This window comes from Streptomyces flaveus (genome assembly GCF_014647675.1).
Taxonomy (GTDB): Bacteria; Actinomycetota; Actinomycetes; order Streptomycetales; family Streptomycetaceae; genus Streptomyces; species Streptomyces flaveus.
In genome coordinates this window covers 176,334-234,004 of sequence record NZ_BMPQ01000001.1, presented here as the reverse complement: position 1 = coordinate 234,004, position 57,671 = coordinate 176,334, and the positions used below count along the sequence as shown (strand labels likewise).

45 protein-coding genes and 2 tRNA genes (2 of these 47 cut by a window edge) are annotated in these 57,671 nt (G+C 69.8%); 42 read left to right on the top strand and 5 right to left on the bottom strand.

All coding sequences use genetic code 11. From position 1 onward, the window contains the following. From tig to clpX, 4 genes are all read left to right on the top strand, one after another. On the top strand, positions 1-762 hold the 3' portion of the coding sequence (tig, locus tag IEZ21_RS01055) for a trigger factor (RefSeq protein ID WP_189319997.1). It extends 660 nt beyond the left edge of the window; the window shows 762 of its 1,422 coding nt (coding positions 661-1,422); its start codon lies beyond the left edge, outside the window; its stop codon occupies positions 760-762. A 290-nt stretch (positions 763-1,052) separates the two neighbouring features. Continuing rightward, the gene (locus IEZ21_RS01050) at positions 1,053-1,661 is read left to right on the top strand and encodes an ATP-dependent Clp protease proteolytic subunit (RefSeq protein ID WP_033328036.1); all 609 of its coding nucleotides are present in this window, start codon (positions 1,053-1,055) and stop codon (positions 1,659-1,661) included. 109 nt (positions 1,662-1,770) lie between these two features. After that, positions 1,771-2,451 (top strand): ATP-dependent Clp protease proteolytic subunit, encoded by a 681-nt coding sequence (locus tag IEZ21_RS01045; RefSeq protein ID WP_033328039.1) that lies wholly within the window; start codon positions 1,771-1,773, stop codon positions 2,449-2,451. A gap of 171 nt (positions 2,452-2,622) precedes the next feature. Beyond that, positions 2,623-3,909, top strand: a complete 1,287-nt coding sequence (gene clpX / locus IEZ21_RS01040; protein WP_033328041.1) for an ATP-dependent Clp protease ATP-binding subunit ClpX — start codon at positions 2,623-2,625, stop codon at positions 3,907-3,909. A gap of 91 nt (positions 3,910-4,000) precedes the next feature. Here the strand turns inward: clpX and IEZ21_RS01035 are convergent, their stop codons facing one another. Continuing rightward, entirely contained in the window at positions 4,001-4,993 is a 993-nt protein-coding gene (locus IEZ21_RS01035; RefSeq protein WP_189319996.1) for a hypothetical protein, read from the bottom strand. A 134-nt stretch (positions 4,994-5,127) separates the two neighbouring features. On the opposite strand from IEZ21_RS01035, the gene IEZ21_RS01030 reads away from it, so the two are divergent. The 18 genes from IEZ21_RS01030 (at position 5,128) to obgE (ending at position 30,852) form a co-directional block, all read left to right on the top strand. Further along, positions 5,128-7,779 (top strand): valine--tRNA ligase, encoded by a 2,652-nt coding sequence (locus IEZ21_RS01030; RefSeq protein WP_189319995.1) that lies wholly within the window; start codon positions 5,128-5,130, stop codon positions 7,777-7,779. Between the two features lie 222 nt (positions 7,780-8,001). After that, positions 8,002-9,510, top strand: a complete 1,509-nt coding sequence (gene folC / locus IEZ21_RS01025; RefSeq protein WP_189319994.1) for a bifunctional tetrahydrofolate synthase/dihydrofolate synthase — start codon at positions 8,002-8,004, stop codon at positions 9,508-9,510. Positions 9,511-9,513: 3 nt separating this feature from the next. Then, the gene (locus IEZ21_RS01020; protein ID WP_189319993.1) at positions 9,514-9,867 is read left to right on the top strand and encodes a DUF4233 domain-containing protein; all 354 of its coding nucleotides are present in this window, start codon (positions 9,514-9,516) and stop codon (positions 9,865-9,867) included. 308 nt (positions 9,868-10,175) lie between these two features. Then, a complete protein-coding gene (ndk, locus tag IEZ21_RS01015; protein ID WP_033328051.1) occupies positions 10,176-10,589 on the top strand; it encodes a nucleoside-diphosphate kinase in 414 nt (137 codons plus the stop codon). A 368-nt stretch (positions 10,590-10,957) separates the two neighbouring features. Further along, positions 10,958-11,977, top strand: a complete 1,020-nt coding sequence (locus IEZ21_RS01010; protein ID WP_033328053.1) for a rod shape-determining protein — start codon at positions 10,958-10,960, stop codon at positions 11,975-11,977. Between the two features lie 139 nt (positions 11,978-12,116). Further along, complete coding sequence (gene mreC / locus IEZ21_RS01005) at positions 12,117-13,070, top strand: rod shape-determining protein MreC (RefSeq protein ID WP_189319992.1); 954 nt, start codon at positions 12,117-12,119, stop codon at positions 13,068-13,070. Between the two features lie 13 nt (positions 13,071-13,083). Next, positions 13,084-13,779, top strand: a complete 696-nt coding sequence (mreD, locus tag IEZ21_RS01000; RefSeq protein WP_033328057.1) for a rod shape-determining protein MreD — start codon at positions 13,084-13,086, stop codon at positions 13,777-13,779. An 83-nt stretch (positions 13,780-13,862) separates the two neighbouring features. Then, positions 13,863-16,118 carry a penicillin-binding protein 2 gene (mrdA, locus tag IEZ21_RS00995; protein ID WP_189319991.1) on the top strand — a complete coding sequence of 752 codons (2,256 nt, stop codon included), beginning with the start codon at positions 13,863-13,865 and terminating at the stop codon, positions 16,116-16,118. Next, entirely contained in the window at positions 16,115-17,314 is a 1,200-nt protein-coding gene (gene rodA / locus IEZ21_RS00990; RefSeq protein WP_189319990.1) for a rod shape-determining protein RodA, read from the top strand. Before mrdA ends, rodA begins: the two co-directional genes overlap by 4 nt. A gap of 231 nt (positions 17,315-17,545) precedes the next feature. After that, positions 17,546-19,123 (top strand): CYTH and CHAD domain-containing protein, encoded by a 1,578-nt coding sequence (locus tag IEZ21_RS00985; RefSeq protein ID WP_189319989.1) that lies wholly within the window; start codon positions 17,546-17,548, stop codon positions 19,121-19,123. A 43-nt stretch (positions 19,124-19,166) separates the two neighbouring features. Beyond that, positions 19,167-21,092, top strand: coding sequence for a TIGR03960 family B12-binding radical SAM protein (locus tag IEZ21_RS00980; RefSeq protein WP_189319988.1), 1,926 nt, complete (start codon positions 19,167-19,169; stop codon positions 21,090-21,092). Positions 21,093-21,174: 82 nt separating this feature from the next. Continuing rightward, complete coding sequence (locus tag IEZ21_RS00975) at positions 21,175-21,708, top strand: GNAT family N-acetyltransferase (RefSeq protein ID WP_189319987.1); 534 nt, start codon at positions 21,175-21,177, stop codon at positions 21,706-21,708. A gap of 15 nt (positions 21,709-21,723) precedes the next feature. Further along, the gene (locus IEZ21_RS00970; protein ID WP_189319986.1) at positions 21,724-23,142 is read left to right on the top strand and encodes a hypothetical protein; all 1,419 of its coding nucleotides are present in this window, start codon (positions 21,724-21,726) and stop codon (positions 23,140-23,142) included. A gap of 167 nt (positions 23,143-23,309) precedes the next feature. After that, positions 23,310-24,098 (top strand): TIGR03936 family radical SAM-associated protein, encoded by a 789-nt coding sequence (locus tag IEZ21_RS00965; RefSeq protein WP_189319985.1) that lies wholly within the window; start codon positions 23,310-23,312, stop codon positions 24,096-24,098. Between the two features lie 260 nt (positions 24,099-24,358). Next, complete coding sequence (locus tag IEZ21_RS00960; RefSeq protein WP_189319984.1) at positions 24,359-28,420, top strand: Rne/Rng family ribonuclease; 4,062 nt, start codon at positions 24,359-24,361, stop codon at positions 28,418-28,420. A gap of 299 nt (positions 28,421-28,719) precedes the next feature. Then, the gene (gene rplU, locus IEZ21_RS00955; RefSeq protein WP_189319983.1) at positions 28,720-29,040 is read left to right on the top strand and encodes a 50S ribosomal protein L21; all 321 of its coding nucleotides are present in this window, start codon (positions 28,720-28,722) and stop codon (positions 29,038-29,040) included. 14 nt (positions 29,041-29,054) lie between these two features. Beyond that, positions 29,055-29,309, top strand: a complete 255-nt coding sequence (rpmA, locus tag IEZ21_RS00950; protein ID WP_033328070.1) for a 50S ribosomal protein L27 — start codon at positions 29,055-29,057, stop codon at positions 29,307-29,309. A 106-nt stretch (positions 29,310-29,415) separates the two neighbouring features. Then, the gene (gene obgE / locus IEZ21_RS00945) at positions 29,416-30,852 is read left to right on the top strand and encodes a GTPase ObgE (protein ID WP_189319982.1); all 1,437 of its coding nucleotides are present in this window, start codon (positions 29,416-29,418) and stop codon (positions 30,850-30,852) included. Positions 30,853-31,331: 479 nt separating this feature from the next. On the opposite strand, the gene IEZ21_RS00940 is transcribed toward obgE, so the two are convergent. Beyond that, positions 31,332-33,407 (bottom strand): CDP-glycerol glycerophosphotransferase family protein, encoded by a 2,076-nt coding sequence (locus IEZ21_RS00940; RefSeq protein WP_189319981.1) that lies wholly within the window; start codon positions 33,405-33,407, stop codon positions 31,332-31,334. A 357-nt stretch (positions 33,408-33,764) separates the two neighbouring features. On the opposite strand from IEZ21_RS00940, the gene proB reads away from it, so the two are divergent. From proB to IEZ21_RS00915, 5 genes are all read left to right on the top strand, one after another. Then, positions 33,765-34,871, top strand: a complete 1,107-nt coding sequence (gene proB / locus IEZ21_RS00935; protein ID WP_189319980.1) for a glutamate 5-kinase — start codon at positions 33,765-33,767, stop codon at positions 34,869-34,871. A gap of 147 nt (positions 34,872-35,018) precedes the next feature. Beyond that, positions 35,019-35,483 (top strand): DUF8830 family protein, encoded by a 465-nt coding sequence (locus IEZ21_RS00930; protein WP_033320803.1) that lies wholly within the window; start codon positions 35,019-35,021, stop codon positions 35,481-35,483. A 61-nt stretch (positions 35,484-35,544) separates the two neighbouring features. Next, positions 35,545-36,831: a glutamate-5-semialdehyde dehydrogenase gene (locus tag IEZ21_RS00925; RefSeq protein WP_189319979.1), complete on the top strand. Its 1,287-nt coding sequence runs from the start codon at positions 35,545-35,547 to the stop codon at positions 36,829-36,831. A 98-nt stretch (positions 36,832-36,929) separates the two neighbouring features. Beyond that, positions 36,930-37,520, top strand: coding sequence for an SCO2584 family spore wall biosynthesis protein (locus IEZ21_RS00920; protein WP_189319978.1), 591 nt, complete (start codon positions 36,930-36,932; stop codon positions 37,518-37,520). Between the two features lie 54 nt (positions 37,521-37,574). Further along, positions 37,575-38,642, top strand: a complete 1,068-nt coding sequence (locus IEZ21_RS00915; RefSeq protein ID WP_189319977.1) for an SCO2583 family membrane protein — start codon at positions 37,575-37,577, stop codon at positions 38,640-38,642. On the opposite strand, the gene IEZ21_RS00910 is transcribed toward IEZ21_RS00915, so the two are convergent. Next, entirely contained in the window at positions 38,643-39,752 is a 1,110-nt protein-coding gene (locus tag IEZ21_RS00910) for a M48 family metallopeptidase (protein WP_373302143.1), read from the bottom strand. A 100-nt stretch (positions 39,753-39,852) separates the two neighbouring features. On the opposite strand from IEZ21_RS00910, the gene IEZ21_RS00905 reads away from it, so the two are divergent. The 10 genes from IEZ21_RS00905 to IEZ21_RS00860 all read left to right on the top strand — a co-directional run bounded on the left by IEZ21_RS00905 (position 39,853) and on the right by IEZ21_RS00860 (position 45,196). Continuing rightward, positions 39,853-40,008 (top strand): hypothetical protein, encoded by a 156-nt coding sequence (locus IEZ21_RS00905; protein ID WP_033320808.1) that lies wholly within the window; start codon positions 39,853-39,855, stop codon positions 40,006-40,008. 173 nt (positions 40,009-40,181) lie between these two features. Beyond that, positions 40,182-40,346: a hypothetical protein gene (locus IEZ21_RS00900; RefSeq protein ID WP_033320809.1), complete on the top strand. Its 165-nt coding sequence runs from the start codon at positions 40,182-40,184 to the stop codon at positions 40,344-40,346. Positions 40,347-40,393: 47 nt separating this feature from the next. After that, a complete protein-coding gene (gene nadD, locus IEZ21_RS00895) occupies positions 40,394-41,056 on the top strand; it encodes a nicotinate-nucleotide adenylyltransferase (RefSeq protein ID WP_033320810.1) in 663 nt (220 codons plus the stop codon). Positions 41,057-41,081: 25 nt separating this feature from the next. Beyond that, on the top strand, positions 41,082-42,836 hold the full coding sequence (locus tag IEZ21_RS00890; RefSeq protein ID WP_189319976.1) for an LCP family protein: 1,755 nt from the start codon (positions 41,082-41,084) through the stop codon (positions 42,834-42,836). Positions 42,837-42,941: 105 nt separating this feature from the next. Continuing rightward, positions 42,942-43,385, top strand: a complete 444-nt coding sequence (rsfS, locus tag IEZ21_RS00885) for a ribosome silencing factor (protein ID WP_189319975.1) — start codon at positions 42,942-42,944, stop codon at positions 43,383-43,385. Next, complete coding sequence (locus tag IEZ21_RS00880; RefSeq protein WP_373302142.1) at positions 43,382-44,080, top strand: histidine phosphatase family protein; 699 nt, start codon at positions 43,382-43,384, stop codon at positions 44,078-44,080. The genes rsfS and IEZ21_RS00880 overlap by 4 nt, the downstream gene beginning before the upstream one ends. A gap of 160 nt (positions 44,081-44,240) precedes the next feature. Further along, positions 44,241-44,313, top strand: a tRNA-Ala gene (locus tag IEZ21_RS00875). 274 nt (positions 44,314-44,587) lie between these two features. Beyond that, a complete protein-coding gene (locus tag IEZ21_RS00870; RefSeq protein WP_189319974.1) occupies positions 44,588-44,761 on the top strand; it encodes a hypothetical protein in 174 nt (57 codons plus the stop codon). A 2-nt stretch (positions 44,762-44,763) separates the two neighbouring features. After that, entirely contained in the window at positions 44,764-44,997 is a 234-nt protein-coding gene (locus IEZ21_RS00865; protein ID WP_010986886.1) for a hypothetical protein, read from the top strand. A 126-nt stretch (positions 44,998-45,123) separates the two neighbouring features. Continuing rightward, positions 45,124-45,196: transfer RNA gene (locus IEZ21_RS00860), tRNA-Ala, on the top strand. A 92-nt stretch (positions 45,197-45,288) separates the two neighbouring features. Here the strand turns inward: IEZ21_RS00860 and IEZ21_RS00855 are convergent. Both IEZ21_RS00855 and IEZ21_RS00850 read right to left on the bottom strand, forming a co-directional pair. Continuing rightward, positions 45,289-46,914, bottom strand: coding sequence for an NADH-quinone oxidoreductase subunit NuoF family protein (locus IEZ21_RS00855; protein WP_189319973.1), 1,626 nt, complete (start codon positions 46,912-46,914; stop codon positions 45,289-45,291). Beyond that, positions 46,914-48,233, bottom strand: coding sequence for a ferric reductase-like transmembrane domain-containing protein (locus IEZ21_RS00850; protein WP_189319972.1), 1,320 nt, complete (start codon positions 48,231-48,233; stop codon positions 46,914-46,916). The genes IEZ21_RS00855 and IEZ21_RS00850 overlap by 1 nt, the downstream gene beginning before the upstream one ends. Positions 48,234-48,768: 535 nt before the next feature. Between IEZ21_RS00850 and leuS the strand changes: the two genes are divergently transcribed. The 5 genes from leuS to IEZ21_RS00825 all read left to right on the top strand — a co-directional run. Next, positions 48,769-51,645 carry a leucine--tRNA ligase gene (gene leuS, locus IEZ21_RS00845; RefSeq protein WP_189319971.1) on the top strand — a complete coding sequence of 959 codons (2,877 nt, stop codon included), beginning with the start codon at positions 48,769-48,771 and terminating at the stop codon, positions 51,643-51,645. Positions 51,646-51,803: 158 nt separating this feature from the next. Beyond that, the gene (locus IEZ21_RS00840) at positions 51,804-52,592 is read left to right on the top strand and encodes a hypothetical protein (protein ID WP_189319970.1); all 789 of its coding nucleotides are present in this window, start codon (positions 51,804-51,806) and stop codon (positions 52,590-52,592) included. Positions 52,593-52,914: 322 nt separating this feature from the next. After that, entirely contained in the window at positions 52,915-53,760 is an 846-nt protein-coding gene (locus IEZ21_RS00835; protein WP_189319969.1) for a DegV family protein, read from the top strand. Positions 53,761-53,983: 223 nt separating this feature from the next. After that, a complete protein-coding gene (locus IEZ21_RS00830; protein ID WP_189319968.1) occupies positions 53,984-55,069 on the top strand; it encodes a ComEA family DNA-binding protein in 1,086 nt (361 codons plus the stop codon). Continuing rightward, positions 55,066-57,671: the 5' portion of a ComEC/Rec2 family competence protein gene (locus IEZ21_RS00825; RefSeq protein ID WP_189319967.1), read on the top strand. It continues 40 nt past the right edge of the window; the window shows 2,606 of its 2,646 coding nt (coding positions 1-2,606); it begins with the start codon at positions 55,066-55,068; its stop codon lies beyond the right edge, outside the window. The genes IEZ21_RS00830 and IEZ21_RS00825 overlap by 4 nt, the downstream gene beginning before the upstream one ends.

The window sequence follows — 57,671 nt, the reverse complement described above, 5'->3', positions numbered from 1 at the left end:
GGCTCGGCGGCCGGCAAGGAGGCCGAGGTCTCCGTCAAGGTCACCCAGGTCGCCGCGCGTGAGCTTCCCGAGCTGGACGACGACTTCGCGCAGCTCGCCTCCGAGTTCGACACCCTGGAGGAGCTGCGGGCGGACAGCCGTAAGCGCCTCGAGAACATGAAGCAGTACGACCAGGCCACGCAGGCCCAGGAGCGCGTCCTGGAGAAGCTGCTGGAGCTGGTCGAGGTGCCCGTCCCCGAGAAGCTCCTCGAGGACGAGATCAACACCCGTAAGCACAACCTCGAGCACCACCAGCTCGGTCAGATGGGCCTGGACCTGCCGCAGTACCTGGAGATCCAGGGCAAGACGGCCGAGGAGTTCGACACCGAGACGCGCGAGGCCGCGGTCAAGGGCATCAAGACCCAGTTCGTCCTCGACGAGCTGGTCAACAAGGAGAAGCTGAACGTCAACCAGGAGGAGCTCACCGAGCACCTCATGCGTCGCGCGGCTTCCTCCGGCATGTCCCCCGACCAGTTCGCCCAGGCGGTCGTCGAGGGCGGCCAGGTCCCGATGCTGGTCGGCGAGGTCGCCCGCGGCAAGGCCCTCGCGGTCGTCGTCGAGGCGGCCACGGTCAAGGACACGAACGGCGAGATCGTGGACCTGGACGACGAGGAGGACGAGGCCGAGGCCACCGAGGCCTCCTCCGAGGAGACCCCGGCGGAGGGCTCCGCGGAAGCGGCCGAGGAGGCCTCCGAGGCCCCCGAGGAGAAGCCTGAGGCCTGATTCGCCTCGCTGTACCTCCAGCAGGCCCCGGACCGCACGAGCGGTCCGGGGCCTGCTGCGCTACGCCCAGGGAAGCGCCCCAAAACCCCTGCGCAACCAGCGGAGCGCATGCGCTCACAGCGAACAGTTCCCTCCTCGGGATTCCCCGAAGGGACCCGCGCGTTAGGGTCCATGAGTACGAGGGCAGGGGAGTCCCGATAAACCGCCGGACGGCCCCCCGCCCCGGCAGAACACGTGAGACGGCCCCGGCGCCGTCGACAAGACGAGCAGGTGGATACGTGACGAATCTGATGCCTACAGCCGCCGGCGAGCCCTCCATCGGTGGTGGCCTCGGCGACCAGGTCTACAACCGGCTGCTCGGTGAGCGGATCATCTTCCTCGGCCAGCCGGTCGACGACGACATTGCGAACAAGATCACCGCACAGTTGCTGCTCCTTGCCGCCGACCCGGACAAGGACATCTTCCTGTACATCAACAGCCCCGGCGGATCGATCACGGCCGGCATGGCGATCTACGACACCATGCAGTACATCCAGAACGACGTGGTGACCATCGCCATGGGCATGGCGGCCTCCATGGGCCAGTTCCTGCTGAGCGCGGGTACCCCGGGCAAGCGCTTCGCCCTGCCGAATGCCGAGATCCTGATCCACCAGCCCTCGGCCGGCCTCGCCGGTTCCGCGTCGGACATCAAGATCCACGCCGAGCGGCTGCTGCACACCAAGAAGCGGATGGCGGAGCTGACCGCCTTCCACACCGGCCAGACCGTGGACCAGGTCACCCGCGACTCGGACCGGGACCGCTGGTTCGACCCGATCGAGGCCAAGGAGTACGGCCTGATCGACGACATCATGCCCACCGCTGCCGGTATGCCGGGCGGCGGAGGCACCGGAGCGGCCTAAGCGGCATACGCGCACGGGCAGCCCAGCCGCGGCCCCGAGCGCAGCCGACGTAAGCCTTCCGAGCCCCCAGCCGACCGCCTCAGCTCTTTTCAGGCTCCCAGGAGACACAGTGAACGACTTCCCCGGCAGCGGCCTCTACGCCCGCACGGAGGCCGAGTACACCGGCCCCCGCGCGGAGTCCCGCTACGTCATCCCGCGCTTCGTCGAGCGCACCTCGCAGGGCGTGCGCGAGTACGACCCGTACGCGAAGCTCTTCGAGGAGCGCGTGATCTTCCTCGGCGTGCAGATCGACGACGCCTCCGCCAACGACGTCATGGCGCAGCTGCTGTGCCTGGAGTCGATGGACCCCGACCGTGACATCTCGGTCTACATCAACAGCCCCGGCGGCTCCTTCACGGCGCTCACGGCCATCTACGACACGATGCAGTTCGTGAAGCCGGACGTACAGACGGTCTGCATGGGTCAGGCGGCCTCCGCCGCCGCGATCCTGCTCGCCGCCGGTACGCCGGGCAAGCGCATGGCGCTGCCCAACGCCCGCGTGCTGATCCACCAGCCCTACAGCGAGACGGGCCGTGGCCAGGTCTCCGACCTGGAGATCGCGGCGAACGAGATCCTCAGGATGCGTGCCCAGCTGGAGGAACTGCTGGCCAAGCACTCCACGACGCCGATCGAGAAGATCCGCGAGGACATCGAGCGCGACAAGATCCTCACCGCTGAGGACGCGCTCTCGTACGGCCTGATCGACCAGATCATCTCGACCCGGAAGATGAACAACGCCGCGGTCGCGTGACGCGGCACTGTATCGTCAGCCGCCCCCTTGGCACGGTTTGGCGCCGTACGCGTCAAAGTGAACCGCGCCAAGGGGGGCCCGAACGGGGGGCTCGGCAAGGTACCGTCGGACATAAGGCAGCACCAGGAGCCGCTGGACCTAGGCGTCTCCCAGGCGAAGGGGAAGCACACCGTGGCACGCATCGGTGACGGCGGCGATCTGCTCAAGTGCTCGTTCTGTGGCAAGAGCCAGAAGCAGGTCAAGAAGCTCATCGCAGGCCCCGGTGTGTACATCTGCGACGAGTGCATCGATCTCTGCAACGAGATCATCGAGGAAGAACTGGCGGAAACGAGCGAGGTCCGCTGGGAGGAACTCCCCAAGCCCCGGGAGATCTACGAGTTCCTCGAGGGATACGTCGTCGGCCAGGAGTCGGCGAAGAAGGCACTCTCCGTCGCGGTGTACAACCACTACAAGCGGGTTCAGGCCGGTGAGAACAGCACGGGGCAGAACCGCGACGACGCCATCGAGTTGGCTAAGTCGAACATCCTGCTCCTCGGCCCCACGGGCTCCGGCAAGACCCTGCTCGCCCAGACCCTGGCGCGCATGCTGAACGTCCCCTTCGCCATCGCCGACGCGACGGCGCTGACGGAGGCGGGGTATGTCGGCGAGGACGTCGAGAACATCCTGCTGAAGCTGATCCAGGCGGCGGACTACGACGTCAAGAAGGCCGAGACCGGGATCATCTACATCGACGAGATCGACAAGGTGGCCCGCAAGAGCGAGAACCCGTCGATCACGCGGGACGTGAGCGGCGAGGGCGTCCAGCAGGCGCTGCTGAAGATCCTCGAAGGCACGACGGCCTCGGTCCCGCCCCAGGGTGGACGCAAGCACCCCCACCAGGAGTTCATCCAGATCGACACGACGAACGTCCTGTTCATCGTGGGCGGCGCCTTCGCCGGCCTGGAGAAGCTCATCGAGTCCCGCGCGGGCGCGAAGGGCATCGGCTTCGGCGCGACGATCCGCTCGAAGCGCGAGCTGGAGGAGAAGGACCAGTTCGAGGACGTCATGCCCGAGGACCTGGTCAAGTTCGGCATGATCCCCGAGTTCATCGGCCGCCTCCCGGTCATCACGAGCGTGCACAACCTCGACCGCGAGGCCCTGCTCCAGATCCTCGTCGAGCCGCGCAACGCGCTCGTGAAGCAGTACCAGCGCCTCTTCGAACTCGACGGCGTGGAGCTGGACTTCGAGCGCGAGGCCCTCGAAGCCATCGCCGACCAGGCCATCTTGAGGCAGACCGGCGCGCGGGGTCTGCGCGCCATCATGGAAGAAGTCCTGCAGTCAGTGATGTACGAGGTCCCGTCCCGCAAGGACGTAGGCCGCGTCGTCATCACGGCGGACGTCGTCCTGTCGAACGTGAACCCGACGCTCATTCCGCGGGACGCCCGCGGGCGGGGCCCGGGGGAGCAGAAGACGGCGTAGCCGCTCGTACGCGCAGAGAAGGGGCCCCGGTCAACTGACCGGGGCCCCTTCCTCGTTGATGCGGCGTTGCTGCTCGGCGTTGCTGCGGGCGTCAGATCTTGACGCGGATTTCCTTGCGGAACTTGGCCGTGAGGTCGGCGGTGGCCTCGAGGTCGGCGCTCTTGCCGGTCACGGCGTCGACCTGGTCGAGGAGGATGACGACGCCGAGGGTGCTGTGGTCGCCCCAGATGCACACCGGCAGGCTCACCTCCGGGGGCCCGGAGGACGGGTCGGTCGAGGCCTCGGCGTTCTTGATCTTGGACTCCTGGCACTTCAGGATCGCGCCGTCCAGACCGCTGGGCTCGTAGCTCTTCGGGCTGCCGACGAACTCGCCGCTGCTGGGGTCCTCGGCGGCGGTCTTCTTGAGTTCCACGAACATGGCGTCGACGACCGCCTCCGGGTCCTCCACCTCCCCGTAGACGCCCATGAAGCTGAGTATCTTCGAGGTGGGCGGAGTGGACTGCTGGTCCCCGGCCTGGTACCCGGCGTTGACGGACTTGGCGTTCTTGACGCCGCTCTTCTCCGCGTCCTTGAGGTCGTCCTCGCTGAAGCCGCCGAAGTCGGCCTCCTCGCTCTTCTTGTACTCGCTGAGCACCGTCGCCGGCGTGGTCAGCTTGTGCGGGCCGTCGTCCGCCACGTCCCCGCCGCCACCCCCGCCGATCACGAAGTACGCCCCCACCGCGATCGCGGCCACGACCGCCACCGCGCCGATGACGATCCCGGTCTTCTTGCCGCCGCCGGAAGCGGGCGGCTGCGGCATGCCGTAGGGCGGGGGCTGCTGGCCGTACGGGGGCTGCTGGCCGTAGCCGGGCTGCTGGGGCGGGGCCCCGGGAGGGGTCTGCTGGGGGTACCCGTAGCCGGGCTGCTGCGGAGGCGCCTGCTGCGGGTAGCCATAGCCGGGCTGAGGGGGCTGCGGCGGCTGACCGTAGCCGGGCTGCGGGGCCTGCGGCGGCTGGCCGTACGGGCCTGACTGACCGCCTGGCTGACCGTACGGTCCCGGCTGCTGGGGCTGCCCGCCGTACGGGCCCGGCTGGTTGTAGCTCATTCTGGGTTCCCCTCCAGATACTTATGCGTTCCGAACATCCTGGCGTAAGGAGCGTCCGCGCGGAGCGCCGGGATCTCACCGTTACCGAACAAACGAGTTTCAGGACGGGCCCGTGACACCTCTAAACTGACCCCGTGACCGAGAATGCTCAGCAGCAGCCGCCAGCCAACACCCCCGAACTGCCGACCCAGTACGCGCCGGCCGAGGTAGAGGGGAAGCTGTACGAGCGCTGGGTAGAGCGGGGTTACTTCGGCGCCGACGCGAAGAGCGACAAGCCGCCGTACACCATCGTCATCCCGCCGCCGAACGTCACCGGCTCACTCCACCTGGGCCACGCCTTCCAGCACACCCTCATGGACGCCCTCACGCGCCGTAAGCGCATGCAGGGATACGAGGCGCTGTGGCTGCCGGGCATGGACCACGCCGGTATCGCCACGCAGAACAAGGTCGAGCAGCAGCTCGCGGACGAAGGCAAGTCCCGCCATGACCTCGGGCGCGAGGAGTTCGTCTCGCGCGTCTGGCAGTGGAAGGAAGAGTACGGCGGCCGGATCCTCGGCCAGATGCGGCGGCTGGGCGACGGCGTCGACTGGTCCCGCGAGCGGTTCACCATGGACGAGGGGCTGTCCCACGCCGTCCAGACCATCTTCAAGAAGCTGTACGACGACGAGTTGATCTACCGCGCCGAGCGCATCATCAACTGGTGTCCCCGCTGCCTCACCGCCATCTCGGACATCGAGGTCGAGTACCAGGACGACGACGGCGAGCTCGTCTCCATCAAGTACGGGGAGGGCGAGGAGACTCTGGTCGTCGCCACCACCCGGGCCGAGACGATGCTCGGTGACACCGCCGTGGCCGTTCATCCCGAGGACGAGCGCTACCAGCATCTGATCGGGAAGCGGATCAAGCTGCCGCTCACCGACCGCACCATCCCCGTCGTCGCGGACACGCACGTCGACCCCGAGTTCGGCACCGGTGCCGTCAAGGTGACGCCCGCGCACGATCCGAACGACTTCGAGATCGGCCAGCGGCACGGCCTGGAGTCGCTGACGGTCATGGACGAGCGCGGCGTCATCACCGTCCACGGCCCGTTCCAGGGACTGGACCGGTTCGAGGCCCGCTCCACGATCGTTGCCGCGCTGCGCGAGCAGGGCCGGATCGTCGCCGAGAAGCGTCCGTACGTCCACTCCGTCGGCCACTGCTCGCGCTGCAAGACCACCATCGAGCCGCGGCTGTCCCTCCAGTGGTGGGTCAAGGTCGGCCCGCTCGCACAGGCCGCCGGTGACGCCGTCCGCGACGGACGGGTGGAGATCCACCCGAAGGAGATGTCGAAGCGCTACTTCGACTGGGTCGACAACATGCACGACTGGTGCATCTCGCGCCAGTTGTGGTGGGGCCACCGCATCCCGGTCTGGTACGGGCCGAACGGCGAGGTCGTCTGCGTCGGCCCCGACGAGCAGCCTCCGAGCGGTGACAGCTGGACGCAGGACACCGACGTCCTCGACACCTGGCTCTCCTCCGGCCTGTGGCCGTTCTCCACGCTCGGCTGGCCGGAGCGGACGCCGGACCTCGAGAAGTTCTATCCGACGGACGTTCTGCTCACCGGGCACGACATCATCTTCTTCTGGGTCGCCCGGATGATGATGTTCGGTCTGTACGCGATGGATGGCGAGGCTCCGTTCAAGACCATCGCGCTGACCGGTCTCGTCCGTGATGAGCACGGCAAGAAGATGTCCAAGTCGAACCCCAACTCGGTCGACCCGCTGGACTGGATGGACGCGTACGGCTCCGACGCCGTCCGCTTCACGCTCGCCCGCGGCGCCAACCCGGGTGCGGACGTGCCGATCGGCGAGGACTGGGTCCAGGCGTCCCGGAACTTTGCCAACAAGATCTGGAACGCGACCCGCTTCGCGCTGATGAACGGCGCGACGGTCGAGGGCCCGCTCCCGGACCCGTCCGCGATGTCGGCGACGGACCGGTGGATCCTGTCCCGCCTCAACGAGACCGTCGCCGAAGTCGACGCGTTCTACGACGACTTCCAGTTCGCCAAGCTCTCCGACTCCCTCTACCACTTCGCGTGGGACGAGGTCTTCGACTGGTACGTCGAGCTGTCCAAGACGACGTTCAACGCGGGCGGTGCGGCGGCCGACGCCAGCAAGCGGGTCCTGGGCGAGGTCCTGGACGTCACGCTGCGGCTGCTGCACCCGATTGTTCCGTTCGTCACGGAGACGCTGTGGACCACGCTCACGGGGGGCGAGTCCGTGGTGATCGCGGACTGGCCGGGCGCTGTGCTTGTTCCTGGGGCTGACGCCCCGGGCGGGTTCCGTGACACGGCGGCCGAGCGGGAGATCGAGACGCTTCAGCAGGTCATCACGGAGGTCCGCCGGTTCCGTGCCGACCAGGGGCTCCAGCCCGGCCAGCGCGTCCCGGCCCGGCTCACCCTCGACGGGACCGCCCTGGCCCCGCACGAGGCGGCCATCCGCCAGCTGCTGCGCCTCCAGCCGGAGGGCGAGGGCTTCGCGGCCACGGCGACGCTGCCGGTCGCGGGCGCGCAGGTCGCGCTGGATCTCTCCGGCACGATCGACGTGGCCGCGGAGCGGAAGCGGCTCGCGAAGGATCTGGCCGCCGCCCAGAAGGAGCGTCAGCAGGCCGAGGCGAAGCTGGGCAACGAGGCGTTCCTCGCGAAGGCTCCGGAGCAGGTGGTGGACAAGATCCGTACGCGGCTTGCCAAGGCGGGCGAGGACATCGCGCGGATTCAGGAGCAGTTGGAGCGGTTGCCGCAGGGTTAGCAGGCGGTGTTACGTGGCTGAAGGCGCCTGGGGCTGGAAAGCTCCGGGCGCCTTTTGCCTGACTCGGCAGCTGCGCCAGTGGGTGGTTGCCGGCCCTGGGGCTCCGTCCCAGACCCCGTATCGGCCTGGCGGCCTCGTCCTCAATCGCCGGACGGGCTGATTCATGCCGGCCCGGCGACGGGCGCTCACGTTGTTGTCAGTCCGCCTCCGTAGACTGGCCCCGTGAGCGAGTTTCCCCCGGACGACAGCAGCGAGCCCGACCCCTTCGACGAGATCGTCGGTGCGGAGACCGAGCGTGATCCCGATCTCGCGGTGATCGAGGCCGGCAGCCGTACCCTGCGCGCGCAGGGCGGGCCGCCGGAGGCCGACATCCCCGCGCGGCCGGCCGATCCCGAGGTCGACAAGGCGTTGCGCGAGGTCGAGGCCGAGTTGGCCACGCGGTGGGGTGAGACGAAGCTGGAGCCGTCGGTCACGCGGATCGCCGCGCTGATGGACGTACTGGGGGAGCCGCAGCGCTCGTACCCCTCGATCCACATCACGGGGACGAACGGCAAGACGTCCACGGCCCGCATGATCGAGGCGCTGCTCGGCGCCTTCGAACTGCGCACCGGTCGGTACACCTCGCCGCACGTCCAGTCGATCACCGAGCGGATCAGCCTGGACGGCGCGCCGATGGACGCCGAGCGGTTCGTGGAGACGTACCGGGACATTCAGCCGTACGTCGAGATGGTGGACGGGCAGCAGGAGTTCCGGCTGTCCTTCTTCGAGGTGCTGACGGGGATGGCGTACGCGGCGTTCGCGGACGCGCCGGTCGATGTGGCCGTCGTCGAGGTGGGCATGGGCGGCAGCTGGGACGCCACGAACGTGATCGACGGTGATGTCGCCGTGGTGACCCCCATCGATCTGGACCACACGGACCGGCTGGGTAGCACGCCCGGCGAGATCGCCGTGGAGAAGGCGGGCATCGTCAAGCAGGGTGCGACCGTGATTCTGGCGCAGCAGCCGGTCGACGCGGCGCAGGTGATGTTGAAGAAGGCCGTCGAGGTCGATGCGACCGTTGCCCGCGAGGGGCTGGAGTTCGGGGTCGTATCGCGTCAACTGGCTGTCGGCGGGCAGATGTTGACGTTGCGTGGGCTCGGCGGGGAGTACGAAGAGGTGTTCCTGCCGGTGCATGGCGCGTACCAGGCGCACAACGCGGCCGTCGCGCTCGCCGCGGTGGAGGCGTTCTTCGGTGTGGGTGCGGCGCGGGCCGAGCGGCTCGACATCGACACGGTCCGCAAGGCGTTCGCGGCGGTTGCCGCGCCGGGGCGGATGGAGGTCGTGCGGCGGTCGCCGACCGTTGTTCTGGATGCCGCGCACAATCCGGCGGGTGCCCGTGCGACCGCCGAGGGCGTCAGCGAGGTGTTCGACTTCAGCCGGCTGATCGGGGTGGTCGGCATGAGCGGCGACAAGAACGTACGAGGCTTGCTGGAGGCCTTCGAGCCGATCTTCGCCGAGGTGGTGATCACGCAGAACTCCAGTCATCGGGCGATGGACGCGGATGCGCTGGCCGCTCTGGCCGTCGAGGTGTTCGGTGAGGAGCGGGTTCAGGTGGAGCCGCGGCTCGACGACGCCCTGGAAGCCGCGATCACGCTGGCCGAGGAGGAGGGCGAGTTCGCGGGCGGGGGCGTTCTCGTCACCGGTTCCGTCATCACCGTGGGCGAGGCCCGACTGCTTCTGGGGAGGGGCTGAGCTGTGCGTACGCTCTGTGCTTCGACGCTGATCGGTGAGGTCTTCGTCATCGGCTTCGCCGGTCTTGTCGCCATGAAGGATCCCGATCTGTCCATGGCCACGGTCTGGACGGTGAGTGGCGTCGCGATGCTGCTGTGCGTGCTGCTGTGCGGGGTGGTGACGCGGCCGGGGGGTGTGCAGCTGGGCTGGGCCCTGCAGATCGCGCTGATCGCGTCCGGGTTCGTCGTGCCGACGATGTTCCTCTTGGGGGCGATCTTTGCGGCGCTGTGGTGGGCCTCGGTTCATTACGGGCGGAAGGTTGACGAGGCGAAGGCGCGGTTTGCTGCGCAGGCTGAGCAGGAACACAAGCCGGCGTAGTCGCCTGCGGCGGGCCTTTCCCCAGTCCCGCCCCTTCCCGGCTGCGTCAATTTGCGGCTCCGCCGCGTGGGGGGCTGCGCCCCAGACCCCCGCCAGGGGGTGGGGTGACAGGTCGTGTCGCGGCTGCCGGTGCGTCGTGGCTGGTCGCTCCCCCACTCTCGGCTGCGCTCGAGCGGGGGGACCCCCATCGCGGCGGAGCCGCAAATCGATACAGCCCCGCGCCCCTGAAAAGCCTGCGGCTGCCCGCGCCCCCAGATACGCCCTGTAATCTCTGTGATCCGCACACATGTTGCCGAAGGAGTCCCCACGTGAGCCAGCGCACCCTCGTCCTTCTCAAGCCCGATGCGGTTCGTCGTGGTCTGACCGGCGAGATCATCAGCCGTATCGAGCGCAAGGCCGGCTGGCAGATCACCGCGCTGGAGTTGCGGAACCTGGATCAGGAGACCTTGGAGCTCCACTACGGCGAGCACAAGGGCAAGCCCTTCTACGAGCCGCTGGTCGCCTTTATGGCCTCCGGTCCCGTGGTCGCTCTCGTCGTCGAGGGGGAGCGGGTCATCGAGGGGGTACGCGCGCTCGCGGGACCGACGGATCCCATCGCGGCGGCGCCCGGTTCCATCCGCGGTGACTTCGGCGTGATCGTCCGCGAGAACCTGATCCACGCCTCGGACTCCGAGGAGTCCGCCGAACGTGAACTGAAGATCTTCTTCCCCGGCCTGACCTGACCTGCTCAGCCGGACCTGATCACCGCCCCACCGCGTTCCCCCGCGACACGGCGGCCACCCACCCGGCGTACGTGAAGATTTTCTGACGCTGCGTCAATCCAGAGCCGTATCTGACCAGGCCCTGCCGCAAAAAAGCGGCCAGGGCCTGGCATATGCGTGCCGATCGGGGGAACGCATGCCTCCATTGGCTCGTCTCCACAAGCGAGGCGGCACATCATCTGCTGACAATGGCGAAGACCCTCGCGCGGTGTTCGGTGCAGGCGAGACTACGATGGAAGCCTTCACGTCACAGCGCTCACCCTCGCCGACCTAACAAGCCATCAAAAGCTCCACTTGGGAAGGCCAGACGAATCCTGATGGGGAACTCAATGTCGTTCATCGGCCGTGACATGGCTGTCGACCTCGGGACCGCCAACACGCTGGTGTACGTCAGGGGTCGAGGGATCGTACTCAACGAGCCGTCCGTCGTCGCGATCAACACCAACACCGGTGGCATCCTCGCGGTCGGTTCCGAAGCGAAGAAGATGATCGGCCGGACTCCCGGCAACATCGTCGCCGTGCGTCCGCTGAAGGACGGTGTCATCGCCGACTTCGAGATCACCGAGCGGATGCTCCGCTACTTCATTCTGAAGATCCACAAGCGGCGGTATCTCGCCCGTCCTCGTGTCGTCGTCTGTGTCCCCTCCGGAATCACGGGCGTCGAGCGGCGCGCCGTCATCGAGGCTTCCTCGCAGGCCGGTGCGCGCCAGGTGCACATCATCGAGGAGCCGATGGCCGCGGCCATCGGCTCCGGACTGCCGGTCCACGAGGCCACGGGCAACATGGTGGTGGACATCGGCGGCGGCACCACCGAGGTCGCGGTCATCTCGCTCGGCGGAATCGTCACGGCGCAGTCCATCCGCGTCGCGGGCGACGAGTTGGACAACGCGATCATCCAGCACATCAAGAAGGAGTACAGCCTCCTCCTCGGTGAGCGAACGGCCGAGCAGATCAAGATCACGATTGGCTCGGCCTACGACCTCGACGATGACCAGCACACCGAAATCCGCGGCCGGGACCTTGTCTCCGGCCTGCCGAAGACCGTCGTCATCTCCGCCGCCGAAGTGCGGAAGGCCATCGAGGAGCCGGTCAACGCGATCGTCGACGCGGTCAAGACGACCCTCGACAAGTGTCCTCCGGAGCTCTCCGGCGATGTCATGGACCGCGGGATCGTCCTTACGGGTGGCGGTGCGTTGCTGCGCGGGCTCGACGAGCGGCTGCGGCGCGAGACCGGTATGCCGATCCATATCGCCGAGGATCCGCTGGACAGCGTGGCGCTCGGTTCCGGCAAATGCGTAGAGGAGTTCGAGGCGCTCCAGCAGGTGCTGGACGCCCAGCCCCGCAGATGACGTAACTCTTCGATTCCGCCGTACGAGACGATCTCTTCTCGTGCGGCGGAGCGTTGATATAGAGACATGAGCTCCCCCATAGCGCCCCGGCCGAGGGGAGCCCCACACGAATCCGACGAGGAAGGCACGGCCGCCGCACGTGAGGGACACACGAGAGAGCCGGCTGCTCCTGGTGCTGCTGATCGCCATCGCGTTCGCTTTGATCACGGTGGACATCCGCGGCGGCGAGGACTCACCCGTCGACGGGGCCCGCTCGGCCGCCGCCACGGTCTTCGGCCCGATCGAGAACGGGGTGTCCTCCGCGGTCGACCCCGTCGGCAACGCGATCGCAGCGGTCCGCGACTCCGGCGACCGGCACGACCGTATCGCCCAACTGGAGCGGGACAACGCCGCGTTGAAGGCGAAGCTGGGCAGCGACGACCGTAACCGCAGCCGGCTCAAGCAGCTCGACAAGATCCTGAAGACGGCGGGTGCCGGACAGTACGGCATCAAGGGCGCCGAAGTCATCGCGATAGGAGCGGCCCAGGGCTTCTCCTGGACCGTCACCATCGACGTCGGCGCGAACGACGGCATCCAGCGCGACATGACCGTCCTGAACGGGGACGGTCTCGTCGGGCGGGTGACGACTGTCGGGCCCAACACCGCCACCGTGCTCCTCGCCAGCGACCCGGACTTCACGGTCGGTACGCGCATGGAGTCCACCGACGAACTCGGCTTCGCCTCCGGCCAGGGCGACCGGCCGCTGCGCGTGGAGATGCTCAACGGCAAGGCCAAGATCAAGAAGGGGGATCGTCTGGTCACCTTCGGTTCCCAGGCCGACAAGCCGTTCGTGCCCGGTGTCCCCGTCGGCGTCGTCTCTCGCGTCGACCCCTCCGGCGGCGATCTGACCCGCACCATCTACGTCGAGCCGTACGTCGGCTTCAGCAAGCTCGACGTCGTCGGCGTCGTCACCAAGGCCCCGCCCAGGGACCCGCGCGACCAGGTGCTGCCGCCCAAACCCAAGCCGACCCCCAGGCCGACGGTGACCGTGACGGTCACCCCCTCGGCCGGAGCGCCCGCCGACGGCCTGCCCCAGCAGCAGCAAGAGCAGTAGGAGCTGAACCCGCATGCGCTTCAACCGAATGCTGCTCTCCGCCACCCTGGTGATCGTCGCCCTGGTGATCCAGGTGACCATCCTCGCCCGCCTCCAACTACCGGGCGCCGTACCGGACTTGCTGCTGCTCACCGTGCTCGGCCTCGCCCTGGTGTACGGCCACGTCGGCGGCGCCCTCGTCGGCTTCGGCGCCGGACTGCTCGCCGACCTCGCGCCACCCGCCGACCATGCCGCCGGGCGCTACGCGCTCGTGCTGTGCCTCATCGGCTACCTCGCGGGGCTCGCCAAGCCCGACAAGGGCCAGGTCAGATCCGCGACCGGTCCGATGGTCGTGGTCGTCGCCTCGGCGATCGGGTCCACGCTCCTGTACGCGGGAGTCGGGGCCCTCGTCGGTGACACCGCCGCGCGTCATGTGGGCCTGGGCAGCCTGCTGTTCACGTCCGCCCTGTACGACCTGCTGCTCGCGCCCTTCGTGGTCCCCGGGATCATGGCGCTGGCCCGGCGCGCCGACAACGATCCGATCGCCGAGGCCACCGCCTCCACCAAGACCGACGTCTCCACGGGCTGGCTGTCCTCCGGCACGGGCGGGGGCCTCGGCGGTCAGCGCGGCGGCCTGCGCCTGGGCGGTCAGCGCACCGGCCTGCGCATGAAGTCCACGAAGTCGCGCATCGCCCGCGCGGGACGCATCAAGGGGGTCAAGCGGCTGTGAGCGCATGGAAGTTGGCGGGCCGCGGGTCTCACAGGTGCGTCGGACATGACACATACACACACTGAGAGGGGGAGGCAGCAGCTGTGACCAACATCCCCGAGACCGGCCGGACCCCACGGGTCCAGATCCGGCTCATCATCATCCAGGTCCTCGTCTTCTCCCTCCTCGCCACCCTCGGCGGACGCCTCTGGTACCTCCAGATCCGCGAAGGCGACGCCTACGCCAAGGAGGCGTCCGGCAACCACGTCCAACAGGTCGTCAGCCCCGCCGTGCGCGGCTCGATCCTCGACGCGCGCGGTGTGCCGATCGCCGACAACGAGACACGGCTCGTGGTCTCCGCCTCGCGTACCGATCTGCTGAAGATGAAGGACGACGGCGAGGCGGTGCTCACCAAACTCGCCGACGTGCTGGGCCTGAAGCCCAAGGACGTCATGGACAAGGTGCGGCTGTGCGACTCCGAGACGCCGCAGCCGTGCTGGAACGGCTCGCCCTACCAGCCGATCCCCATCACCGACGAGGCCACGCCCAAGCAGGCCCTCCAGATCCGCGAACGCTCCGAGGACTTCCCCGGCATCACCGCCGAACCCCAGGCCGTACGCCGCTACGCGAGCCCCGGCGACGCTAACACCGCGCAGGTCCTCGGCTATCTCTCGCCCGTCACGGACGAGGAGATCACCAAGGCCGAGCACACCAACTCCCCGTACCTGCGCTCCGACATGGTCGGCCGCTCAGGCCTTGAGCGCCAGTACGACCAGCAGCTGCGCGGCAAGGCCGGCGTCACCCGCTACGAGGTCGACAACCTCGGTCGCGTCATGGGCGAGGCCAAGAGTGACCCGGCCGAGCCCGGCGCGAACCTCGTCACCAGCATCGACGCCCGGGTCCAGCGCGTCGCCGAGTACGAGCTGCAGAAGGCGATGAAGGAAGCCCGCAAGGAGTTCGACGACAACACCGGCGAGAACTACAAGGCGGACTCCGGCGCCGTCGTGGTGATGGAGTCCAAGACGGGCCGCATCGTCTCCATGGCGTCCAACCCGTCGTACGACCCGAACGCCTGGGTCGGTGGCATCTCCGGCAAGGACTACGCGAGGCTCACCGGCAAGAAGTCCAACTACCCGCTGCTGAACCGGGCGATCCAGGGCCAGTCCGCCCCCGGCTCCGTCTTCAAGGTCATCCCGACGGCCGCCGCGGTCAACGCCGGCTACTCCTTCGACGGCCCGTACCAGTGCTCCAGCTCGTACAACATCGGCAGCCAGGTCTTCAAGAACTTCGAGTCCAAGGGATACGGCCCGATCTCGCTGGGCCGCGCGCTCGAGGTGTCCTGCGACACCGTCTTCTACCGGCTCTCCCACGAGGAGTGGAAGCGGGACGGCGGCAACAAGCCGAAGAAGAACGCCAGCGACTGGTTCTACAAGACGGCCCACCAGTTCGGCCTCGCCAAGGAGACCGGCATCGACCTGCCGAACGAGGTCACCGGGCGTATCCCCGACCGCCAGTGGAAGCAGGACTACTGGAAGGCCAACAAGGACTCCTGGTGCAGGACCGGCAAGAAGAACGGCGACTACGCCGAGCGCATCGCCTACGAGAACTGCCTCGAAGGCAACAGGCTGCGCGCCGGTGACTCCGTCAACTACTCCATCGGCCAGGGCGACACCCTCGTCACCCCGATCCAGATGGCCACCATCTACTCGGCGATCTCCAACGGCGGCACCATGTACGACCCGACCGTCGGCAAGGCGATCGTCAGCGCCGACGGCAAGAGCGTCCAGGAGATCAAGCCCAAGTCGCACGGCAAGCTGCCGATGTCGAAGCAGACGCGCGACGAGATAGACGAAGCCCTCGAGGGAGTCGCCACCCGCGGTACGGCCGCCTGGCGTTTCGCCGACGTCGGCTGGCCGCAGGACAAGATCCCGATGCACGCCAAGACGGGTACCGCCGAGGTCTACGGCAAGCAGACGACCTCGTGGTTCACCACGTACACCGAGGACTACACGGTCGTCATGACCATCTCCCAGGGTGGTACGGGCTCCGGCGCCTCCGGCCCCGCCGTGCGCAACATCTACGACGCGCTGTACGGCGTCTCCGACGACGGCAAGATCGACAAGAAGAAGGCCCTGCTGCCCCAGCCGCAGAAGAGCCTGCCGAAGATCCAGCCGGACGGTTCGATCGACGCCCCGAAGATCAAGAAGTACGTGCCGCAGGAGGAAGCGACCCAGGAGAGCCCGCAGCCGGCGACCGGTGACGACCCGGCCGCCACCGTGCCCTCCCCGAACACCGGCAACAACCGCGACACCCGACGGCGCACCGATCGCTCCAAGAAGAGGCGGAGGACCACCGAATGACCGGCGCGAGCGGCTTCTCCGTCTCCGGCTACGGGCCCGAACGCTCCGTCTGGGCCCGGCTGTTCGCCCGCGACTCGCTGGCGCGCCGGCTCGACTGGCCGATACTGCTCTCGGCCATCACCCTCTCTGTGATCGGCGCGGCCCTCGTCTACTCGGCGACCCGCAACCGCACCGAGCTCAACCAGGGCGACCCGTACTACTTCCTGGTCCGGCACCTGCTCAACACGGGCATCGGCTTCGCCCTGATGATCGCCACCGTCTGGCTCGGCCATCGCACACTGCGTACGGCCGTGCCGATCCTGTACGGCCTCTCGGTGTTCCTGATCCTGCTGGTGCTGACCCCGCTCGGCGCCACGATCAACGGCTCGCACGCGTGGATCAAGCTGCCCGGCGGATTCTCGCTCCAGCCCTCCGAGTTCGTGAAGATCACGATCATCCTCGGTATGGCGATGCTGCTGGCCGCGCGGGTCGACGCCGGTGACAAGCCCTACCCCGACCACCGCACGGTCCTGCAAGCCCTGGGCCTGGCCACCGTCCCGATACTGATCGTCCTGCTCATGCCCGACCTCGGCTCGGTCATGGTCATGGTCATCATCGTGCTCGGCGTACTGCTCGCCTCCGGCGCCTCCAACCGCTGGGTGCTCGGCCTCATCGGCACGGGTGCCGCCGGCGCGATCGCGGTCTGGCAGCTCGGGGTTCTCGACGAGTACCAGATCAACCGCTTCGCCGCCTTCGCCAACCCCGAGCTCGACCCGGCCGGCGTCGGCTACAACACCAACCAGGCCCGCATCGCGATCGGTTCGGGCGGACTGTTCGGCACCGGGCTCGGCAACGGCTCGCAGACCACCGGCCAGTTCGTCCCCGAACAGCAGACGGACTTCGTCTTCACGGTCGCGGGCGAGGAGCTGGGCTTCCTTGGCGCAGGCCTGATCCTCCTGCTGCTGGGCATCGTCCTGTGGCGCGCATGCCGCATCGCCCGCGAGACGACCGAGCTGTACGGCACGATCGTCGCCGCCGGGATCATCGCCTGGTTCGCGTTCCAGTCCTTCGAGAACGTGGGCATGACGCTGGGAATCATGCCGGTGGCCGGGCTGCCGCTGCCCTTCGTGTCGTACGGAGGGTCGTCGATGTTCGCGGTGTGGGTGGCGGTGGGGTTGTTGCAGTCGATCAGGGTGCAGCGGCCGATGTCGGCGTAGGCGCTCCGCTGGGTAAGGCAGTTTCGAAGCTGCGGGTTCGTTGTGGCTGGTCGCGCAGTTCCCCGCGCCCCTAGGAGGCCTGCGGCCTCCTTAGGAGCGCGGGACCGCATCGGACTTTGGCAAATCCGCGTAGGCAAGTAACGCCCAGAAGAACGTTAAATGCGTCTCAGATGACGAGCGGGTGGCTTTTGGGGTCTGCCCCAGATGCGAAATCGTGACTAGATTCAGTTCATGGCGGACACAAAGCGGGAGATCGAGCGCAAGTATGAAGCCGGTGAGAGCGCGGGGCTTCCCGATCTGACCGGCGTGAGCGGCGTCGAGGGCGTCATCGACAAGGGCCTCGCCGAGCTCGACGCGACCTACTACGACACGGCCGACCAGCGGCTCGCCGCGGCCTCCATCACGCTGCGCCGCCGTACCGGAGGCGATGACGCGGGCTGGCATCTGAAGCTGCCGGTCTCCGACGGCGTACGCGACGAGATCCGCGCCCCGCTGTCCGACGCCCTGCCCCGGGCCCTGACAGGACTCGTCCGCTCCCGGGTACGTGACGCCGAACTGCTCCCCGTCGTAAGGCTCCAGTCCGCGCGCGACGTCCGCCATCTCGTCGACGCCTCCGGCGGACTGCTCGCCGAGGTCAGCGTCGACCGCGTACGCGCCGAGCGGCTCAGCGGCGGCGACGGCAGCACCGACTGGACCGAGATCGAAGTGGAGCTGGCCGACGACGGCGACCCCGCCTTCCTCGACAAGGTCGAGAAGAAGCTCCGCAAAGCCGGGATCAGCCGCTCCAAGTCCGCCTCCAAACTGGCCAGGGCACTGGCGGAGACCGGGGAACCGGGGGAGACCGGGAAGACCGGGCCGGCCAAGCAGCCCAAGCAGACCGGTCGCAAGAAGCCCAAGGTCGTCGTGACCGCGGAGCCCGAGCCGTCCACCGCGGGCGACCACGTCCTCGCGTACGTACGCGCCCAACGCGACGCGATCGTCGAACTCGACCCGGCCGTACGGCGCGACGTATACGACTCCGTGCACCGGATGCGCGTCGCCACCCGCCGGCTGCGCAGCAGCTTCCGCTCGTACGGGAAGGTCCTGGACCGGGCCGTCACCGACCCGATCGGCGACGAACTCAAGTGGCTGGCCGGGGAGTTGGGCGTCGACCGCGACCAGGAGGTGCTCACCGAGCGGCTGACCGCGGCCCTCGACGAACTGCCGCGCACTCTGGTCACCGGCCCCGTCCGCACCCGCCTGCGCACCTGGACGCACGCCCGCCGCGGCGGATCGCGCCGCCGGCTGATCGCGGTCCTCGACGGAAAGCGGTACCTCGACCTGCTCGCCACCCTCGACTCCCTGGTCGCCGAACCGCCGCTCCTCAAGGCCGCCGCGGGCACGCCCGACAAGGTGATCGGCAAGGCAGTCCGCGGCGACTTCGCGAAGCTCTCCGCCCTGGTCGTCCAGGCCATCGACACACTGCCCGGCACGGACCGCGACCTCGCCATCCACGAGGCCCGCAAGAAGGCCAAGCGCACCCGGTACGCGGCGGAGGCCGCCACCAAGGCGCTCGGCGAACCCGCCGCCGACCTGGTCAAGTCGATGAAGTCCCTCCAGGGCCTCCTCGGCGACCACCAGGACAGCGTCATGACCCGCCTCGCCCTGCGCGACCTCGCCACCCAGGCCCACGCGGCGGGCGAGAACTCCTTCACGTACGGGGTGCTGTACGGCCGGGAGGAGCAGCGGGCGGCGGACGTCGAGCGGGCCCTGCCAGAAGCCTGGGCGACGATTTTCGCGGCGGCCGGGGGGCTCGTGGGAACGCGTTAGTCTTGAGGGTCCCCCCTGTCAGCTCACGAAGGTCCCCACCACGATGTCTGTCGAGTCGGTCTTCCCACAGCTCGAGGCCCTGCTGCCGCATGTGCAGAAGCCGATCCAGTACGTAGGCGGTGAGCTCAACTCCACCGTCAAGGACTGGGACAGCTCCGACGTCCGCTGGGCGCTCATGTACCCCGACGCGTACGAGGTCGGGCTGCCCAACCAGGGCGTGCAGATCCTCTACGAGGTCCTCAATGAGCGCGAGGGCGTGCTCGCCGAGCGCACGTACAGCGTGTGGCCGGACCTCGAGGAGCTGATGCGGGAGCACGGCGTCCCGCAGTTCACGGTGGACAGCCACCGGCCGGTGCGCGCGTTCGACGTGCTCGGGCTCAGCTTCTCCACGGAGCTCGGCTACACGAACATGCTGACGGCCCTGGACCTCGCCGGGATCCCCCTGGAGTCCAAGGACCGGACGGTGGACGACCCGATCGTCCTGGCCGGCGGCCACGCCGCCTTCAACCCCGAGCCGATCGCCGACTTCCTCGACGCGGCGATCATCGGCGACGGCGAGCAGGCCGTGCTCGACATGACGGAGATCATCCGCGCCTGGAAGGCGGAGGGACGGCCGGGCGGCCGCGAGGAGGTCCTGTTCCGCCTCGCGAAGACCGGCAGCATCTACATCCCGGCGTTCTACGACGTGGAGTACCTGCCGGACGGCCGTATCGGACGTGTCGTACCCAACAAGTCCGGTGTCCCGTGGCGGGTGTCCAAGCACACGGTCATGGACCTGGACGAGTGGCCGTACCCGAAGCAGCCCCTCGTCCCGCTCGCGGAGACGGTCCATGAGCGCATGTCGGTGGAGATCTTCCGCGGCTGCACGCGCGGCTGCCGCTTCTGCCAGGCCGGCATGATCACGCGCCCGGTGCGCGAGCGCTCGATCACGGGCATCGGCGAGATGGTCGACAAGGGTCTGAAGGCGACGGGCTTCGAGGAGGTCGGCCTGCTTTCCCTCTCCTCCGCCGACCACTCGGAGATCGGCGACATCGCGAAGGGCCTGGCGGACCGGTACGAGGAGGACAAGGTCGGCCTGTCCCTGCCCTCCACCCGGGTCGACGCCTTCAACATCGACCTGGCCAACGAGCTCACTCGTAACGGCCGCAGGTCGGGTCTGACCTTCGCGCCCGAAGGCGGTTCGGAACGCATCCGCAAGGTCATCAACAAGATGGTCTCGGAAGAGGACCTGATCAGGACGGTCTCGACGGCGTACGGCAACGGCTGGCGCCAGGTGAAGCTGTACTTCATGTGCGGCCTGCCGACGGAGACCGATGACGACGTCCTGCAGATCGCCGACATGGCGACCCGCGTGATCCAGAAGGGCCGCGAGGTCTCGGGCCAGAACGACATCCGCTGCACGGTGTCGATCGGCGGCTTCGTCCCCAAGCCCCACACCCCCTTCCAGTGGGCCCCACAGCTGTCGGCCGAGGAGACGGACGCCCGTCTCACGAAGCTGCGCGACAAGATCCGCGGCGACAAGAAGTACGGCCGCTCCATCGGCTTCCGCTACCACGACGGCAAGCCGGGCATCGTCGAGGGCCTGCTCTCGCGCGGCGACCGCCGCATCGGCGCCGTCATCCGCGCCGTCTACGAGGACGGCGGCCGCTTCGACGGCTGGCGCGAGCACTTCTCGTACGACCGCTGGATGCAGTGCGCCGACAAAACGCTGCCCGCGTACGGCGTGGACGTCGACTGGTACACCACCCGCGAGCGTACGTACGAGGAGGTCCTCCCCTGGGACCACCTCGACTCCGGCCTCGACAAGGACTGGCTCTGGGAGGACTGGCAGGACGCCCTCGACGAGACGGAGGTCGAGGACTGCCGGTGGACGCCTTGTTTTGACTGCGGGGTGTGCCCCGCCATGGACACGACAATTCAAGTCGGGCCTACGGGCAAGAAGCTGCTGCCGCTGACGGTGGTCAAGTAGGGCGAAGCAGGACGAGGCGAGGGCCCGGCCGTCGGCGGAAAAGCCGTGGTCGGGCCCTCGTGCGTCGCGGCACAATGAGGCGATGCCGCAGCTCATCAGCCCTGATCTCCGTTTCCGTACGTCGTTCCTGGCGGCGGTTCAGGAGAACCTCGCCGAGGGCGAGTACTTCGGTGACACCCTCAAGCGGGAGCTCGCCGTGTACGGCGACAGCTGGCACGCGCCGGACGGGTTCGCGCGCTACGTCGCCGCGATCCGCGAGGAGGAGCTGGAGGACGGGCGGCGGCCCGACGGGTTCGTGCCCGGCAGCTGGTACTGGTACGTGGACGGCGAGACCTATCTCGGCCGGATCCAGGTACGCCACCGTCTGACGCCCCACCTTCGCGACTACGGCGGCCACATCGGCTACGGCGTACGGCCCACCGCGCGTCGGAAGGGTTACGCCACCGCCATGCTGCGCGACGTTCTGCCGTATGCGCGTGCCCTTGGGCTCGACCGGGTGCTCGTCACCTGTGACACCACCAACGTCGGCTCCCGGAAGGTCATCGAGGCCAATGGTGGAGAGTTCGAGGACGAGCGGAGCGGAAAGCTGAGGTTCTGGATCCATACGGGGCGCTGACGCGTCTCCGTCGGCATGGACCTGGAGAAGTCGCCGCCCGCGGAGCCTGAGGCGCGGCCGTACGAGACGAAGCGGCAGCAGGACGCGGCGCCCGAGGGGTGTCTCGCGGTCGCGATTCGCATACCCGTGCGGATCGTGGTGTTCGTGCTGGTCGTGCCGGTGCGGATGGTGTGGGACGCGCTGGTGGTGGGCGGGCGTTTCCTCAGGGACACGGTGTTCCGGCCGCTGGGGCGGGCGGTCATGTGGGTGCTCGCGCCTGTCGGGCGGTCGGTTGTGTGGCTGGTCGAGGGAGTTGTGCTCGTCCTCGGGTGGCTGGCCAAGCTGGTGTTCGTATGGCCTTGGGTGGGGCTGTGGCGGTACGTGGTCGTGCCCGTCGGGCGGGGGCTGGGGTGGCTCGGGCATGTGCTGGTGGTCGTGCCAGGTGTGTGGTTGTACGCGCGGGTGCTGACGCCTCTCGGGCACGGGATCGTGGCGGCGCTGCGGGGGATCGGGGCCGGGTGTGCCTGGTTGTGGCGGGTGCTGGTGGTCGTTCCGGCGGGCTGGCTGTACGCGTGGGTGCTGGCGCCGAGCGGGCGGGGGATCGCCTGGGTGGCGCGGGGGATCGCGGCCGGGGTGGCGTGGCTGGCGCTGACGCTGTGGGCGGGGATCGCCTGGGTCGGCCTGGGGGTGTGGGCCGGGGTGACATGGGTGTGCCGCGGGGTGTGGGCCGGGGTGACATGGGTGTGCCGCGGGGTGTGGGCGGGCGTGACATGGGTGTGCCGCGGGGTGTGGGCGGGCGTGACGTGGGTCTGTCGCGGGGGCTGGGCCGGGGTCGTGTGGGTCGCTCGTGGTGTGTGGGCCGTTGTGGCGTGGATCGGTGGGGGTCTCTGGGCCGGTGTGACCTGGGTCGGGCGTGGGGTCTGGGTGGGGGTCACCTGGGTCGCGGGGGTGGTCGGGACCTTGCTGCGGTGGGTCTTCGTCGTGCCCGCCGTCGCTCTGTGGCGCTGGGTGTTCGTGCCGGTCGGGCGGGCGATCGCCGTCGTCGCGCGCGAGATCGGCACGGCGATCGGGCACGCGTGGCGGGTCGCCGGGTATGTGTCGCTCGCCGTCGGGCGGTTCCTCGGGCGGCTCTTCCGGTGGATCTTCGTGGAGCCGGTGCGGTGGGTGTACAAGAGCGTGCTCACGCCCGTCGGACACCTCGTACGGGACGCGATCTGGCGGCCCGCCGCCGAGGCCGCGCGCAGTGTGGGACGCGCTGCCCGGCAGGCCCTGACCAGCGCTCGCGAGAGTGCGCGGCAGACCCGGGCCGACATCCGGCGGATGCTCTTCGGGACGCCGCCGGAACCCGAGCCGGTGTCCTTGGCCAAGGGACTCCGGGAACCCACGGTGCCCGCTGCGCGTACTCTGGGTGGTAGGTCCGGACACGACGACCTGTCCCCGCCGACACGGGGATGATCCGGACCGGGGGGACGCCGAAAGGCGTCATCCGCCACCGTTCCCGCCCACGCGGGACGACGAGGTCCACCGCACGTCCACGGGGTGGTGCAGTACGTACCGCCTCACAGCGAGGAGAAGAACCACTGGGCAAGCGACAGCCCGAAGGCCCGCCGCCCGCACCCGCGGTGCAGCGCATCCGACTGCGCTACACCAAGCGCGGCCGCCTCCGGTTCACCAGCCACCGTGACTTCCAGCGCGCCTTCGAGCGTGCGCTGCGCCGCGCCGAGGTGCCGATGGCGTACTCGGCGGGGTTCACTCCGCACCCGAAGGTGTCGTACGCCAATGCCGCACCCACCGGCACGGGCAGCGAGGCCGAGTACCTGGAGATCGCGCTCACCGAAGCGCGCGATCCCGAGAAGCTGCGTGCGCTCCTCGACGAGTCGATGCCCGCCGGGCTCGACATCGTCGACGCGGTCGAGGCCCGTACGTCGGGTCTCGCCGACCGGCTCACGGCCTCCGTCTGGGAGCTGCGTCTCGTCGGCGTGGCGCCTGCGGACGCCGAGCGCGCGGTCGACGCCTTCATGGAGGCCGAGACCGTCGAGGTCCAGCGCAAGATGAAGAACGGCATGCGCACCTTCGACGCCCGCGCCGCGGTCGCGAGCCTGGAGGCGCACAGTGCCCGTCCCGAGACGGACAGTTCACAGCCCGATAGGCCGACCGACCAGCCCTGTGCGATACTGCGGCTGGTTGTTCGGCACGTGACGCCTGCCGTACGACCCGACGACGTCCTGTCCGGTCTCCGAGCTGTGGCCGACCTGGCGCCGCCGGTCCCCGCAGCGGTGACCAGGCTGGCGCAGGGGCTTTTCGATGAAGAGACCGGCACGGTGACCGACCCGCTCGCGCCCGACCGCGAGGCAGTGGCAGCCGCCCCACTCATGGCCGCAGCCACCGCCGCCGCGAAAGCGCCGGCGTAAGGAAGGTCCCGCGTAAGGACGGACGTCGTAGCGCCGCCCTCGTACTCGGGAGCCACCTGGGTCGGGCAGCGCACCGACCACAAGACTTTCGCCAGGCCGTACGCAACACGGCGTACGGAACCGGCGAGACAGAACACAGAGAGCTCCCGTGCGGCGCCCGCGCCCCGGACGGCGGCACCGCGCATCGCGCGAGCCGCGGACGTCACCGGTACAGCCGGACCAGGTGCGGCGCCCGGGAGCCTGACGGGAGATCCACCCGCATGCTCGAGCCGAACGAACCCGCTGAGGGTTCCGAGAACAACACCCCCAGCGACACCTTGCCGCCACGTCGGCGCCGCCGCGCCGCGTCCCGTCCCGCGGGGCCGCCCGCGGCGACGTCCGAGTCCGCGACCGTGGCCGAGACCACGGCACCGGCCGTATCGCCGGTGAGCTCCGCCGATCTCGCGGCGGAGGAGCCGGAGGAGATCGCGGCGGCCTCTGAGACGGTCGTTGCGCAGGAGACGGCGGTGGCGCCAGAGGCGGTCGCCGCCGACGAGCCGGCTGCCGCTGCTGCCGCTGTCGTTCCGGCTGCGGAGGAGTCCGCGCCGGCCGAGACCACTGCGCCCGTCGAGGCCGCTGCCGCCGCTCCGGCCGTGGAGGAGCCCGCCGGGCGTACGCGTCGTCGTGCGACGCGTCGTGTCTCCGCGCCGGCCGGTGCGCCCGAGGCCGCCGAGGCGACGGAGGTCGTGGTGACCGCGTCCGCTGCCGCGTCGGGTGACGACATCGCGGCGCCCAGGGCGAGCGCTGCTGCAACCGAGGAGCCCGCGGCCGAGACCGCCGCCTCTGCGGCTGCCGAAGCGGAACCTGCCGTCGGTGAGGCCGCGCCTGCCGGGCGTACGCGTCGGCGCGCCACGCGTCGTGTCTCCGCGCCCGAGACCGACGCAGCGGCCGGTAGCGGGGCCCCCGCGCCCGCCGCCGAGACCGTGCAGACCACCACCGAGCCCGCCGCCGTAGTCGAGCCGGAGCAGACCACCGAGACCGAGGACACCGCCCCGCGCCGTACGCGCCGTCGTGCCACACGTCGCGCCGTCGCGCCCGCCGGTGCGCCCGAGGCCGCCGAGGCGGAGCCCACCGCCGAGGCCGCTGTCCGTGACGAGCGCAGGGAGGCCCCTGTGGCCGCTGCCGAGACCGACCAGACCGACGCCGCCGAGCCGGAGGCCCCAGCGGAGGACGCCGCCCCGCGTCGTACGCGCCGTCGTGCGACCCGTAAGACCGCCGCCGCGGGCTTCGCCGAGCCCGCAGCACCCAGGGCCGCCGAGAAGCCGCAGGCCGAGGAGGAAGAGACCGCGCAGCGGCCCGCGCGGCCCGCTGTCGCCGTCTTCCAGGCGCCCGTGTTCACCGAGCCGATGTTCCAGACGCCGGAGCGCGCGGCAGCCGCCGCCGCTGCCGAGGCCGAGGAAGAGGAAGAGGACGTCACCGAGACGGCGGCCCCGGAACCGGTCGAGCCCGTCGAGTCCGTCGAGGAGGAGACCGGTCCGCGTCGGCGCCGTCGCCGCCGGGCCGCGGCTGAGGAGCCCGCCGAGACCCCTGAGGCCGAGGAGTCCGCCGAGGAAGAGGGCGACGAGACCGAGGAGACCGGCTCGCGTCGTCGGCGCCGTCGCGGTGGCCGCAGGCGTCGTCGGGGCGAGAACGCCGAGACCGACGGCGAGGCCTCGGAGAACGAGGAGACCGCCGCCGGGCAGGACGCCCAGGACGCCGAGGACATCGACGAGCAGGCCGACGAAGACGCTCAGGAGCAGCGCGAGGAGTCCGGCGGCTCCGCCAGCAGCCGTCGCCGTCGGCGCCGTCGGCGTCGTGCCGGTGACGCGCCCGTCGAGGTCGAGCCGGGCGACGGCGACCCGGAGCGTACGGTCGTCAAGGTCCGCGAGCCCCGCAAGAAGGACGAGCCCGGTACCGGCGTGGACGAGGTGCAGTCCATCAAGGGCTCGACCCGTCTGGAGGCCAAGAAGCAGCGCCGCCGCGAAGGTCGCGAGCAGGGCCGCCGCCGGGTGCCGATCATCACCGAGGCCGAGTTCCTGGCGCGCCGCGAGGCCGTCGAGCGCGTGATGGTGGTCCGGCAGAACGGCGACCGTACGCAGATCGGTGTACTCGAGGACAACGTGCTCGTGGAGCACTACGTCAACAAGGAGCAGTCGACCTCGTACGTCGGCAACGTCTACCTCGGCAAGGTCCAGAACGTACTGCCGTCGATGGAGGCCGCCTTCATCGACATCGGCAAGGGACGCAACGCCGTCCTGTACGCCGGTGAGGTCAACTTCGAGGCGCTGGGCATGGCCAACGGCCCGCGGCGTATCGAGACCGCCCTCAAGTCCGGCCAGTCGGTCCTCGTGCAGGTCACGAAGGACCCGATCGGGCACAAGGGCGCGCGTCTGACCAGCCAGGTCTCACTGCCGGGCCGCTACCTCGTGTACGTCCCCGAAGGCTCCATGACGGGGATCAGCCGCAAGCTTCCGGACACCGAGCGGGCCCGTCTGAAGACCATCCTCAAGAAGATCGTCCCCGAGGACGCGGGCGTCATCGTGCGCACCGCCGCCGAGGGCGCGAGCGAGGACGAACTGCGTCGTGACGTCGAGCGGCTGCAGGCGCAGTGGGAGGACATCCAGAAGAAGGCGAAGAGCGGCAACGCTCCGAGCCTGCTGTACGGCGAGCCGGACATGACCGTCCGTGTCGTCCGCGACATCTTCAACGAGGACTTCACCAAGGTCATCGTCAGCGGCGACGAGGCGTGGGAGACCATCCACGGATACGTCGCCCATGTGGCCCCCGACCTGGCCGACCGGCTGTCCCGCTGGACGTCCGAGGTCGATGTCTTCGCCTCGTACCGCATCGACGAGCAGCTCGCGAAGGCGCTGGACCGCAAGGTCTGGCTGCCGAGCGGTGGCTCGCTGGTGATCGACAAGACCGAAGCGATGATCGTGGTCGACGTCAACACCGGCAAGTTCACCGGTCAGGGCGGCAACCTCGAAGAGACCGTGACCAGGAACAACCTGGAGGCGGCCGAGGAGATCGTGCGCCAGCTGCGGCTGCGCGACCTCGGCGGTATCGTCGTCATCGACTTCATCGACATGGTCCTGGAGTCCAACCGGGACCTGGTGCTGCGGCGCCTCCTGGAGTGCCTGGGACGCGACCGTACGAAGCACCAGGTCGCCGAGGTGACCTCGCTGGGCCTCGTCCAGATGACGCGCAAGCGCGTGGGCCAGGGTCTGCTCGAGTCGTTCTCCGAGACCTGCGTCCACTGCAACGGCCGTGGCGTCATCGTGCACATGGAGCAGCCGACCGCCGTCGGTGGCGGCGGCAAGCGCAAGAAGCGTGCGCGGGCCGGTGCCGAGACGGTGCCCGAGCAGGTCCCCGCCGCGATCGCCGAGGCCGTGGAGACCGCCGAGGAGGAGGCCGAGACCGAGGCGGAGGTCGCCGCCGAGGTCGCCGCGCCCGTCGCGCTGGCCGAGCCCGCCTTCGTACCGGACGAGGATCTGTACAGCAGCGCTGCCGAGGCGGAGGCCGCGGCCACCCGGGGCGGCCGTTCGCGGCGGAGGGCCAGCCGGCGTGCGTCGGCGCCGGCGGGTGCGCCGCGCTCCGAGTCCCGTAGGCCCGAGCGCAGGGCCGAGGCCGAGGTTCCGACGGCACAGACCGTGACCGCCGAGGACGAGGCCGAGCGTCCCGTACAGCCGGAGCCGGCCGCCGTCGCTCAGGCGGAGCCCATGGCCGCCGAGGACCCGGTGGTCGAGGCCCCGGCCGCCGAGGAGGCCGCGCCCAAGGGGCGTACGCGTCGTCGGGCGACCCGCAAGGTCTCCGCGCCGGCCGGTTCGCCGAAGGCGGCGGAGGAGGCCGTGGTGACGGTCACCGAGCCGGTCGCGGCACCCGTAGCCGAGCCGCAGCCCGAGCCGGTCGCCGAGCAGCAGCCGGAGCCGGTCGCCGAGAGCGCGGCCCCGGCGCGCCCGCGCCGCCGCGCGGTCCGGATGGCCACCGCGCCCACCGCCCCGGAGGAGACGGCCGTCGTGGTCGTCCCGTCGGCCCCGGCGGAGGAACCGGCCGAGGCCCCGGCCCCGGAAGCCGAGTACACCGAGGACGCCGTCGCGGCTCCGGCCAAGAAGGCGGCCCGTAAGACGGCCAAGAAGGTGACCGCGAAGAAGGCCGCCGTGAAGAAGACGGTGGCCAAGAAGGCGACCGCCAAGAAGGCCACGGCCAAGAAGGCGACTGTGAAGAAGGCCGCGACGAAGAAGACGGCTGCGGCGGAGCAGACGCCGTCGTCGTCCACCGTCACGGCCGCCACCGACGAGGACTGAACCGCCTCGACCGACACCTCGACGCCCTCTGACCGGCAGACAACTCGCCGGTCAGAGGGCTTCGGTGTACCCGAAGCCGGTCAGCCGACAACGCTCCGTGCGGACGGCCCGGCCCCGCCCCGGGACCCGGTTTGACCCCACTGGTCAGGGCCCCGTAACCTTGACCCTCGGTGTGTCCACAGATGCGCCGCATTCCCGTAAACCTCTTCCTCCCGGTGGCTTGCGCCCCGGGAGAGGCCGTCTGCTTCTGTCGGCGGCTGGACTGCGGGGATTCCGAATCGAGCGAGAGAGAGATCCGCGTGTACGCCATCGTGCGCAGCGGTGGTCGCCAGCACAAGGTTGCTGTCGGCGACATCGTTGAGGTTGACAAGATTTCCACTGGCCAGGTCGGCGACACGGTCGAGCTCTCGACTCTGCTCGTTGTCGACGGTGACGCCGTCACCAGCGACCCGTGGGTGCTCGCCGGCATCAAGGTCCAGGCCGAGATCGTGGACCACCACAAGGGCGCGAAGATCGACATCCTTCGCTACAAGAACAAGACCGGCTACCGCCGTCGTCAGGGCCACCGCCAGCAGTACACGGCGATCAAGGTCACTGAGATCCCCGCGGCTGCGAAGTAAGGGACTGAGGAGAGATGGCACACAAGAAGGGCGCATCGTCCACCCGGAACGGTCGCGACTCCAACGCTCAGCGGCTCGGCGTGAAGCGCTTCGGCGGTCAGGTCGTCAACGCCGGTGAGATCCTGGTCCGCCAGCGCGGCACCCACTTCCACCCCGGCAGCGGCGTCGGCCGCGGCAAGGACGACACGCTGTTCGCCCTTGACGCCGGTGCGGTCGAGTTCGGTACGCGCCGTGGCCGCAAGGTCGTGAACATCGTTCCGGTCGCCTGACCGGATCTTTCGCGAGGCGGACCTCACTTCCCGTACGGGAAGCGGGTCCGCCTTTCGCGTGTTTCACCTGAGCAGAGATTTCCGTACGTAACTGGAGGCACATCCCATGACCACCTTCGTGGACCGCGTCGAGCTGCACGTCGCCGCGGGTAGCGGAGGCCACGGCTGTGCCTCCGTCCATCGCGAGAAGTTCAAGCCGCTGGGCGGCCCGGACGGCGGCAACGGCGGCCGTGGCGGTGACGTGATCCTGGTCGTCGACCAGTCCGTCACGACGCTCCTCGACTACCACCACTCCCCGCACCGCAAGGCCACCAACGGCAAGCCCGGTGAGGGCGGCAACCGTTCCGGCAAGGACGGCCAGGACCTGATCCTGCCGGTGCCGAACGGCACGGTCGTACTGGACAAGGCGGGCAACGTACTCGCGGACCTGGTCGGGCACGGCACGGCCTACGTGGCCGCACAGGGCGGTCGCGGCGGTCTCGGAAACGCGGCGCTGGCCTCGGCCCGGCGCAAGGCGCCCGGGTTCGCGCTGCTGGGTGTGCCCGGTGACATGCAGGACATCGTCCTGGAGCTGAAGACGGTCGCGGACGTGGCGCTCGTCGGCTACCCGAGTGCGGGCAAGTCGTCCCTGATCGCGGCCATGTCCGCCGCGCGGCCGAAGATCGCGGACTACCCGTTCACGACGCTCGTCCCCAACCTGGGGGTGGTGACGGCGGGCGAGACGGTCTACACGATCGCGGACGTGCCCGGCCTGATTCCCGGGGCGAGCCAGGGCAAGGGGCTGGGCCTCGAGTTCCTGCGCCATGTCGAGCGGTGCTCGGTCCTGGTCCACGTACTCGACACCGCCACACTCGAATCGGACCGAGACCCGGTCTCCGACCTCGACCTGATCGAGGCGGAGCTGAAGCAGTACGGCGGCCTCGGCGACCGCCCGCGCATCGTCCTCCTCAACAAGATCGACGTACCCGATGGCAAGGATCTGGCGGAGATGGTCCGCCCGGATCTTCAGGCGCGGGGCTACCGGGTCTTCGAGGCGTCGGCGGTCGCGCACATCGGTCTCAAGGAGCTGTCGTACGCCCTTGCCGACCTGGTGGCGAAGGCCCGCGCGGCCAAGCCGCAGGAGGAGGCGACGCGGATCGTCATCCGTCCGAAGGCGGTGGACGACGCGGGCTTCACGGTCGTACGCGAGGAGGACGGGCTGTTCCGCGTACGCGGCGAGAAGCCCGAACGCTGGGTCCGCCAGACCGACTTCAGCAACGACGAGGCCGTCGGCTACCTCGCCGATCGCCTCAACCGTCTCGGCGTCGAGGACGAGCTGATGAAGGCGGGTGCCCGCACGGGCGACGGCGTCGCCATCGGCCCCGAGGAGAACGCCGTCGTCTTCGACTGGGAGCCCACGGTCATGGCCGGCGCGGAGATGCTCGGCCGCCGAGGCGAGGACCATCGCTTCGAGGCTCCCCGCCCTGCCGTTACGCGTCGCCGCGAGAAGCAGGCGGAGCGGGACGAGGCGGAGCGGGAGTACGACGACTTCGAACCGTTCTAGGGTGCGGGTCGGTGGGCGGGGGTTTCTTTCCCCAGCCCCGCCCCTTCCCGGCTGTATCAATTTGCGGCTCCGCCGCGTGAGGGGGCTGCCGCCCCCAGGCTCCCCGCCAGGGGGTGGGGGGCGACACTGCGTGTCGCGGCTGCGGGTGGTTCGTGGCTGGTCGCGCAGTTCCCCGCGCCCCTAAAAGCAAAAGCCTGCGGCTTCCCGCGCCCAAAAACCCCGCCCCGAACGAGCCCGCACCCCCGACTGCCCGCACCTTGCCCTCCGGCGGGAGGGGGCGTGGGCCGGTGCGTCGTATGCCCGTCGCTTAGCTCCGGTCTCGGAGGACCAGGGCCTTGTACCAGGCCAGAGCCGTATGCCCGCCCTGCGACGGGCTGACGCACCGGCCCACGACCCCGCACCCACCACCCACCCAAGGGGCGCGGGGAACTGCGCGACCAGCCACCCACACACCCGCACCCAACAACGAACCCCACCGCCTAGCCGACGGCAGTCTCCTCCGCCTCGTTCGGGTCCTGGGCCGTCTCCTCGGCCGCCTCCTCGCGTGGCGAGGGGACCTCCGAGGACAGGCGCGACTCCATGCGCAGGCGGCGCTCGTCAGCCGCCGTGCACAGCGCGGAGATCGCGGCGTTGAAGCGGGCCAGCGACGGCGGGTCCGAGGGTCCCAGCAGGTGCTCCTTCAGCTCGGCGCGAGCCACTGTGAAGCGGTCCTTCTCCGGGTGGCGTACCGACTCCAAAAGCTCCGGGACGCCGTCCGCCGAGGGCGTGAGGATGACGCTCGCGGACACCGTGGGGAAGCCGGTCCGGAAGGCCTCCTCCGGCATCCCGGACGTGTTGGCGACCGCGTACGGCTTCTCGCTCGAGAGCCAGTCGGAGACGACCGACGACACATCGCTGATCAGCAGGTCCGCCTGGTTGAAGCAGGCGAAGATCGCGGGACGCGCGTCCGTGATGATCTGGTGCTCCCACTCCGGGAATGACGCCCAGTACGCCTTGTCCCAGGCCAGCGCGGCCTCGGCGATCGCCGCCTCACGGTCACCCCGCGGCGTCCCCTGGAGCAGCATGCGCTCCATCTCGTCCGCACCAGGCCGGAAGGCCGTCTTCGTCAGCTGGTCCAACTCGGCGGCGCGGCGCACCAGTTCGGCCGCGGCCTCCGCGTCCGGCCGGGCACCCGACCGCTTGGCGTTGGCCTCGCGGATCATCGCCTTGATGCGCTCGTTCGCCGCCCCCGCACGCGGATCGACGGAACCCGTCATCGGGTGCGGCTTGTAGAGGAGCCGTACCCCCTCGTCCGCGAGCAGCTGCCGCACGATGTTCTCGCCGGCCAGCACCACGGAGGTGTTGCCGGGGTTCCCGTCCCAGCCCTCCCAGGTGGGCGCGTACAGCACGGTCGTGTACGGACCGGTCGGCGGACCCGCGTACGGCCGGATCGGCGCGAGCTGCGGGCGGCCCACCTCCACGATGTCCTTGTCCTCGACGCCGACCTCCGCCAGCGCGTAGCGCTCGCGGGCCGCGGGTCCCGCCACCCACACCTCGTCGTACGCCTTCGCATACGGGTTGACGGAGGACAGCTTGTCGCTCTCGCCGTGATTGATGAAGGCGTGCTTGATAGTGGGGATGCGCAGCACCTGCGAGGTCTTCGCGGCGTTGGCCGGGTGCAGCATCATCTTCAGCGTCGAGTTCTCCAGCGAGAACATCGTCGTGACCTTCGGGAAGCAGATGATCGGTACGTCCGTCGCGTCGATCTTCTGCACCATGAACCGCTCACGCAGCACGATCAGCGGCCTCGCGTCGATCGAGGAGAGCGTGGAGAGCCACATGTTCGCCTGGTACGCGGAGGTCGTACCGCCCGAGAAGTACATGCCGACCGTCGGCCGGTAGTCGGCCAGCCACTTGTCCACCCACTGCATGACCTTCTGCTCGTTCTTGGCGCGCTTCTTGGGGAGCAGCCAGGTGGCGAGGTACGCCGTGCCGCCGCCGACCAGCGCGAGGGCGACGCCGACACCGATACCGCCCCAGTACCCGTCCGCGGTGGCCGCCGTGAGCAACAGGCCGACCGTCGTCGGGATGGAGAACGTCAGCAGCCGGTGGCTCTGACGGCGGGCCAGGATGCGCGGCGGCGCGGCGGTCAGGTGCAGCGCGGACGCGTCGATGTTGCGGGTGACGATCGGCAGCGTACGGGTGCGGCGGACCAGGACCGCGGCGGCCTGGCAGGCGAAGTGCAGGGCGTAGAAGGCGCATACGGCGACCAGCAGCGGCGCGTGCTCGCTCGACGGGTCGATGCCGTCGATCCGCAGAAGCCCCACCATGACCAGCATGTCGCGCAGCAACTGACGGACCGTGACATCGAAGCGGACCTTGCCCAGCAGCGTGAGCAGCCCGGGATTGCGGTACTGCAGATATACGTCGAGGGCGAGGCCCCCCGCGCTCGCGGCGATGAGCACCGGGACGTTCGGCAGCAGCGCGGAGACGATCTGGGCCGTGAAGAGCACGAACATCGACAGCAGCGCGGCAAGCTGCGTGGTGCGGCGGGGGTTGAGGCCTGCGGAAGGCACGGGCTGAGCTCCTGCGAAGGGATACGGCGGATGAGGGGAAGTAACGGGTTCGGTCGGCCGAACACTACGAGGCCGATCCCTGACCGTATGACCTGGGCGGCCCGCCAAGCAATCTTCCGAAGGAGCTATCGCTGGATATCGGATGAAACCACGGTGAACTCGTGGGGCGCATGTCACGCGTACGCACCGCGCCCGGCACGCGCCCGCCGGATGCCCGCCGCACGTCCGCCCCTCGAAACGCGGCGGCGCCCCCTGCCCGTAATCCCGTAGATTGCACGGACGGGGCTGGTCAGAACATTGGGGAAGAGCGTGTCGGCGGCAGGGCAGGCGAGGGCGGGGCAAGCGGTGAGGAACGGCGTGGCGGAGGCCCGCAGGGTCGTCGTCAAGGTGGGTTCCTCCTCCCTGACCACCGCGTCGGGGGGCCTCGACGCGGACCGCGTGGACGCCCTGGTCGACGTACTCGCGAAATGCCGCAGTGGGGGAGAGAAGGAGATCATCCTCGTCTCGTCCGGTGCGATCGCCGCCGGTCTCGCTCCGCTGGGGCTGCGCCGCCGCCCAAAGGACCTGGCCCGCCAGCAGGCCGCCGCCAGCGTCGGACAGGGCCTGCTCGTCGCCCGCTACAACGCCTCCTTCGCGCGCTACGGCGTCCGCGTCGGCCAAGTCCTGCTCACCAGCGACGACATGAGCCGCCGCGCCCACCACCGCAACGCCCAGCGCACCCTCGACAAGCTCCTGGCCATGGGCGCCCTGCCCGTCGTCAACGAGAACGACACGGTCGCCACCGACGAGATCCGCTTCGGCGACAACGACCGGCTCGCCGCCCTGGTGGCCCATCTCGTACGCGCCGACCTGCTGGTCCTCCTCTCCGACGTGGACGGCGTCTACGACGGCGACCCCACCAGGCCCGGTACGTCGCGGATCGCGGAGGTGCACGCTCCGGCGGACCTCGCGCACGTCGAGATCGGCAGCGCGGGCCGGGCCGGCGTCGGCACAGGCGGCATGGTCACCAAGATCGAGGCGGCCCGGATCGCGGCGGCGGCCGGCATCCCGGTCGTCCTCACCTCCGCCGTGCACGCCTCCGACGCCCTCGCAGGACGGGACACCGGTACGCACTTCCACGCCACAGGCCGCCGCTCCGCCGACCGGCTGCTGTGGCTCCAGCACGCGTCCACCCCGCAGGGCGCGCTCACGCTCGACGACGGGGCGGTGCGCGCGGTCGTCGAGCGCCGTAAGTCGCTGCTGCCCGCGGGTATCGCGGCGGTCGAGGGCGAGTTCACCGCCGGCGACCCCGTCGAGCTGCGCGACGGCACGGGCCGGGCGGTGGCGCGCGGGCTCGTCAACTTCGACGCCAAGGAGATCCCGCAGCTGCTCGGCCGCTCCACCCGCGAGCTGGCCCGCGAGCTTGGTCCCGCGTACGAACGCGAGGTCGTACACAGGGACGATCTGGTGCTGCTGCACGCGTAAACGGCTGAAAGGGACAGCCTCCGCAGGGCCACGTTCGGCAAAACCGCCCCACGAAGCCGCCCCGCCTGCTCAACTTTGATTCAAGGAGCCCCCGGGATCCAGTGATGCAGCAACCCATGGCGAACCCATTGCGTAAAGGAGGCCGTCGTGAGACGAGTACGCCCCGGGGCGGCGTCCCGCGGTGGTGGCACCTCCCGCGCGGCCGGTGAGGAGCGGACCCTCACCAGCGTCGCGGCCGGAGACACGTACGAGGCCGAGGAACCGAAGGACCTGCCGCGCCTTTGGCACGTCACGCTGAGCGTCTCGGGCGACGAGGCCCCGCTGAACGACGTCAGGCGATCGCTCGAACAGCTCGCCCACGACCACCCCTTTCTGCTGACCAGCCGGTACGCCGGCGACCACGCGGAGATCCGCTACTGGGAAGAGGCCCGCGACCTGCACGACGCCGCGGCCGTCGCGCTGCGCCTGTGGGGCGAACACCGGCAGACCGCGAAACTCCCGCCCTGGGAGATCGTCGGCCTGGAGGTCATCGACCGCGAGACCTACCACCAGCGCATCGCCGAGGGCTACGGCCCACAGCCCGCCACCCCCGTAGGTGTACACCCGTTTTGAGCCTGTCTCGGGGTGTGGAACACCGGCTGGACGGTGGCCAGTAGCGCATTACGCTTCCTCCATGACCACGCTCTCGCCGTACGACTCGATGTCCCCGGTCACCCAGGCCGCCTACCGCGCCAAGTCCGCCGCCGCCGATCTCGCTCCGCTGCCGCGGGCCGAGAAGGACGACGCGCTGCTCGCGATCGCGGACGCCCTGGAGGTCCGTACGAGCGAAATCGTCGAGGCCAACGCCAAGGACGTCGAGCGCGCCCGTGAGGCCGGCACCAGCGAGTCCATCGTCGACCGGCTCACGCTCACGCCCGAGCGGATCCGCGCCATCGCCTCCGACGTACGCGACGTGGTGGCGCTGCCCGACCCGGTCGGCGAGGTCGTCCGAGGCTCCACGCTCCCGAACGGCATCGACCTGCGCCAGGTCCGCGTACCGCTCGGCGTCGTCGGGATCATCTACGAAGCCCGCCCGAACGTCACGGTCGACGCCGCCGCGCTCTGCCTGAAGTCCGGCAACGCGGTACTGCTGCGCGGCTCGTCCTCCGCGTACGATTCCAACACCGCCCTCGTGCGCGTGCTGCGCGACGCCGTCGGCGGCTCGGGACTGCCCGCCGACGCCGTACAGCTCGTACCGGGCGAAAGCCGCGAATCCGTACAGGAGTTGATGCGCGCCCGCGGCCTCGTCGACGTACTCATCCCGCGCGGCGGCGCCTCCCTGATCCATACCGTCGTGCAGGAGTCCATCGTCCCGGTCATCGAGACCGGCACCGGCAACTGCCACGTGTACGTGGACGCGCACGCCGACCTCGACATGGCGATCGAGATCCTGATCAACTCCAAGGCGCAGCGGCCGAGCGTCTGCAACGCCGCCGAGACGCTCCTCGTGCACCAGGACATCGCCCCCGAGTTCCTGCCGCGCGCCCTGGACGCCCTCGCCGAGGCCAGGGTCACCGTGCACGCCGACGAGCGGGTGCTGGCGTACGCCAAGGGCTCCAAGGCCACCGTCGTCGAGGCCACCACCGACGACTGGGACACCGAATACCTTTCGTACGACATCGCCGCCGCCGTCGTCGACTCCCTGGACAAGGCCGTGGCGCACATCCGGCTGTGGAGTTCCGGCCACACCGAGGCCATCGTCACCACCTCCCAGCCGGCCGCCCGCCGCTTCACCCAACTGGTCGATTCCACGACGGTCGCCGTGAACGCGTCCACGCGCTTCACGGACGGCGGCCAGTTCGGCTTCGGCGCCGAGATCGGCATCTCCACGCAGAAGCTGCACGCGCGGGGCCCGATGGGGCTGCCGGAGCTGACGAGCACGAAGTACATCGTCACGGGCGACGGACACATCCGGCGCTGAGCAGGCCCCTCGGCCGGGTCCCGAAGAAGCTGTCTCGCCAGGTGGATGAATCTCCATACCGTCTGCCCAAATTGAACCCTCAGGTCTACTCTGGATCTGTGCCGGAGGACGTGGGGGGCACGCCGTTTCCTGACGGCTGGGAGCCCGACGACGACCGCGACCGCGGAGGCTCGGACGAAGAGTTCGCCTCCGTGGTCTTCGACGAGGCCTTCATACGGGCGGCCACGGTCCATGAGCCGACCGCCGTCGAACGCCTCCTTGCCGCCGCGCAGGCCCGCGCGGAGGCCTCCGAGGCCGAGGCGCGCCGGGGGCGCACCCACCGCGCGCGCGGTGATGACGAGCGGTACGAAGACGGGTGGGGACCCGACGGTCGCCACGACTTCGGCCATGATCCGGACCTGGACGATCTCGACGACCGTGACGCCCTCGACGGTCGCTACGGCCACTCGGGGACGTACGGAAAGCAGGCCCGCTGGCACCGCCCCGTCGCCTGGATGCTCGCTCTCCTGATGGGCATCGGCATGGTCGCGCTCGCCTTCACGGCGGTCTACCGGGGTGCTTCCTCGGGCCGCCAGCCCCAGATTTCGCCGCCCGCCTCGACGGGCGTGGAACAAGGCAGCCGAACGCGCCCCTCGGCTTCGGCCGACTTCTCCCAGCCACCCGTCCCGGCGGAACCGCGTACGCCTTGAACTTGACGTGTACGGCAGCGTTTACGTGAGGTCCCAGAGACCTACTCTGAAAGTATGGGCGGGCTAGGAGACCCACCGGAGGGGACACCCGACGGCGCTCCCGGTGGTGGTGAGGAAGAGTATCGATCCGTCGTCTTCGACGAGTCGTTCGTTCGAGCTGCCCGTCTCCAGGAGTTCTCCGCGCAGGAGCGGATCACCGACCACACCCCGGCCGTACGCCGCCGCCCGCCGATACGTCGCGGCCTGTCCCGGCAGGCACTGATCCTCGTCCTGCTGATCGCCGTCGCTTTCGGCACGGCGATCTACATGGGTGTACGTCACCCGTATCAGACGCCCGCCGCGAAGCCGCCCGAGCCGCTGCGGATGACGGTCATCCCCCTGGCGCCGCAGGGCGCGGTGCCCGGCACCGCCGACACCGGGCTGCTGTACGCGCGCAGCCCGGCCGATCAGTTCCGTATCGGCGCCGACGGGATCACGATGCCCGCCTCCCGGCGCACCGCCCATTTCTCGGACAGCCAGGTCGTCACCGCGCTCACCACGGCGAAGGACTACCTCGTCGAGTCGGCGCTCGACCCGGACGTGCTCACCGGCGGCGCCACCCGGCCCGTACGGATCCTGCTCGATCCGCAGCAGCTCGACCAGTTCGACCAGAGCTTCGACCGTCCGACCGCGGACGGGCGGCACGCGCCCACCGGCTGGCTGGTCCGCTTCGACCCCACCCACGCCCAGCTGGCCGACCCCAGGATCCGGGTGCAGGGCACGCTGCAGGCCGCCGAGACCGACTCCGACACCCTTGAGGTGACGGCCGACCACACCTTCGTCTACGCGCTGCGGCCGACGGGCTCGGAGGACGGTGCCAAGGCCTCGCTGTTCACCGTGCGGCGCGAGCTGCATTTCCGGTTCGACCGCGACGATCTGCGGATGCACCAGGCCGAGCTCGTCGTCTCGTACGTTCAGGCCGGGCCGCTCGCCTGCGCCGAGGACGCGACGAGCCGACTGCGCCCGCTGCTCGCGGGGCAGACGGCCAAGGCGGGCGGACCGGCCGGCACCGACCCGTACGCGACGGGCAGTGCCACGGCGCTGTGCGGGTCGCTGTCGGCCAGTGCGCAGCCCAGGGTGTGATCAGCTGCTGCCGTTGGGGCTTTCGTCGTCGGGACGGTCGTCCTGCGGACGGTCCTTGGGGGAGCCGCTCGAGCCGCCCGTGCTGCTCGCGAAGCCCCCGAACCCGCGCCGTACCCGGCCACCGATGTCGCCCGCGCCGCCCGCGATGTCCGTGACCAGCTTCATCAGCGGGTCCTTGGAGCTGCGCACGTGGGTGGCGTAGGCGGAGGCCGACTCGCGGAAGGAGTCCGTGACCTTGGTGTCGCGGTCCTCGTCGCGGCGCGGGTAGTGGCCGTCCATGATCCGCTGGTACTCGCGGGACTCGGCCCACTTCTTCAGCTCGGCGGCGCGCACCGTGGTGAAGGGGTGGGAGCGGGGGAGGACGTTGAGGATCTTGAGGACGGAGTCGCGGAGGTCGCCCCCGGCCTCGTACTCCTCGGCCTGGGCGAGGAACGCGTCCACGTTCATCTCGTGCAGGTGGTTGCCGCCCGCGATCTTCATCAGGCCGCGCATCGAGGCCTGCAGATCCTGGCCGACCAGGAGGCCCGCGCGGTCCGAGGACAGCTCCGACTTGCGGAACCACTCGCGCAGGGCCGTCACGATCGCCATGATCGCGAGGTTGCCGAGCGGGATCCAGGCCACCTTCAGCGCGAGGCTCGTGAGGAACAGCAGGATGGTGCGGTACACCGAGTGGCCGGACAGCGCGTGGCCGACCTCGTGGCCGATGACGGCCCGCATCTCCTCCTCGTCGAGCAGCTCGACCAGTCCGGTGGTGACGACGATGATCGGCTCGTCCATGCCGATGCACATCGCGTTCGGCTGGGGGTTCTGGCTCACGTACATCGGCGGGACCTTCTCCAGGTCCAGGATGTAACAGGCGTCCCGCAGCATGTCGTTCAGGTGCGCGAACTGGGCGTCCGAGACCCGTACGGAATCGGACAGGAACAGCAGCCTCAGGCTGCGCTCCGGGAGCAGTCCGCTGAGCGCTTTGAACACCGTGTCGAAGCCGCTGAGCTTGCGCAGGGCGACCAGGGCCGAGCGGTCCGCGGGGTGTTCGTACGCCCGGGAGGAGATCCCCTCGAAGCGCCTGCGCTGCCTGCTCGGTACGTTCTCGTGGCTTTCTTCTGGCATGTGGTCCCCCATGCGTCTGTTGCCTCCTGTGCCCCCAAGGCGGGGTACAGCCTAGGCGGATATACCGTGGACGTGCAGTACAGCGAAGGAGTCGCACGTCATGGAGCACCACCCCCAAGCCTGGCTCGCCGAGGCAGCGAGCGCCGCGCAGCAGCAGGGACCCGGGAATCTGCTCCGTGTCGTGCTCATAGTGATGGTCGTCGGCTGCGTTTTGGTTGCCTGGTTCCTGCTGCGTGGCTACAAGCGGGACGACTGAGACCCGGCCGAAGTTCCCGGTAGCGGAATCCGGCGTGATGGGGTCGGCGTGTCGGAGTCGGCGTGATGGGGTCGGCGTGACGGAGCCGACGTGATCCGGGCGGCGGCGCCCGCTTACGATGGCCATACGTCTGTATCCCGCATCCCGCCCACACCGGATAGGTTCTGCCGAAGATGAGCTTCCACAGCACCGCTGCCCAGTTGGTCCACCTCGCCGCCGAGGGCGAGGAGCACGGCGGCGGCCACGAGAGCCTCAGCCCCTACCTGACCGGCGGCGGCGCGCTCTTCGTCCTCCTTCTGCTGCTGTGGATCACCACCCGCTTCAACCGGGACCGCTGACGTCCGCGGGGCGGGGCTCAGGGACCGGGCCGGTAAGGTCTGCACGCATGGGAGAGCAGGACATGCCAAACGGTCCGGTGAGGGGCCAGGGCAACAGCCCGGCCCCCGGCCCGTCGAACCCGGGCAAGCGCCGCCTCGGCGTCATGGGCGGAACGTATGACCCGATCCACCACGGCCACCTCGTCGCGGCCAGTGAGGTCGCCGCGCAGTTCCACCTCGACGAGGTGGTGTTCGTGCCGACCGGACAGCCGTGGCAGAAGACCGACCGCAAGGTCTCCCCGGCCGAGGACCGCTATCTGATGACGGTCATCGCGACCGCCGAGAACCCGCAGTTCTCGGTGAGCCGTATCGACATCGACCGCGGCGGCCCGACGTACACCACGGACACGCTGCGCGATCTGCGCGCGCTCAACCCCGACACCGATCTCTTCTTCATCACCGGCGCCGATGCGCTCGCCCAGATCCTCACCTGGCGCGATGCCGAAGAGCTGTTCTCCCTCGCGCACTTCATCGGGGTCACCCGGCCCGGCCACGCGCTGACCGACCCAGGGCTCCCGGAGGGCGGTGTCTCGCTCGTCGAGGTCCCCGCGCTCGCCATCTCGTCCACGGACTGCCGAGCGAGGGTCGCCAAGGGTGACCCGGTCTGGTATCTGGTGCCGGACGGTGTGGTGCGCTACATCGACAAGCGTGAGCTGTACCGCGGCGAGTGAGGCGAGTGAGCCGAGAGGGGCACCGGTGAACGACCGATACGACGCTGGGTACGGGGGCGACCAGAGTTACCAAGGTGATCAGAGTTACGAGCTCGTCGGATACGACGAATTCGGCCAGCCGGTGTACCGGCAGGTGCCATCGTCTTCCCAGCCGCCGCAGGGGTACGACACCTACGGCTCACAGCAGCAGGGGTACGGGTACGACCCGTACACGAACGGGCAGCAGCAGGCGCCGTCGTACGACACCGGCAACGGCCATCAGCAGTCCGGCGCCTCGTACGACTCATACGGCTCGCAGGGCTCGTACGACCCGTACGGCGCGACTGCTCAGGGGCCCGCTCCGATCCCTCCGGCCTCGTACGACCCCTACGGGCAGCCCGCGGGCAGCGGTCAGCAGCCGCGCGTCGCCGAGCAGACCGCCTACATCCCGCAGCAGGCGGGGCCCCCGGAGCGCACGGCGGCCGAGGAGTCGGCGGACGGGCAGCGGGGTGAACGGGACTACCGCACCGAGCAGTTCACCTTCGTCGAGGAGCCGACCGACGACTCCGAAGACGTCATCGACTGGCTGAAGTTCACCGAGAACCGCACCGAGCGGCGCGAGGAGGCCCGCCGCCGGGCTCGCGGTCGCGTCGTCGCCCTGGTCGTGGTGTTCGCCCTGGTCGCCGCCGGCGGCGTCGGCTACCTCTGGTACGCGGGGAAGCTGCCCGGCACGTCCTCGGATGCGAAGACCGGCACCGCGACGGCCGCGGGCGCCCAGAACCGCGACGTGATAGTCGTCCACCTGCACAACACCAAGGGCGGCGGCACCTCGACCGCGCTGCTCGTCAACAACACCACCACCAAGCAGGGAACCACCGTCCTGGTCCCCAACTCCCTTTCCGTGGCGGACGACAACGGCACCACGACCACGCTCGCCAAGTCCGTGGACGACGACGGCACCTCCGGGACGCGCGACGCGATCGACACCGTGCTCGGCACGGACATCGAGGGCACCTGGCGCCTCGACACCCCCTACCTCAGCAACCTCGTCGACCTCGTCGGCAACATCGACATCGACACCAACGCGGCCGTGCCGGACCCCGACGCCAAGAGGAAGGGCGAAGCACCCCTGGTCAACAAGGGCGAGGACCAGACGCTCAGCGGAAAGATGGCCATCGCATACGCCACCTACCGTGGCTCCGGGGAGTCACAGAGCGCGCAGCTGCAGCGGTTCGGGCAGGTCATGCAGGGCGTGCTGCGCAAGGTGTCGTCGGATCCGCAGGCCGCGACGACCACCGTGCAGACGCTCGCGCAGATCATCGAGCCCCCCTTGACCGACAAGGACCTGGGCACCTTCCTCGCCAAGCTCGCGGACCACGCCAAGGGCGGCGACTACAAGTCCGTGCTGCTGCCGGTCCAGTCGGACGGCAGGCTGAGTACGAAGGCGAGCGACAGCGTGGTCAAGGACGTACTCGGCGGGACCGCGAAGAGCCCCGAGAAGGACGCAGCCGTCCAGGTCGGCATCCGCAACGCCACCGGCAAGGAGGATGCCACCGAGCAGGCCCGCGTCGTCCTGCTCAACGGCGGCTACGCCTTCGTCGACGCCGGCAAGGCCGATGCCGCCCAGACGGCGTCCCGGATCACCTATGCCGACGCCGCGCAGAAGGCGGACGCGGTGGAGGTCGCCAAGACGCTGGGGCTGCCGGCCAGTTCCGTGAAGAAGGGCAAGGGCGCCTCGAACGCGGAGGTGTCGGTGGTGCTCGGGCAGGACTACGAAGTGGGCGGCTCGGCGGGTCAGTGAGGGTGGGCGGCTCGGCGGACTAATCCGTGAGGTGCTGTCGGCGGTCCGTGAGACCCTTGGGGTATCCCCTCGGGGAGACCTGACCGCCGACGGAAAGCCTTGGTAGTGACCGCCACTGACCGCTCTCTCGAGCTCATCACCGCCGCCGCGCAGGCGGCCGCCGACAAGCTCGCGCACGACATCATCGCGTACGACGTCAGCGACGTGCTGTCGATCACGGACGCCTTCCTGCTGGCCTCCGCGCCCAACGACCGCCAGGTCAAGTCGATCGTCGACGAGATCGAGGAGCGGCTGAACAAGGAACTCGACGCCAAGCCGGTGCGCCGCGAAGGTGACCGCGACGCCCGCTGGATCCTGCTCGACTACGTCGACATCGTGGTGCACGTCCAGCACAGCGAGGAGCGCGTCTTCTACGCCCTGGAGCGGCTCTGGAAGGACTGCCCGGAGCTCGAGCTGCCCGCCGACGCCAAGGCCACCCGCGGCAAGGCCGCCGAGCACGCCAAGCACCAGGAGGCTCAGGACGCCGGACTGGACGGTGAGCTGCGTTGAGCGCGGGAGCGGAGGCCTCGGCGGACGGCAGGCCGCTGTCCGAGACCGGGCAGAAGGCCGGCCGGGGTCGCCGGGTCATCCTGTGGCGTCACGGACAGACCTCGTGGAACGTGGAGCGCCGCTTCCAGGGCACGACCGACGTCGAGCTCACCGAGATCGGCATCGAGCAGGCCCGCCGCGCCGCCCGGCTGCTCGCCTCCCTGAAGCCCGCCGCGATCGTCGCCTCGGACCTGAAGCGGGCGGCCCACACGGCGGGCGAACTGGCCGCCCTCACCGCCCTGGACGTGACCCACGACGAGGGCCTGCGCGAGACGTACGCGGGTGTCTGGCAGGGGCTGACGCACGAGGAGATCATCGCGCGCTACGGCGACGAGTACGCGGCGTGGAAGCGCGGTGAGCCGGTGCGCCGTGGCGGTGGCGAACTGGAGACCGAGGTCGCCGAACGAGCCGCCCCCGTGGTGCTCCGGCACGCCGAGAAGCTCCCCGACGACGGCACGCTCGTGGTGGTCAGCCACGGCGGCACCATCCGCACCACCATCGGCCGCCTCCTCGGCCTCGACTCCCACCACTGGGAAAGCCTCGGCGGTCTCTCCAACTGCTGCTGGTCCGTCCTGGGCGAGGGCGCCCGCGGCTGGCGCCTGCTGGAGCACAACGCGGGCACGCTGCCGGAGCCGGTCCTGGGAGACGACGACTGACCCCGTCAGACGGCGACTGGCACGGAGATCATCGACGGTGGGCCTCGGCTCCAGGTGTCCGTGGACCCGTGCCCGTAGACCCATGGACCCGGATTTCACTTTCCGGCAGGCCGCAGGATAAAGTTCCTCTTGTTCAGCCCGCCCCGGCGGGTGAACGCGAGGGGCTATAGCTCAGTTGGTAGAGCACCTGCATGGCATGCAGGGGGTCAGGAGTTCAAATCTCCTTAGCTCCACCCAAGCGCTCCGGCGCGAGGATCCCGTTCCCCACAGGGGAGCGGGATTTTTCGTTGTCGATCAGCACAGTCTTCTTGAACCGGCTTGAGTCACTTGGGCCCCGGAGGCGTATACCTCTTCAGAGGCGCTCCTCGTGTGTACGTTCGCGCTGTCCGCGACAGGTGTCGCGGGTGCCGTGGCCGGACTGGTACGAAGGCGTCGCTGACCGTATTGGTCCGGCCGTGGCAGAATCAAACGGCCGGAAGGGGGCGCGGCCCGACGGGAGGAGTGGCGATGCCTGCGAGCATCCTCGGGGAGGTCGACGACCTCCTCGACGCAGAGGTGATACGGGACCGGATCACCCGCCTCGACTGCCCTTCCTGTGGTTCGGCCCACGTCGCCCTGGTTCTCGGTGACAACGGCGGGGTTTCCTACGTGTGCACGGCCTGCGGCCACAGCTGGAGCTGACGATGGGTGCACACAGGCGGAAGTGCGATTGGTGCGGCAGTGGTACGCCCATCGTCCGCGACATGGAACCGGTCAACCACGACTACCAGTACTGGTGCGAGGAATGTGCGCGGGCGCTGATCATAAAAGGCGACCCGATCGAGACGTACCGCGAGCTGGAGGGCGAGCCGATCTACGGCCGGCTTCTCGACGAGCACTGCACGCTCAAGCGGTTCTATTCGTTCGCCACGGCCTGACCCGGGGCGGGGGTCGGGACCTGTCCTGGCCTGGTCCGTGCGCCCCGTAAACGATTTGGTGGTGCACCGGTAGGACCGTGTAATGTTGGCGTCGCCGCGCGGGCGACCGGGCGGACCACCAGGCAAGGGGCTATAGCTCAGTTGGTAGAGCACCTGCATGGCATGCAGGGGGTCAGGAGTTCAAATCTCCTTAGCTCCACAGCAGATGAAGAGATCAGAAGAGGGCGGGCCATCCGATCGGATGGCCCGCCCTCTTCTGTGCGTACTGCCTCGTGCGTCGTTACGTCGCGTTCAGCGGCCGCTGCCGAGCGCGCGGCGGCCACGGCCCTGGCCGCGCTGCGACAGGACGGGCAGGTTGTTGCGGGCCGGGCCCCCGGAGTTGTCCTCCTCGATGCGCAGCGCGAGCGCCGGGCAGCGGCGTACGGCGCGCATGGCCTTCTGCTCGGCGTAGCGCGGCACCTGCGCTTGGGCGACGGTCGGGAAGCCGTCGGCGCCCAGTTCGAAGACCTCGGGGAGGATGTCGGCGCACAGGCCGTGGCCCCGGCATAGCGTCCAGTCGACGTAGATCTTCTGCCGGCTGGGACCCGCCTCCAACTGTCCCTGGCCGCCCGGGACACCGGTCGGGACGCCGCCGCCCTCGAAGAGCGGCAGTACGCCCTCCACGGGCCTGCCGCAGCCGTTGCCGAGGACGTGCGCGGCCAGGTCGTCGGTGAACGCCTTGAGGGTCGACTCGAGGAACATCGCGGAGCCGTCCGGGTGCGAGCACGCACCGCGCCGCTTCACGGCGTGAGCGACCTGCTTGACCGCTTCCAGGGCGGCGGGGCCGCCGCCGTTGAGGATGTCCTCCATGCCTCGTGCGGCGGCGGGCAGACCGAGGTAGCAGGGACCGCACTGTCCCGCGCTCTCCTCGGCCAGCCACTGCGCCACGCGCAGCGACTCGCCCAGCGGGCAGGTCTCCTGGCTGATCGGGAGGATCGCGCCCGCGCCGAGCGAACCGCCCACCGCCGCAAGGGAGTCACGCGAGACGATCGCCTCGTTGACCGTGGCCGCGTCGATCCACTTGCCGTGGTAGCCGCCGGTCAGCACGCCCTGAGGGACCGGCGGGGCGCCGGCGAGCTGGAGGACGTACCGCAGCGGCACCCCGGTGGGCATCTCGATCACCATGGGGCGGGCGACGGCGCCGGAGACGGTGACCATGACGGTGCCGGGCTCGTCGTACAGGCCGGTGTTGCCGTAGCGCTCGGAGCCGATGCGGGCGGCGATCGCCAGCTGGGCGAACGTCTCGGCGTTGGACAGCAGCGTGGGAGCACCGCCGACGCCGGTCTGTGAGGCGCTGACCTTGCGGCCGGGCGGGATCGCGGGACCGCCGTCGATGGAGCGGATCAGCGAGGCGGCGGCGCCGGTCACCATCCGTACCGGATTGCGCTGCACACGCGCGCGGAGGACAGAGCCGCGCCGGTTGTTCAGGCCCCGCTCGGCGAGTGCGGCCTCCATGGACTGCTGGGTGGACTCGCGGGTCACACCGACCACGAGGGTGCGGGCACCGAGTGCCTCCGCGACCAGCAGGGCGCCGTCGAGGATGAGGTGCGGAGCACGGTTGATCAGCACCGTGTCCTTGCGGCAGGCAGGCTCGTCCTCACTGCCGTTGACGACGACCACGGGCCTCACGCCACGCTTGATCGCCGACTCGGCGACCGACCGCAGCTTCTTGTGGAAGGGGAAGCCCGCGCCGCCGCGGCCCTTCAGGGATATGCGCTCGGCGAGTTGCGCGAGCTGTTCTCCGCCCATCGGCTCGAGCGGACCGTGCACCTTGAGGTGCATGTCCAGATCGAGTCTTTCGACCAGGTCGAAACCCGAGGTGAGCTGGGGAAGTCCGACCACACGGACCTCGGGGACATCGGGGAGAGCGGCGTTCACTAAAAGCCTCCGGAAGGCGCGTTCCAGGGTTCGCCGGAGCTGGGTGCGTCGTAAGCACCGGGCAGCGTTTCAGTGGCGGGACCGCTGTCGTACGTGTCATTCGGGTTGTACGTACCAAGGGGGTCGTTCGACTCACCGGTGCCGTAGAAATCATTGTTTCCGTACGGCGAGGGGGTGCCGGGAGTCACGTAGGGCATGTTGCCCGTGTCGTAGACCGGGCCGTTGTACGTGTTGGGTGTCTCGGAGGGGCGCGGCGGGGCCTCGTACAGCGGCGGGGACGGGGCCGGCCAGCGCGGGGCGTTGTCCTCGACGCGCGGGATCGCCTCCGTGGGCTGCATGTCCGTCGGGAGCCCCTGCATGCGCTGCGGCTCGGGCTGGCCGAGGGGGTCCTGGATGCGCGGGATGCTGCCGGTGTTGGACACGGCGCGGTAGGCGGCCGAGAAGCCGCCGGTGTCGGTGAGCGGGTTGGATCCGGTGTCCGTGAACGCGGCGCGCTGACCGGTGTCGTACAGCGAGGCGCCCGCCCCTGTGTCCGTGAGGGCGGCGCGCTGGCCGGTGTCGTACAGCGAGGCGTTCGGCGGGGGACCTGTCCGCTGCCGGGGCACCTTCCCCTCCGGGAAGCCCGGACGTGAACCGGCGCCGCCCGTCTGCCGGGCCTCGGCCGCGGTACGACGCCCCGGGGGCTCCGCGCGTAGTCCGCCGTTGTTGTTGCCGATCAGTTCCCGGATGCCCTGGGCGACCTTGCGCCTGAACGGCGGCGGGGACGCCCGCAGGGCCAGCGCCCCGCCGACCGCCACCAGGCTCAGGACGTAAAGGATCACGAAGATCGGTTTCGCCTGGCGGCCGGCGAACAGGCCGTGGAGCAGCGCGAAGCACCAGGCCGGGTAGGCCAGGCTGTGCATCATGCGCCAGCGGGACGCGACGGGTGCCGAGGCCGCGAAGCGATTGCGCAGGATGCCGGTGATGGCCACGAAGATCATCATCAGGCTGGCCAGGGTGCCCAGACCGATGAGGAAGGCCCTGCCCAGCATCTCGTCGTTCGAGCCGACGAGTCCGAACGGGATGATCGCGGCGATCCACGAGGTGTGGTCCAGCGCCAGCTTGGTCCCGATGTGCACGAAGAGGAACACGACCGCGGCGACCGCGGTGGTCCGGTGCACCGCCTGCGCCAGCATCCGCTGGCGGGCGTCGAGGAAGATCCTGTCCTGGGCGACGAGCCCCCAGATCACCGAGGCGCTGAGGCAGACGAGGGACAGGACGCCTGTACCGAAGTCGAGGAACGCGGCGAACGAGTCATCCACCGTGCTGTCGTCCGTCACGACCTGCCTCCCAACATCACGACGAAGGGTATGAGCGACAACGCGGCTGCGGTGATCCCACCGGGGGCCGAGCAGCCCGGTCGGGGAACCGGGCTGTTACTGCGTCGAGTGTTCATGGGGGGTGTCTCCCAAACAGTTCGGGGAAGCGGTCCCGATGCCGCACTCTAGGCCGAGACATACCGAGGGGTACGAGGTTTGAGTTATTGCGCTGTTATCTAAGGGTCCTGAGGGAGTTGTGATGTCCCTTAGATTCCCTTACGCCGAGTAACCCTTGACCTTTGTTCAGCTTTGGGTGCCGCAACAAGAGTGTGGCACGCCGTGTCATGTGCCCCCGAAATCTCCGTCGCGGCCCACTCGGCGGCTGCGGTACCCTGACGCCATGCGTGCCGTACGCCTTCTGCTTAGCGAGCCGCGCTGACCCGTACCGGCCCTCGACGAATTCGTGGCCGGACTCAGCGCGGCGACCCCTCCTGTGCGAGGGGCTTTTTCATTTCCCAAGCCGCTGGCAGAGACGATCGATGGAGCTTTGAGGATCATGAGCGAGACGAACCCCGCCGCTGCCTCCGAGGTGGTGGCGCCGCACCGCTACACGGCCGCCATGGCCAACGAGATCGAGGCACGCTGGCAGGACTTCTGGGAGGCGAACGCCACTTACGCGGCGCCCAACCCCACCGGCGACCTGGCCGCTGACCCCGCCCGGGTGGCCAAGCCCAAGAAGTTCATCATGGACATGTTCCCGTACCCCTCCGGTGCGGGCCTGCACGTCGGCCATCCCCTGGGCTACATCGCCACCGATGTGTACGCCCGGTACCAGCGCATGACCGGCCACAACGTCCTGCACACCCTGGGCTTCGACGCCTTCGGCCTGCCCGCCGAGCAGTACGCCGTGCAGACCGGCACACACCCGCGCGCGTCCACCGAAGCCAACATGAAGAACATGCAGGTGCAGCTGCGCCGGCTGGGCCTGGGCCACGACAACCGCAGGTCGTTCGCGACGATCGACCCGGACTACTACAAGTGGACCCAGTGGATCTTCCTGCAGATCTTCAACTCCTGGTACGACGACGAGGCGAAGAAGGCCCGCCCGATCGCCGAGCTGGTCGACCGGTTCGAGAGCGGCGAGCGAGCGGTGCCCGGTGGGCGTTCCTGGAATGAGCTGACGGCCACCGAGCGCGCTGACGTCCTGAGCGGGTTCCGGCTGGCGTACGCCTCCGACGCGCCCGTCAACTGGTGCCCCGGCCTGGGCACCGTACTGGCGAACGAGGAGGTGACCGCGGACGGCCGCTCCGAGCGCGGCAACTTCCCCGTCTTCAAGGCCAAGCTGCGCCAGTGGAACATGCGCATCACCGCGTACGCCGACCGGCTGCTGGACGACCTGGAGGAGCTGGACTGGCCCGAGGCCATCAAGCTGCAGCAGCGCAACTGGATCGGCCGCTCCGAGGGCGCCCGCGTCGACTTCCCGATCGACGGCGAGAACATCACGGTCTTCACCACGCGCCAGGACACCCTGTTCGGCGCGACCTACATGGTGCTGGCCCCCGAGCACCCGCTGGTCGAGAAGTTCACGCCCCAGGAATGGCCCGAGGGCACGCACGAGGTGTGGACCGGCGGCCACGCGACCCCGGCCGAGGCCGTCGCCGCCTACCGCGCGCAGGCCGCCTCCAAGTCCGACGTCGAGCGGCAGGCCGAGGCCAAGGACAAGACCGGCGTCTTCACCGGCTCGTACGCCACCAACCCGGTCAGCGGCGAACAGGTGCCCGTCTTCATCGCCGACTACGTACTGATGGGCTACGGCACCGGCGCGATCATGGCCGTCCCGGCGCACGACACCCGCGACTTCGCGTTCGCGCGCGCCTTCGAGCTGCCGATCCGCTGCGTGGTCGAGCCCAACGACGACCGGGGCACGGACCCGTCGACCTGGGACGACGCGTTCGTCTCGTACGACGCGAAGATCGTGAACTCCTCCGGTGAGGACGTCTCCCTGGACGGCCTGGGCGTCGTCGAGGCCAAGGCCCGCATCACCGAGTGGCTGGAGCGCAGGGGCATCGGCGAGGGCACCGTCAACTTCCGCCTGCGCGACTGGCTGTTCAGCCGCCAGCGCTACTGGGGCGAGCCCTTCCCGATCGTCTACGACGAGGAGGGCATCGCCCACCCGCTGCCCGAGTCGATGCTGCCCCTGGAGCTGCCGGAGGTCGAGGACTACTCGCCGCGCACCTTCGACCCGGACGACGCGAACACCGAGCCGGAGACCCCGCTGTCCCGCAACCAGGACTGGGTGAACGTCACCCTGGACCTGGGCGACGGCCGCGGCCCGCGCAAGTACCGCCGTGAGACCAACACCATGCCCAACTGGGCCGGTTCCTGCTGGTACGAGCTGCGCTACCTGGACCCGCACAACTCCGAGAAGCTGGTCGACCCGGAGAACGAGCGCTACTGGATGGGCCCGCGCGACGGCATGCCGCACGGCGGCGTCGACCTGTACGTGGGCGGCGCGGAGCACGCCGTACTGCACCTGCTGTACGCGCGCTTCTGGTCCAAGGTCCTGTACGACCTGGGGCACGTCTCGTCGGCCGAGCCGTTCCACAAGCTGTACAACCAGGGCATGATCCAGGCCTTCGTCTACCGCGACAGCCGGGGCATCGCGGTGCCCGCCGCCGATGTGGAGGAGCGCGACGGCGCGTACTACTACGAGGGCGAGAAGGTCACCCGGCTGCTGGGCAAGATGGGCAAGTCCCTGAAGAACGCGGTCACTCCGGACGAGATCAGCGCCGAGTACGGGGCGGACACGCTGCGTCTGTACGAGATGGCGATGGGCCCCCTGGACGTGTCGCGGCCGTGGGACACGCGCGCGGTGGTGGGCCAGTTCCGGCTGCTGCAGCGGCTGTGGCGCAACGTCGTGGACGAGGCCACCGGCGCGGTGACGGTCGTGGACGGCGAGCCGGACGAGGCCACGCTGCGTGCCCTGCACAAGGCGATCGACGGCGTACGCCAGGACCTGGAGGGCCTGCGCTTCAACACCGCCATCGCCAAGGTCACCGAGCTGAACAACCACCTGACGAAGACGGGGGGCCCGGTCGCGCGTACGGTCGCCGAGTCCCTGGTGCTGCTGGTCGCGCCGCTGGCCCCGCACATCGCCGAGGAACTGTGGCGCAAGCTGGGGCACACCGACTCGGTCGTCCACCAGGACTTCCCGGTGGCCGACCCGGCGTATGTCGTGGACGAGACCGTGACCTGTGTCGTGCAGGTCAAGGGCAAGGTCAAGGCGCGCCTGGAGGTGTCCCCGTCGATCTCCGACGAGGAGCTGGAGAAGGCGGCGCTGGGTGACGACAAGGTCGTGGCGGCGCTGGACGGCGCGGGGATCCGCAAGGTGATCGTGCGGGCGCCGAAGCTGGTGAACATCGTTCCTGCGTAACGCGGGTCGGGGTAGTCCCCTACGGGCAGGTTGGGGGTTCCGCTGGAACCCTCGGCCTGCCTTTTCCGTTTACCGTGGAAGAGCCCGCAGGCACTTCAAGCAGGACCTGGAAGCGGTACAGACAAGACCGACAAGCAGGACCCGAGAGGAACATCGTCATGGAAGCCGTGGCAGCAATCGTGGCGCTGATCTTCGTGCTGTTCGTGGTCCTGGGGACGTATGCGACGGTGAAGGCGGTCGGCGCCGCCAAGCGCGGAGTGGACCGCACCGTCGCCCAGGCCCGCCGCACGGTGGAGGACTCCACGCTCAGGGCGAAGACCCTCGCACAGCCGGGAGTGCTCGGTGAGCTGGCCCAACTGCGGCTCTCCTTGCGGACGTCGATGCGTGCCACCCAGGACGCGCTGCAGGCGAGCGTGGGCGAGGACGAGTCACTGAAGGAGTCCCTGGCCCTCTTCCAGCGACTCAGCGCACACGGCCACGAACTGGACGCCGACATGAAGCGACTGGAGCGCGAGCCGAACAGGGCCCACCTCGTCGAACAGCTGCCTAAGCTGCGGGAGCGTACGGAGCAGATCACGAAGTCGGCCGACGCCCTGCGGTCGGCGGCGCGCGACCGGGCCCGGCGGTTCGCGGGCGACGACCTGGACTCACTGAGCCAGCAGATAGACATGGAGGCGGGCGCGTTGCGGCACTGGACGAAGGAGCCGGCGCCCTCCCCCACGCTCGGCTCCGCTCGCGAGGGGGGACCCCCATCGCCGCCGCCCCCGTGGCCGGAGGCACCGGCCGCCGCGGGCGACCAGCAGACCTGGCCGGACACGGCGCCGTCGCGCACCGCCGAGGAGGCCGCCGCGGAGGAGCCCACGCCCACCCGGCCCGCCATCACCCCGCCGGCAGCGCGGCCTACCTACCCCTGGGAGAAGAAACCCCGTCCGGAGAGCACGACTTGAACTTGAGCCCGGAACGCGAGGAGATCCGGCCGATTCGGCAGCGGCAGGCGCCGAAGCGGCCTTGGCGAAGTCCGGTGCGGTACCGCGCCCCCAGGGAGGCCGCAGGCCTCTTAGGGGCGCGGGGCTGTATCAATGTGCGGCTCCGCCGCGATGGGGGTCCCCCCGCTCTGGGGGTCCCCCCAGGCCCTTAAGGCACTGGGGGAGGAGCCGAGAGTGGGGGAGCGACCAGCCACAACGAACCCGCAGCTTCGAACCGCCCCTTCCAGCGGAGCGCTTGGTGCCGGGCTGCCGTCCGCGGGTTCCTGCGGGTAATCTCCAGATCATGTCCCGCCATGTCGCGATCGTCACCGATTCAACGGCCTACCTGCCGCCGCGGACGATGGAGCGCCACGGCATCACTGCGGTGCCCCTGACCGTGGTGCTCGGTGACCAGGCGCTCGAAGAGGGCACCGAGATCTCGGCCCGCTCGCTGGCACAGGCGCTGCAGAAGCGACGCCCCGTCACCACGTCCCGGCCCAGCCCCGAGGTCTTCGCCGAGACCTACCGCAAGGTCGCCGAGTCGGGCGCCACCGGCATCGTCTCGCTGCATCTGTCCGCCGAGTTCTCGGGTACGTACGACGCGGCGGTCCTCGCCTCGCGCGAGGCTCCGGTGCCCGTACGGGTCGTGGACACGGGCATGGTCGCCATGGCTCTCGGCTTCTGCGCCCTGGCCGCGGCCGAGTCCGCGGAGGCGGACGGCACGATCGACGAGGCGGTGACCGCGGCGGAGAAGCGGGCCGCCGGCACGTCCGCGTACTTCTACGTCGACACGCTGGACTATCTGCGCCGGGGCGGCCGGATCGGGGCGGCGCAGGCCCTGTTCGGGTCCGCGCTGGCGGTGAAACCGCTGCTGGAGCTCGACGGCGGCCGGATCGAACTGCTGGAGAAGGTGCGGACCGCGTCGAGGGCGATCGCCCGCCTCGAGGAGATTGTGGCCGGTCGGGCGGGGAGTGCCCAGGTAGACATCGCGGTCCATCATCTCGCCGCGCCTGAGCGCGCGTCGGCGCTTGCGGAACGGTTGCGGGCGCGGGTGCCGGGGTTGGCCGATCTGCATGTGAGCGAGGTCGGTGCGGTCATCGGGGCGCATACCGGGCCCGGGCTGCTGGGGGCTGTGGTCTCGCCTCGGTGAGTTTCACAGTGGTCGGTGAAGTTTTTCACTGTGATGTATCTCGCAAAGTGTGTGGTTCGTGTGGAGGAGTCGTGCGCTGGGTGCGTGGGCACTTCGTCGGGCCCGTGTCGGGCGCCCCGTCAGGCGCCTCGTGCGAGTGACGGAGTTATCCACAACTGGGTGGTAATCCACGGGAATTGAGCAAGATCATCGCGAGGGCGTCGTCGTGCCCGATTCTCGTCGCATGGCACTTCGATCAGCTTCACGGACAACGACCGCTACCAGTGGCCCGGGCCGCGGCCCCGTCTCCGACGGCCGCATCCGGCACCGCCGCCGCCCTTACCGAAGCAGGGTCCGCCGCCACCAGGCCTCGGCGGAGGCGCTCCGCCTGCGCGCGGAGGCGATCTTCGCCGAACGGGCGGGAGAGCGACGGGGGTTGGGGTATGGGCCGCCGCCCGACGGTGGTCCGAGGACGCGTGTGGCCCATCGCGACCGGGCGGTTGGCGGCGACGCGGTTGGGGCCGCCGGCGCCGAGGCGGGCAGGCACGAGGGCGGGGCCGACGCTCTGGCCGGAGCTGAAACCGCGTGGCGGGAGCGGGTTGGGCTTGCTGTGCGGGAGCGGATGCCGTTGTGGCTGCAGTCGAGATGCGGGCTGGAGCGGAAGAGCGTGGTCGCGCTCTCGGCGGTGCTTGTGGTGGCCGCCGTCTTCGCCGGTCAGCACTTCTGGTCGGGCCGGACCCAGCCCGTGCGTCCACCGGAGGTGGTGCGGGCGGCACCCCCGGCTCCGCATGAGGAAGCGGCGGTGGCACCCGGATCCTCAACAGCCGCGCGGGACCCCGTGGGTGCGGCCGGCACCACGATCGTGGTGGACGTCAGCGGCAAGGTGCGCGAACCCGGTATCCACCGGCTGCCGGCCGGTTCCCGGGTCGCGGATGCGCTGCGGGCCGCCGGAGGAGTGCGCCCGGGCACGGACACCGTGGGGCTGAACCGCGCCCGGCTTCTTGTGGACGGTGAGCAGGTGGTGGTCGGCGCTCCGCCTGTCGGGGCGGGAGTTGGCGTGACCGGAGGCACGGGCGCCGCTGGAGCTGCTGGTGCCTCGGGCGCTGTGGGCCCCGGGGGAGCCGCCGCCGGTGCGGCCGCTCCGGTCGCCCTCAATACGGCCACCCTTGAGCAGCTCGACACATTGCCGGGCGTCGGCCCGGTGCTGGCCCAGCACATCATCGACTACCGCACGCAGCACGGCGGTTTCCGCTCGGTCGACGAACTCCGGGAAGTGAACGGCATTGGTGATCGTCGTTTCGCCGATCTGCAGAATCTCGTACGACCATGAACGGGCCGGAGGTTCAAGCGCCCAGCCGCGCCGTGCCCGATTCCGCCGTGCCCGACCGCCCGGCCGTGCACGCCGCCTCCGGGAACCCGCGCGGTGCCGCGCGTCCTCGTCAAGAGGGGCCGACCGACCTGCGGTTGGTGCCGCCCGCCCTGGCGGCATGGGTGACGGCGGCACTGACGCTGGGCGCGTCACCGGGCTGGACCATCGGTGTGGTGGTCGTCTGCCTGGTCGTGGCAGGCGCGTTACTGGTCACGGGCCGGAGGCGCAGTCGCGGTGAGCCGGAGTACACACATGGCGGGGTGGAGCCCAACCGCGCCCGGCGGCTCCTGTGGCGTACCTGGCCGAAGGCCTCCGTCGCCGCCGTGCTGCTCTGCGTGGCCGCAGCGGCTGCCTCCGGCGGGCTGCACGGGGCGGACCTGCGCCGTGGCCCCGTACCTGAGTTGGCGCGCCAGTACGCCGAGGTGGCCGCCGACGTGGTGGTCACCTCGGACCCCCGGCTCACCCGCCCGCGGATCAGGGGAGCCCACGCCGTCCCGACCGCCGTACTGCTCAACGCCGAGGTCCGCCGTATCGAGCAGCAGGACGGGACGGTGACGGCGACGCGGACACCGGTACTGGTGATCGTGTCGCCGGGTTCGGAATCCGCGGTGTCCGGCGACAGTTCCGGGGCGGGACCGGAATCCGGCGCCCCTTCCGGGAAGGCGCACGGCTCGCCCTGGCTCTCCCTCCTGCCCTCCACGAAGGTGCGCGTGGCGGCGCGGGTCGTGCCTGAGTTGGGAGATGGAGGGCGGGTCGCAGCAGTGTTGCGGGTGCAGGACAGTGGGCCGCCGCAGGTGGTGGAGGAGCCGTCGGGGGCGCAGCGGTTCGCGGGGGAGCTGCGCGGTGGGCTGCGTGCGGCGACCGAGGGGCTGGAGCCGGATGCGCGGGCGTTGCTGCCGGGACTGGTGGTGGGGGACACCTCGCGGATCACGCCGGAGCTGGACGAGGCGTTCAAGGCGACCGATCTCACTCACCTTCTGGCCGTCAGCGGGGCCAATTTCACGATCTTGCTCGCCCTGCTCATCGGACCGCCGGGTCGTGCACAGCACGCCGAGCGCAGAGGCCTCGCCCCCAGACTCGGCATCCCGCTGCGGGCGACCGCCGTACTCGGTGGCACGCTCTCGCTCGGCTTCGTCATCGTGTGCCGGCCGGACCCGAGTGTGCTGCGGGCCGCGGCCTGCGGATCGATCGCGTTGCTGGCCATCGCCACCGGCCGCCGCAGGTCGCTGATTCCGGCGCTGGCCACGGCGGTCCTGCTGCTGGTGCTGTACGACCCCTGGCTGTCCCGGAGTTACGGCTTCCTGCTCTCCGTACTCGCGACCGGCGCCCTGCTCACCCTGGCCCCGAGGTGGAGCGCCGCACTCCAGAGGCGGCGGGTCCCACCGCGGCTCGCCGAGGCGTTGGCCGCGGCGGGCGCGGCGCAGGCCGTGTGCGCGCCCGTTGTCGTCGTCCTCTCGGCTCGGGTGAGCCTGGTGGCGGTGCCGTGCAATCTGCTCGCGGAGTTCGCGGTCGCGCCCGCCACGGTGCTGGGCTTCGCGACGCTGACCACGGCCCTGTGGGCGATGCCGGTCGCCAAGGCGCTGGCGTGGTGCGCGAGTTGGCCGGCGGGCTGGATCGCGGACATCGCCCGCACCGGAGCCGCCCTGCCCGGCGCCGGCGTGGACTGGCCGGACAGCTGGCCGGGCGCGCTGCTGCTCGCCTGCGTGACCGTGCTGCTCGTACTCATCGGCCGGAGACTCCTGAGGCACCCCTGGCTGAGCGGTGCCTGCGTAGTGCTGCTCCTGCTGGTGCTGGTGCAGCCGGCGCCGCTCACCCGGGTGATCACGGGGTGGCCGCCACCGGGCTGGCGGTTCGCGATGTGCGACGTGGGACAGGGCGACGCGATGGTGCTCGCGGCGGACGACGGCGCCGGTGTGGTGGTCGACGCGGGCCCCGACCCGGTCCTCATCGACCAATGCCTGCGCACGCTGGGCATCACCCGGATCCCCCTCGTCGTGCTGACCCACTTCCACGCGGACCATGTGGCGGGGCTGCCGGGCGTGCTGCGCGGGCGTTCGGTGGGCGCGATCGAGGCGACGGGCTTCGAAGAGCCGCTGGACCAGGCGGAGTTCGTGCACCGGCAGGCGGCGGCCCGACGTATCCCGGTGACCCGGGCGGTGGCGGGGGAGCGGCGGCGTACGGGGGCGCTCGACTGGCGAGTGTTGTGGCCGCCGCCGCGCCCGGCCCCGACTCCGGAGGGCCCGAACGATGCCAGCGTCACCCTGTTCGTACGGTCGGCCGGGCTGACCCTGCTCCTGCTCGGCGACCTCGAACCACCCGCCCAGCAGGCCTTGTTGAGATCCCCGGCCGGCGCCGAACTGGGAGGCGTGGACGTCCTCAAGGTCGCCCATCACGGCTCGGCCTACCAGGACCCGGAGCTCATACGCCGGGCGGCACCACGCCTGGCGCTCATTTCATGCGGCGCGGACAACCCGTACGGACATCCGGCACCGAGCACGGTGGCGGCGCTGCGTGCCGGGGGTGCCACCGTGCTGCGTACGGACGAGGACGGGGCGATGGCCGT

Bases quoted from the DNA above. Each gene is read 5' to 3' on its own strand.
- IEZ21_RS01050 (WP_033328036.1), top strand. From the start codon at position 1,053: ATGCCTACAGCCGCCGGCGAGCCCTCCATCGGTGGTGGCCTCGGCGAC.
- IEZ21_RS01035 (WP_189319996.1), bottom strand. From the start codon at position 4,993: ATGAGCTACAACCAGCCGGGCCCGTACGGCGGGCAGCCCCAGCAGCCG.
- IEZ21_RS01010 (WP_033328053.1), top strand. From the start codon at position 10,958: ATGTCGTTCATCGGCCGTGACATGGCTGTCGACCTCGGGACCGCCAAC.
- mreD (WP_033328057.1), top strand. From the start codon at position 13,084: ATGCGCTTCAACCGAATGCTGCTCTCCGCCACCCTGGTGATCGTCGCC.
- rodA (WP_189319990.1), top strand. From the start codon at position 16,115: ATGACCGGCGCGAGCGGCTTCTCCGTCTCCGGCTACGGGCCCGAACGC.
- IEZ21_RS00985 (WP_189319989.1), top strand. From the start codon at position 17,546: ATGGCGGACACAAAGCGGGAGATCGAGCGCAAGTATGAAGCCGGTGAG.
- IEZ21_RS00980 (WP_189319988.1), top strand. From the start codon at position 19,167: ATGTCTGTCGAGTCGGTCTTCCCACAGCTCGAGGCCCTGCTGCCGCAT.
- IEZ21_RS00975 (WP_189319987.1), top strand. From the start codon at position 21,175: ATGCCGCAGCTCATCAGCCCTGATCTCCGTTTCCGTACGTCGTTCCTG.
- IEZ21_RS00970 (WP_189319986.1), top strand. From the start codon at position 21,724: ATGGACCTGGAGAAGTCGCCGCCCGCGGAGCCTGAGGCGCGGCCGTAC.
- IEZ21_RS00960 (WP_189319984.1), top strand. From the start codon at position 24,359: ATGCTCGAGCCGAACGAACCCGCTGAGGGTTCCGAGAACAACACCCCC.
- rpmA (WP_033328070.1), top strand. From the start codon at position 29,055: ATGGCACACAAGAAGGGCGCATCGTCCACCCGGAACGGTCGCGACTCC.
- obgE (WP_189319982.1), top strand. From the start codon at position 29,416: ATGACCACCTTCGTGGACCGCGTCGAGCTGCACGTCGCCGCGGGTAGC.
- IEZ21_RS00925 (WP_189319979.1), top strand. From the start codon at position 35,545: ATGACCACGCTCTCGCCGTACGACTCGATGTCCCCGGTCACCCAGGCC.
- IEZ21_RS00915 (WP_189319977.1), top strand. From the start codon at position 37,575: ATGGGCGGGCTAGGAGACCCACCGGAGGGGACACCCGACGGCGCTCCC.
- IEZ21_RS00910 (WP_373302143.1), bottom strand. From the start codon at position 39,752: ATGCCAGAAGAAAGCCACGAGAACGTACCGAGCAGGCAGCGCAGGCGC.
- IEZ21_RS00905 (WP_033320808.1), top strand. From the start codon at position 39,853: ATGGAGCACCACCCCCAAGCCTGGCTCGCCGAGGCAGCGAGCGCCGCG.
- IEZ21_RS00900 (WP_033320809.1), top strand. From the start codon at position 40,182: ATGAGCTTCCACAGCACCGCTGCCCAGTTGGTCCACCTCGCCGCCGAG.
- nadD (WP_033320810.1), top strand. From the start codon at position 40,394: ATGGGAGAGCAGGACATGCCAAACGGTCCGGTGAGGGGCCAGGGCAAC.
- IEZ21_RS00870 (WP_189319974.1), top strand. From the start codon at position 44,588: ATGCCTGCGAGCATCCTCGGGGAGGTCGACGACCTCCTCGACGCAGAG.
- IEZ21_RS00865 (WP_010986886.1), top strand. From the start codon at position 44,764: ATGGGTGCACACAGGCGGAAGTGCGATTGGTGCGGCAGTGGTACGCCC.
- leuS (WP_189319971.1), top strand. From the start codon at position 48,769: ATGAGCGAGACGAACCCCGCCGCTGCCTCCGAGGTGGTGGCGCCGCAC.
- IEZ21_RS00840 (WP_189319970.1), top strand. From the start codon at position 51,804: ATGGAAGCCGTGGCAGCAATCGTGGCGCTGATCTTCGTGCTGTTCGTG.
- IEZ21_RS00835 (WP_189319969.1), top strand. From the start codon at position 52,915: ATGTCCCGCCATGTCGCGATCGTCACCGATTCAACGGCCTACCTGCCG.
- IEZ21_RS00830 (WP_189319968.1), top strand. From the start codon at position 53,984: ATGGCACTTCGATCAGCTTCACGGACAACGACCGCTACCAGTGGCCCG.